The sequence below is a fragment of the Pseudomonas sp. NPDC087029 genome (assembly GCF_044745345.1).
In the GTDB taxonomy this organism is placed as follows: Bacteria; Pseudomonadota; Gammaproteobacteria; order Pseudomonadales; family Pseudomonadaceae; genus Aquipseudomonas; species Aquipseudomonas faucium.
The window spans coordinates 1-44,392 of sequence record NZ_JBIVAB010000025.1; the positions used below are offsets into that span (position 1 = coordinate 1).

41 protein-coding genes and 1 pseudogene are annotated in these 44,392 nt (G+C 65.2%); 21 read left to right on the forward strand and 21 right to left on the reverse strand.

Features of this window, described 5'->3' with window-relative positions; all coding sequences use genetic code 11:
- Positions 1–233, forward strand: a pseudogene (locus tag ACIPG5_RS24745) (hypothetical protein); the annotation flags it as partial.
- Positions 234–442: 209 nt separating this feature from the next.
- Positions 443–1,339: a formate/nitrite transporter family protein gene (locus tag ACIPG5_RS24750; protein WP_176511545.1), complete on the forward strand. Its 897-nt coding sequence runs from the start codon at positions 443–445 to the stop codon at positions 1,337–1,339.
- 3 nt (positions 1,340–1,342) lie between these two features.
- Here ACIPG5_RS24750 and ACIPG5_RS24755 read toward each other — a convergent pair whose 3' ends face one another.
- Positions 1,343–2,437 (reverse strand): MBL fold metallo-hydrolase, encoded by a 1,095-nt coding sequence (locus ACIPG5_RS24755; protein WP_401378660.1) that lies wholly within the window; start codon positions 2,435–2,437, stop codon positions 1,343–1,345.
- A 127-nt stretch (positions 2,438–2,564) separates the two neighbouring features.
- Here ACIPG5_RS24755 and ACIPG5_RS24760 point away from each other — a divergent pair, with 127 nt between their 5' ends.
- Both ACIPG5_RS24760 and ACIPG5_RS24765 read left to right on the forward strand, forming a co-directional pair.
- Positions 2,565–3,641, forward strand: a complete 1,077-nt coding sequence (locus tag ACIPG5_RS24760) for a diguanylate cyclase (RefSeq protein WP_401378662.1) — start codon at positions 2,565–2,567, stop codon at positions 3,639–3,641.
- 55 nt (positions 3,642–3,696) lie between these two features.
- Entirely contained in the window at positions 3,697–6,294 is a 2,598-nt protein-coding gene (locus ACIPG5_RS24765; protein WP_401378664.1) for an EAL domain-containing protein, read from the forward strand.
- A 9-nt stretch (positions 6,295–6,303) separates the two neighbouring features.
- Here ACIPG5_RS24765 and ACIPG5_RS24770 read toward each other — a convergent pair whose 3' ends face one another.
- On the reverse strand, positions 6,304–6,624 hold the full coding sequence (locus ACIPG5_RS24770) for a DUF2025 family protein (RefSeq protein WP_176511541.1): 321 nt from the start codon (positions 6,622–6,624) through the stop codon (positions 6,304–6,306).
- 182 nt (positions 6,625–6,806) lie between these two features.
- Between ACIPG5_RS24770 and ACIPG5_RS24775 the strand changes: the two genes are divergently transcribed.
- Complete coding sequence (locus ACIPG5_RS24775; protein WP_401378666.1) at positions 6,807–8,033, forward strand: ATP-binding protein; 1,227 nt, start codon at positions 6,807–6,809, stop codon at positions 8,031–8,033.
- Here ACIPG5_RS24775 and ACIPG5_RS24780 read toward each other — a convergent pair.
- Entirely contained in the window at positions 7,972–8,889 is a 918-nt protein-coding gene (locus ACIPG5_RS24780; RefSeq protein WP_401378668.1) for a LysR substrate-binding domain-containing protein, read from the reverse strand. The two genes, ACIPG5_RS24775 and ACIPG5_RS24780, sit on opposite strands and share 62 nt — an antisense overlap.
- A 112-nt stretch (positions 8,890–9,001) precedes the next feature.
- Between ACIPG5_RS24780 and ACIPG5_RS24785 the strand changes: the two genes are divergently transcribed.
- Complete coding sequence (locus ACIPG5_RS24785) at positions 9,002–9,760, forward strand: SDR family NAD(P)-dependent oxidoreductase (RefSeq protein ID WP_401378669.1); 759 nt, start codon at positions 9,002–9,004, stop codon at positions 9,758–9,760.
- 33 nt (positions 9,761–9,793) lie between these two features.
- On the opposite strand, the gene ACIPG5_RS24790 is transcribed toward ACIPG5_RS24785, so the two are convergent.
- The 7 genes from ACIPG5_RS24790 to ACIPG5_RS24820 all read right to left on the reverse strand — a co-directional run bounded on the left by ACIPG5_RS24790 (position 9,794) and on the right by ACIPG5_RS24820 (position 14,659).
- Positions 9,794–10,663: an HlyD family secretion protein gene (locus ACIPG5_RS24790; RefSeq protein ID WP_176511537.1), complete on the reverse strand. Its 870-nt coding sequence runs from the start codon at positions 10,661–10,663 to the stop codon at positions 9,794–9,796.
- 11 nt (positions 10,664–10,674) lie between these two features.
- Entirely contained in the window at positions 10,675–10,881 is a 207-nt protein-coding gene (locus ACIPG5_RS24795) for a DUF1656 domain-containing protein (RefSeq protein WP_176511536.1), read from the reverse strand.
- Positions 10,868–12,856 (reverse strand): FUSC family protein, encoded by a 1,989-nt coding sequence (locus ACIPG5_RS24800; protein ID WP_401378671.1) that lies wholly within the window; start codon positions 12,854–12,856, stop codon positions 10,868–10,870. The genes ACIPG5_RS24795 and ACIPG5_RS24800 overlap by 14 nt, the downstream gene beginning before the upstream one ends.
- A gap of 185 nt (positions 12,857–13,041) precedes the next feature.
- On the reverse strand, positions 13,042–13,158 hold the full coding sequence (gene ccoM, locus ACIPG5_RS24805; protein ID WP_008097462.1) for a cytochrome c oxidase subunit CcoM: 117 nt from the start codon (positions 13,156–13,158) through the stop codon (positions 13,042–13,044).
- Positions 13,159–13,296: 138 nt separating this feature from the next.
- Complete coding sequence (locus ACIPG5_RS24810; protein ID WP_008097464.1) at positions 13,297–13,458, reverse strand: hypothetical protein; 162 nt, start codon at positions 13,456–13,458, stop codon at positions 13,297–13,299.
- A gap of 67 nt (positions 13,459–13,525) precedes the next feature.
- Entirely contained in the window at positions 13,526–13,855 is a 330-nt protein-coding gene (locus ACIPG5_RS24815) for an aspartate-semialdehyde dehydrogenase (RefSeq protein ID WP_176511534.1), read from the reverse strand.
- 108 nt (positions 13,856–13,963) lie between these two features.
- Positions 13,964–14,659, reverse strand: a complete 696-nt coding sequence (locus tag ACIPG5_RS24820) for a M949_RS01915 family surface polysaccharide biosynthesis protein (protein WP_176511533.1) — start codon at positions 14,657–14,659, stop codon at positions 13,964–13,966.
- Between the two features lie 132 nt (positions 14,660–14,791).
- Here ACIPG5_RS24820 and rapA point away from each other — a divergent pair, with 132 nt between their 5' ends.
- Together rapA and ACIPG5_RS24830 are read left to right on the forward strand one after the other, a co-directional pair.
- A complete protein-coding gene (gene rapA, locus ACIPG5_RS24825; RefSeq protein WP_401378673.1) occupies positions 14,792–17,638 on the forward strand; it encodes an RNA polymerase-associated protein RapA in 2,847 nt (948 codons plus the stop codon).
- 169 nt (positions 17,639–17,807) lie between these two features.
- Positions 17,808–20,072: a putative bifunctional diguanylate cyclase/phosphodiesterase gene (locus tag ACIPG5_RS24830; RefSeq protein WP_401378675.1), complete on the forward strand. Its 2,265-nt coding sequence runs from the start codon at positions 17,808–17,810 to the stop codon at positions 20,070–20,072.
- Here the strand turns inward: ACIPG5_RS24830 and ACIPG5_RS24835 are convergent.
- Positions 19,975–20,859: an NAD(P)-dependent oxidoreductase gene (locus ACIPG5_RS24835; RefSeq protein WP_401378677.1), complete on the reverse strand. Its 885-nt coding sequence runs from the start codon at positions 20,857–20,859 to the stop codon at positions 19,975–19,977. The two genes, ACIPG5_RS24830 and ACIPG5_RS24835, sit on opposite strands and share 98 nt — an antisense overlap.
- A gap of 168 nt (positions 20,860–21,027) precedes the next feature.
- On the reverse strand, positions 21,028–21,333 hold the full coding sequence (locus ACIPG5_RS24840) for a DUF2288 domain-containing protein (protein ID WP_176511529.1): 306 nt from the start codon (positions 21,331–21,333) through the stop codon (positions 21,028–21,030).
- Between the two features lie 359 nt (positions 21,334–21,692).
- Here ACIPG5_RS24840 and ACIPG5_RS24845 point away from each other — a divergent pair, with 359 nt between their 5' ends.
- From ACIPG5_RS24845 to ACIPG5_RS24875, 7 genes are all read left to right on the forward strand, one after another.
- Entirely contained in the window at positions 21,693–22,808 is a 1,116-nt protein-coding gene (locus ACIPG5_RS24845; RefSeq protein ID WP_401378680.1) for a branched-chain amino acid ABC transporter substrate-binding protein, read from the forward strand.
- 187 nt (positions 22,809–22,995) lie between these two features.
- A complete protein-coding gene (gene livH / locus ACIPG5_RS24850) occupies positions 22,996–23,919 on the forward strand; it encodes a high-affinity branched-chain amino acid ABC transporter permease LivH (protein WP_003254876.1) in 924 nt (307 codons plus the stop codon).
- Positions 23,916–25,172, forward strand: a complete 1,257-nt coding sequence (locus tag ACIPG5_RS24855; protein ID WP_401378682.1) for a high-affinity branched-chain amino acid ABC transporter permease LivM — start codon at positions 23,916–23,918, stop codon at positions 25,170–25,172. Before livH ends, ACIPG5_RS24855 begins: the two co-directional genes overlap by 4 nt.
- Positions 25,169–25,936 carry a high-affinity branched-chain amino acid ABC transporter ATP-binding protein LivG gene (gene livG / locus ACIPG5_RS24860; RefSeq protein ID WP_003254878.1) on the forward strand — a complete coding sequence of 256 codons (768 nt, stop codon included), beginning with the start codon at positions 25,169–25,171 and terminating at the stop codon, positions 25,934–25,936. The genes ACIPG5_RS24855 and livG overlap by 4 nt, the downstream gene beginning before the upstream one ends.
- Positions 25,937–26,638, forward strand: coding sequence for an ABC transporter ATP-binding protein (locus tag ACIPG5_RS24865; protein WP_176511526.1), 702 nt, complete (start codon positions 25,937–25,939; stop codon positions 26,636–26,638).
- A 191-nt stretch (positions 26,639–26,829) separates the two neighbouring features.
- Positions 26,830–27,504, forward strand: a complete 675-nt coding sequence (locus ACIPG5_RS24870; protein WP_286914028.1) for a COG3650 family protein — start codon at positions 26,830–26,832, stop codon at positions 27,502–27,504.
- A gap of 103 nt (positions 27,505–27,607) precedes the next feature.
- Positions 27,608–29,215: an NAD(P)/FAD-dependent oxidoreductase gene (locus tag ACIPG5_RS24875; protein WP_176517957.1), complete on the forward strand. Its 1,608-nt coding sequence runs from the start codon at positions 27,608–27,610 to the stop codon at positions 29,213–29,215.
- A gap of 84 nt (positions 29,216–29,299) precedes the next feature.
- On the opposite strand, the gene ACIPG5_RS24880 is transcribed toward ACIPG5_RS24875, so the two are convergent.
- From ACIPG5_RS24880 to dinG, 6 genes are all read right to left on the reverse strand, one after another.
- Positions 29,300–29,764: a glycine zipper 2TM domain-containing protein gene (locus tag ACIPG5_RS24880; protein WP_054899480.1), complete on the reverse strand. Its 465-nt coding sequence runs from the start codon at positions 29,762–29,764 to the stop codon at positions 29,300–29,302.
- Between the two features lie 236 nt (positions 29,765–30,000).
- A complete protein-coding gene (gene pdxH / locus ACIPG5_RS24885) occupies positions 30,001–30,648 on the reverse strand; it encodes a pyridoxamine 5'-phosphate oxidase (protein ID WP_176517956.1) in 648 nt (215 codons plus the stop codon).
- A gap of 19 nt (positions 30,649–30,667) precedes the next feature.
- Entirely contained in the window at positions 30,668–31,663 is a 996-nt protein-coding gene (locus ACIPG5_RS24890) for an OmpA family protein (protein ID WP_401378685.1), read from the reverse strand.
- A 99-nt stretch (positions 31,664–31,762) separates the two neighbouring features.
- Positions 31,763–32,908 carry a serine hydrolase domain-containing protein gene (locus tag ACIPG5_RS24895; RefSeq protein WP_401378687.1) on the reverse strand — a complete coding sequence of 382 codons (1,146 nt, stop codon included), beginning with the start codon at positions 32,906–32,908 and terminating at the stop codon, positions 31,763–31,765.
- A 122-nt stretch (positions 32,909–33,030) separates the two neighbouring features.
- Positions 33,031–35,265: a beta-galactosidase gene (locus ACIPG5_RS24900; protein WP_401378689.1), complete on the reverse strand. Its 2,235-nt coding sequence runs from the start codon at positions 35,263–35,265 to the stop codon at positions 33,031–33,033.
- Positions 35,266–35,346: 81 nt separating this feature from the next.
- On the reverse strand, positions 35,347–37,491 hold the full coding sequence (dinG, locus tag ACIPG5_RS24905; RefSeq protein WP_176517952.1) for an ATP-dependent DNA helicase DinG: 2,145 nt from the start codon (positions 37,489–37,491) through the stop codon (positions 35,347–35,349).
- A gap of 98 nt (positions 37,492–37,589) precedes the next feature.
- Between dinG and ACIPG5_RS24910 the strand changes: the two genes are divergently transcribed.
- The gene (locus tag ACIPG5_RS24910; RefSeq protein ID WP_176517951.1) at positions 37,590–38,054 is read left to right on the forward strand and encodes a CopD family protein; all 465 of its coding nucleotides are present in this window, start codon (positions 37,590–37,592) and stop codon (positions 38,052–38,054) included.
- Between the two features lie 6 nt (positions 38,055–38,060).
- Here ACIPG5_RS24910 and ACIPG5_RS24915 read toward each other — a convergent pair whose 3' ends face one another.
- From ACIPG5_RS24915 to ACIPG5_RS24925, 3 genes are all read right to left on the reverse strand, one after another.
- Positions 38,061–38,336: a DUF1145 domain-containing protein gene (locus ACIPG5_RS24915; protein WP_176517950.1), complete on the reverse strand. Its 276-nt coding sequence runs from the start codon at positions 38,334–38,336 to the stop codon at positions 38,061–38,063.
- Positions 38,337–38,355: 19 nt separating this feature from the next.
- The gene (locus ACIPG5_RS24920; RefSeq protein WP_176517949.1) at positions 38,356–39,075 is read right to left on the reverse strand and encodes an OmpA family protein; all 720 of its coding nucleotides are present in this window, start codon (positions 39,073–39,075) and stop codon (positions 38,356–38,358) included.
- 87 nt (positions 39,076–39,162) lie between these two features.
- The gene (locus ACIPG5_RS24925) at positions 39,163–39,855 is read right to left on the reverse strand and encodes an OmpA family protein (protein WP_176517948.1); all 693 of its coding nucleotides are present in this window, start codon (positions 39,853–39,855) and stop codon (positions 39,163–39,165) included.
- A 158-nt stretch (positions 39,856–40,013) separates the two neighbouring features.
- Here ACIPG5_RS24925 and ACIPG5_RS24930 point away from each other — a divergent pair, with 158 nt between their 5' ends.
- The 5 genes from ACIPG5_RS24930 to ACIPG5_RS24950 all read left to right on the forward strand — a co-directional run bounded on the left by ACIPG5_RS24930 (position 40,014) and on the right by ACIPG5_RS24950 (position 44,265).
- Complete coding sequence (locus tag ACIPG5_RS24930) at positions 40,014–40,508, forward strand: DUF6231 family protein (RefSeq protein ID WP_176517947.1); 495 nt, start codon at positions 40,014–40,016, stop codon at positions 40,506–40,508.
- A gap of 2 nt (positions 40,509–40,510) precedes the next feature.
- Positions 40,511–40,987, forward strand: a complete 477-nt coding sequence (locus tag ACIPG5_RS24935; RefSeq protein WP_176517946.1) for a YchJ family protein — start codon at positions 40,511–40,513, stop codon at positions 40,985–40,987.
- A 2-nt stretch (positions 40,988–40,989) separates the two neighbouring features.
- Positions 40,990–41,466, forward strand: a complete 477-nt coding sequence (locus tag ACIPG5_RS24940) for an LEA type 2 family protein (protein ID WP_176517945.1) — start codon at positions 40,990–40,992, stop codon at positions 41,464–41,466.
- A gap of 7 nt (positions 41,467–41,473) precedes the next feature.
- Positions 41,474–41,677, forward strand: coding sequence for an SEC-C metal-binding domain-containing protein (locus ACIPG5_RS24945; RefSeq protein WP_176517944.1), 204 nt, complete (start codon positions 41,474–41,476; stop codon positions 41,675–41,677).
- 146 nt (positions 41,678–41,823) lie between these two features.
- On the forward strand, positions 41,824–44,265 hold the full coding sequence (locus tag ACIPG5_RS24950) for a penicillin acylase family protein (protein ID WP_401378694.1): 2,442 nt from the start codon (positions 41,824–41,826) through the stop codon (positions 44,263–44,265).
- Positions 44,266–44,392 lie beyond the last annotated feature (127 nt).

Here is a 44,392-nt window from a genome sequence, read left to right on the forward strand (position 1 = left end):
TAAGAAACCCTAAACTTGGCTCAGCAATCTCAAATGACTATGTGATTTCTCGCATGGCCACTTGTGATGCTGATAATCTTTTTGACTATCAGTCCATACTCACAAGCACCCACACGAATTGCTTGATTCAATTTGTTAAAGAGCGTTTGGTTAAGAGCCTTTCGTCTCAACCGAGGCGCGCATTCTACGCTTTCCTCATTTGCTGTCAAGCGTTTGTTTTGAAGTTTTTCTGAAGCGACTTTCTTTCAAAAGCCTTTCACCTCAACAACTTACCGCTTGCCTCGTTGCGTTCAACGCTGCGAGGAGGCGAATAATACGCGCTTTGAAATCAGAGTCAACACCTTGATCTGAAAAAACTTTCGATCTTCATTTACTGCCCCTCTGGCAACTAAATGCACCCGTCATCGCTCTCTAGAGAAATACCCCGTGGAGCTTAACGGCCATGAGCGATGCGCAAAGCGACAAGACCCCCGGCCTGTCGGCGGACGAGGAACAGGAAGTCAGCCATAACCAGCCCCCGCGGGCGGCCGTGCTGCACGAGATCATCCGCACCCAGGGCGACCAGGAACTGGAGCGCACCCTGGCAGCGCTGTGGTGGTCGGCGCTGGCAGCGGGCCTGACCATGGGCCTTTCTTTCATGGCCATGGGGCTCTTGTATTCCCGCCTGCCAGATGGCGAAAGCGCACAGGTGATCGCCAGCCTGGGCTACAGCGCCGGCTTCCTCGCCGTGATCCTGGCGCGCCAGCAACTGTTTACCGAAAACACCCTGACAGCCGTGCTGCCGGTCATGACCACCCCTACCCTCGCCAACCTTGGCCGCCTGCTAAGGCTGTGGGGCGTGGTGCTGCTGGGTAACCTGGCAGGCACGTTGCTGGTCGCCTGGGTGATGCTCGAGCTGCCGATCTTCGACAGCAAGACCGACGTCGCCTTCCTCGAAGTCGGCCGCAAGGTGATGAAGAACGACCTCAGCCAGATGTTCGCCAAGGGCATCGTCTCGGGCTGGATGATCGCCACCATGGTCTGGATGATCCCCTCCATGGAGCAGGCCAAGATCTGGATCATCCTGATGATCACCTACCTCATGGCACTCGGTGACTTCACCCACATCGTCGTCGGTTCGGTGGAAGTGTCCTATCTGGTGTGGGCCGGCGAGCAGACCTGGCAAAGCTTCTGGCTGCATTTCGCGTTGCCGACCCTGGCCGGCAACATCATCGGTGGCAGCTTCATCTTCGCCTTGATCAGCCACGCCCAGGTACGTAGCGACAGCGGCAAGCCGCCCTCGCAGCTATTAAAGGAGGAAAAACCCGCATCACGCGGACCGGACAAAACCCGCAAGTGACCTTCACTGCCCCGCCAGCGCGCGCTCAGGCCCCCTGCCCCGCTCGCGCGCCGGCCGCGGTTGCCACCAGTTCTGCCCTTCATGGGGCGAGTCGAGGCTCACCCGCTCGCCCATCTGCGGCGTACTCAGGCGTACCTGCGCCGCGCCGGCCAGGGCGACGATGCGCTCGAATGGCTCCTGCCAGCCGTGCAACGACAAGTCGAAGGTGCCGTTGTGAATCGGCAGCATCCAGCGCCCGCGCAGATCCAGGTGCGCCTGCAAGCTCTGCTCCGGCTGCATGTGCACATTGGGCCAGGCCAGGTTGTAGGCACCGGTTTCGACCAGGGTCAGGTCGAACGGCCCGAAGCGCTCGCCGATCTGCCGAAAGCCGTCGAAGTAGCCGGTGTCGCCACTGAAGAACACGCGCAACTGATCATCGATCACAACCCAGGACGCCCACAGGGTCCGGTTGCTGTCGAACAACCCGCGCCCGGAGAAGTGCTGGGCCGGCGTGGCGATGAAACGCACACCTTCCACTTCCGTTTCCTGCCACCAGTCCAGCTGCGTGACCTTGCTCGCCGGCACGCCCCATTCGATCAGCAGATCACCCACCCCCAGCGGTGCCAGAAAGCGCTCGCTGCGTGATGCCAACTGGCGAATGGCCTGTTCGTCAAGGTGATCGAAATGATCGTGGGAGAGAATCACCGCCGCCAGCGCAGGCAGTTCCGCCAACGACAGTGGCGGCGCATGAAAGCGCAGCGGCCCGGCCCACTGCACCGGCGAGGCGCGTTCGGCGAACACCGGGTCGGTGATGAAGAAGCGCCCGCGCAGCTTGAGCAATACTGTTGAATGGCCCAGCCGCCACAGGCTGTGGTCCGGTGCGTCGAGCACCTGCTGGCGGGTCATGGGCTGTACGCTGATCGCCGTCGCCGGCCGGGTTTCCGGCGGTTTGCGCAGGAACAGGTATTTAAGGCCGATGCGCAGCTTTTTAAGCACGCCATCCTGGGGCAGGCTGGCCTGGTTGTGAAAACGTCCATCCCGCTGCGGCGCCGACTCGCCGGCGGGGTTAGCCATGGGCATCATGAGCAGCAGCACTCCAAGCAAGAGGAAAGCCTTCATGTTACTCCACAGTGGTCGTACTAACCGTGAATTGGCTTGTAAGGTCATTTTTCGACGATGAAACACTGTTCAACAATATTCACGCGACTTATGCGATAAACGGCGCTTCAACAGAAGAACGAAAACCATGAAGGACAACCGTAGCGGCAAGGGACTTTCTTTCGTCAGGCGCATCTACCTGCCGCGCATCGTCGGCCTGGGCATTGGCCTGTTCAGCGTGGCCGCCGCTATCGCGCCGCTGTCGCCGCCCCCGTGGGCCTGGGTGCTGCTGCTGTTCAACGGCCTGCTGTGGCCGCATGTGGCCTATCAGTGGGCGGCACGCTCCACGGCGCCTTACCAGGCAGAGCAGCGCAACCTGCTGCTGGACTCGCTGATGGGCGGCTTCTGGACCGCGGCCATGCACTTCAACCCGCTGCCCACGGTCACCGTGCTGTCGATGATGACCATGAACAACGTAGCCGCCGGGGGCAAACGGATGGTCGTGCGCGGCGCCTTGGCGCAACTTGCGGGCATGCTGCTGGCCAGCGCGCTGCTGGGCACCGGCCTGCAATTGACCACCTCGCCGCTGCAGGTCTACGCCTGCCTGCCGATGCTGACCCTCTATCCGCTGGCCCTGGGCTGGGTCTGCTACCGCCTGGCGATCAAGCTCGCCGAGCACAAGCGCCGCCTCAGCGCCCTGAGCCTGACCGACAGCCTCACCGGCCTGCTCAACCACGGCGCCTGGAAAGATGCGCTGCTGTTGCAGTTCCAGACCTGCCAGCAGCAACAGCAGCCCGCCGTGATCGCCCTGATCGACATCGACCATTTCAAGACCATCAACGACACCTTCGGCCACGTGGTCGGCGACTGTGTGCTGCGCCAGTTGAGCGATGAACTCAAGCGCAACCTGCGCGAGAGCGACCTGGCCGGGCGCTACGGCGGCGATGAGTTCTGCGTGATTCTCCCGGGCGCCAGCGAGGCCCAGGCCTGCCAGGCCATGGAACGCCTGCGCCAGCAGGTGGCCAGCTACCGCAACCCGCAGCTTCCGCACCTGAAGATCAGCCTGAGTATCGGCCTGTCGGCCTTCCAGGCAGGCCTGCCATGCCCCGAACGCTGGCTGGAACTGGCCGACCAGGCGCTCTACAGCGCCAAGCGCCAGGGCCGCGACCAGGTCAATTTCGCCACCGGCGAAGGCACGCCGCTCAGGCTCGCCTATCCTGACTGAACCCCTCGCCGATTGACCGACGCGGGGCGGCAGCTCAAGAAGGAGTCGCTCGCGTATGGCCAGGATCGCCGACGTCACGCCCACCAGCCCCACCCCACGTGTTCAGGTCCGGCGCCTGATCGCAGGCTTTTGTGCGGTCTTCGGCCTCGCCTGCCTGGTAACCCTCGGTGCCCTGTTCAACATCGCCGCCACCCTCGACAACCAGGAGCAGGCGCGCAGTGCGTTCCACGCCTCCCAGGCGCTGCAGCAACGCCTGCAGGCCTCACGCCAGTTCCTCTCCAGCTACGCCGTGTGGGACAGCGCCTACCAACACCTGACGCCCCAGGTGGATTGGCAGTGGGCCTACGAGCAGAAGAACATCGGCGAGTCGCTGTACAGCGCCAGCGGCTACGAAGGCGTGTTCGTGGTGGACGACCAGCGCACCAGCTACGCGCTGTTCAAGGGCAAGCCCACCCAGGCCCCGGCCGGCAGTTTTGTCGACAGCCCCCTCCCCGCGATCATTGCCCAGGCCCGTGCAGCAGCCAGCGCACGCGAGCAGGTCACCCATTTCGTGCTGTTCAATGGCTGGCCGGCAGTGCTCAGCGCCGCCGCCGTGCGCCCTGACCGGGAAGTGACCGATGCCGAAGTGAGCCAGGCGCCGGTGATGCTGTTCATCGACCAGCTCACCGAAGAAAAGCTCGGCCAACTGGGTGCCGGCGCAGGCCTTGCGCACATGCATATCGAAAAGAATCGCGGCAACCCCGGTGAACACCAGATCGCCCTGGGCGACAGCGGCTACCACCTGGCCTGGACCAGCCCCCTGCCCGGCCGGCAACTGCTCTGGGCGGTGCTGCCGCCGTTGCTCGGCGCATTGCTGGTACTGGGCCTGGTGATGCTCTACCTGTTCCGCCATGCCCTGCACAGCTCGCGGGCCATCGACCTGAGCCTGGAGCGCCTGCAACAGAGCAACCATGCACTGGAGGCCAGCGAGCAGCGTTTTCGCGCCGTGGCCGAGGCCGCTTCCGACTGGATCTGGGAAACCGACCGGCAGCAGCGGCTGACTTATCTGTCGCAGCGTTTCGTCAAGGTGACCGGCGACCCGGTGGAGGTCTGGCTCGGGCAACCGCTCAACCAACTGCTCAGTTGCGACACCACGCCCCTGTCACCCTGGCTGGACGCCCAGGTCGAGGCCGACTCGGAACAACCGGCCAACCTGCGCTGCGCCTACCGTGACCACAATGGCCAGAGCCGTTTTTGCCGGATCTCGGCACGGGCGATCGTGTACGACGGCAAGCTGGCAGGCTTTCGTGGCACCGCCAGCGACATCACCGACGAAGTGGCAGCCCACGCACGCATCCAACACCTGTCGCTGCACGACCCGCTGACGGGCCTTGCCAACCGCAACAAGCTCGCCCGGCACCTGGAGCAGGCGTTATTGCGCGGTAGCGACTCGGCACCCTTGACCTTGCTGCTGCTCGACCTCGACAACTTCAAGCCGATCAACGATTCCCTTGGGCATCCCGCCGGTGATGCAGTGCTGCAGGAGGTGGCCGCGCGCTTGCGCGATACCACCCGCGATGTCGACCTGGTCGCACGCCTGGGCGGCGACGAATTCGTGCTGGTGCTGGCAGGCGTGGACAACCGCCACGAGGTCGACCGGCTGTGCCAGCGGCTGATCGAGCTGCTGCGACAACCCATCCCCTTCGAGGACCAAGCGCTGCACGTGGGCGCCAGCATCGGCATCGCCCAGACCCGCACCCAGGGCTTTGATGCCGGCGAGCTGATACGCTGCGCCGATATCGCCCTGTACCAGGCCAAGGCCGACGGCAAGAATACCTGGCGCTACTTTGCCGCCGAGATGAACCAGCAGATCCAGTACCGCCGGCAACTGGAAAACGACTTGCGCCGCGCCCTGCGCAACAACGAGTTCGTCCTTCATTACCAACCGCGCTACCGCCTGGGCGACCTGCGCATCGTCTCGGTCGAAGCCCTGCTGCGCTGGCAGCATCCGCAGGAAGGCCTGCTTGGCCCGGACACCTTCATCGCGCTGGCCGAACAGAGCGAGCTGATCGTCAGCCTCGGCCGCTGGGTGCTGCGCGAGGCCTGCCGCAATGCCCAGGGCTGGCCCGGGCAGCTGCTGGTCTCGGTAAACCTGTCGCCGGCACAGTTCCTGCGCAGCGACGTGGTGGCCGATGTGCGTGACATTCTCGTGGAAACCGGCTTCCCCGCCCAACGCCTGGAGCTGGAGATCACCGAAAACGTGATGCTCAACGACATCGAAGGCGCGCTGGCGACCATGCAGGCACTCAAGGAGCTGGGCGTGCGCCTGAACATGGATGATTTCGGCACCGGCTATTCATCGCTCGGTTACCTGCGCACCTACCCGTTCGACAGCATCAAGATCGACAAACGCTTCATTGCCGGGCTGAGCAACGCCGGCAGCAGCGACCGGGCGGTGGTGCAGGCGATCATCAACCTGGGCGAAGCCATGGGCTTGACGGTAACCGCCGAAGGGGTCGAGACCGAACAGCAATTGCGCGCGCTGGAAGGTGACCGCTGCCATGAAGTGCAGGGCTATTACCTGAGCCGGCCGCTGGACAAGGCAGGCTTCGAGCAGTTGCTGGAGCAATTGCCCACATCGCCTGCCGATGCCAGTGCAAGCCGGCGCAGTTGAACCCGGCATTCAACGCAGGGCGCGGTCCGCGACGATCTCCGGCAAGTCACTGCGACGCAGGTAGACGCGCAGCGGCTCGGCGATGTTCAGGCGGTCGTCCACATGCTGCTGCAACAGCAACCCCAGCCGCTCGCGGCACAAGGCCATGCGCTGGCCCTGTTGCGGCCGCCAGACGAATTCGCTGCACGGGGTGATGCTGTCATCCGCCACGTCCATGCCGAACGCGTCCTCGGAAAACCGCACGATGTGGACCCCGCGCTTGCCATGAAAACCGACGAAGCCCTTGAGCTGGTCGGCGGCGCTGCAGATGTCCAGGGAAGTGATGGCCATGACGTAACCTCGCAATAAAGACGGAAGTGACGCACGCCAGGCGGGCAGCGGTTGCCTCTGCTGGGCAACGCGCTCGCCCAGCCTAGCGCAGGTGGCCGTTGTTTCGCCAAGGTTTTTCGTCATCTGCCGGCAGGCCCGCTAGAATGAATGCTGCCCCTCCGTCGCCAATACCGGGACCGTTCATGACAGACGCCATCAGCGCCGATATCAGCGCCGATATCGCTACCATCGCCCGCATCAACGCGGTGCCCGCCATTCTCCAGGTCATCTGTGAAACCACCGGCATGCGTTTTGCCGCCGTGGCACGGGTCACCGAAAACCACTGGGTCGCCTGTGCCGTGCTCGACACCCTGGATTTCGGCCTGGATGCCGGCGGCGAACTCGACGTGGCCACCACGCTGTGCCATGAGATCCGCAGCACCCACCAGACCATCGTGATCGACAAGGCCAGCGAGGACAAACAGTACTGCGGCCATCACACCCCCAAGCTGTATCGCTTCGAAAGCTACATTTCAGTGCCGGTGTTTCGCACCGATGGCAGCTTTTTCGGCACCATCTGTGCGCTCGACCCTATCCCGGCGGCGCTCAAGGGCAGCGCGATCCAGCCGATGATGGAGTCGTTCGCCCGCCTGCTGGCGATCCAGATCGAGAGCGAGGAAAACGCCCAGCGCACCGAGCGGGCGCTGCTTCAGGAACGGGCCATGGCCGAACTGCGCGAGCAGTTCATTGCCGTGCTCGGCCACGACCTGCGCAACCCGCTGTTCGCCATCACCGCAGGGGCCGAACTGCTGGCCCAGCGCCTGGAGGACGAGAAGAACCGCGTCATCGCCCAGCACATCCACACCTGCGGCCGGCGTGCCTCACAGCTGGTGCGTGACGTGCTGGACTTCGCCCGTGGCCGGCTCGGCACCGGCATCCCGTTGAACCAGCAGCCCTGCCCTGACCTGGCCGAAGGCCTCAGGCATGTGGCCTCGGAGCTGCAAGGGGTGCATCCGCTGCGCCAGATCGTGCTCGACATCGGCGTGCTCGGCGACCTGCGTTGCGACCGCGAACGGGTCACCCAGCTGCTGTCCAACCTCATTGCCAATGCCCTGGTGCATGGCGACCCGCATGGGCCGGTGACGGTCAAGGCCGCCATCGCCGACGATGAGTTCGTGCTCAGCGTGCACAACCGCGGGCGCCCGATTGCCGCACAGACCCTGAGCCAGCTGTTCCAGCCCTTCACCCGGCCATTGGCCGACGAGCCGCAGCAAGGCCTGGGGCTGGGGCTGTACATCGCCAACCAGATTGCCCTCTCCCATGGCGGGCGCATGGAGGTGGTGTCCGACGCCCTGCAAGGCACCTTGTTCAGCTTCCACCTGCCGCTGGGTCGACCTGAGTTGCAAGCAGCCCCGCCAGCCAGTTCATGAAGGCCTGCACCCGGCGCGGCACATGCCGTTGCCGGGCGTACAGCAACGACACCGGCATGGCCTCGGCCTGCCAGGCTGGCAGCACCGCCACCAGTTCACCCCGCAGCAAGTGCTCCGCCACCCCCACCGCCGGCACCTGGATCAACCCCAGCCCCGCCAGGCAGGCCGCCGAATAGGCCTCGGCATTGTTCACCGTTACCCCGCCCGCCATGGCCTGGTAGTGCACCTGGCCTGCGTGCTGGTATTCAAAACCTGCACTGCGCCCGCCGAGGTTGCGCACGTAGTGCACCAGGCGGTGCCCGGCCAGGTCCTCGAGGCGCTGCGGCACGCCATGGCGGGCCAGGTAGGCGGGGCTGGCGCAATTGCACATGCTCAACTGGCCGATCGGCCGCGCCACCACGTCCAGGTCGCTGAGCGCGCCGATGCGCATCACACAGTCGAAACCTTCGCGCAGCAGGTCGACCTGACGGTCGGTGCAGCTGATCTCCACTTCCAGGCGCGGGAAGCGCTCCAGAAAGTGCGGCAAGGCCGGGATGATGACGCGCCGCGCCATCATGGTCGGCATGTCGACCCGCAGGCAGCCGGCAAGCTCGGCATCGTCGGCGCGGAACAGGTTTTCGATCTCGTCCATGCCCGACAACAGGTCCTTGCTGCGCTCGTACAGCAACGCGCCATCCTGGGTTGCCTGCATGCGCCGCGTGGTGCGGTTGAACAGGCGTGTGCCAAGCATCTGCTCGAGGGCCCTGACCTGCTCCGACACCGTCGAACGCGGCAGGCCCAGGCTTTCGGCCGCCAAGGTGAAACTGCTCACTTCACTCACCCGGACGAAGGTGCGCAACAACTCCAACTTGTTCATACCGGCTTCCGATTGTTCGGTTAATGCGAACAGTATTTCCATATTTGCTGGATTTAACAGCCCATGCGCGACCAATAACCTGTTTCCCATCCACCCCAATGAGGAAACCGCCATGACCCGCAAGATTGCTCTGATCACCGGCGCCAGCCGCGGCCTGGGCCGCAACGCCGCCGAACACCTGGCCGCACGCGGCATCGACATCATCGGCACCTACCACAGCCAGGCCGACGAAGCCCACGCCTTGGCCGAGCGCCTGCAACAGGCCGGGGCAAAGGCGGCGATGCTGCAACTGGACGTCGGCGACAGCAGCAGCTTCGCAGCCTTCGCCGAGCGCCTGGGCGAAACCCTGCGCAGCCAGTTTGGCCGCGAGCGTTTCGACTTCCTGGTGAACAACGCCGGCATCGGCCTCAACGCGCCATTCAGCGAAACCAGCGAGGCGCAGTTCGACCAGTTGCTGAACATCCACCTCAAGGGGCCGTTCTTCCTCACCCAGCGCATGCTGGCGCTGCTGGAGGATGGCGGGCGCATCGTCAACATTTCCTCGGGCCTTGCGCGCTTTTCGTTGCCGGGCCACGCGGCCTACGCCGCCATGAAGGGCGCGATGGAGGTGCTGACCCGCTACCAGGCCAGGGAGCTGGGCGCCCGTGGCATCCGCGTCAACATTCTCGCCCCGGGGGCGATCGAGACCGATTTCAGCGGCGGCGCGGTGCGCGACAACCCGCAGCTCAATGACTACGTCGCCGGGAACACGGCCCTGGGCCGCGCCGGCCTGCCGGATGACATCGGTGCGGCGATCGCCCTGTTGCTGGAGGAAGGCAACGGCTGGATCACCGGGCAGCGGCTGGAGGTTTCCGGGGGCATGTTCCTGTGAATGCCTGGGGGCCGCCGTGCGGCCCCTTGGCCCTTACCGGTCGACGATGTCTTCATGGACCTGGACGCTGGCCGTCATCCCGGCACTGAGGTTCACGCCCTGGGGGATCTCGTCCAGCTTGATCCGCACCGGGATGCGCTGCGCCAGCCGCACCCAGTTGAAGGTCGGCTCGACCTCCGGCAACAGCTGGCTGTCGGGGTTGCTGTTGCGGTCGGTGATGCCGCGGCTGATGCTCTGCACATGCCCTTGCATCGCCTCCCCCGCGCCCATCAGCCAGACCTTCACCGAGTCGCCCACGCGAATGCGCGGCAGCTTGGTCTCTTCGAAATAGGCCTGGATATAGAAGGTCGAATCATCCACCAGGGCCATCACGGCCTGGCCGGTGTTCACATAGTTGCCCTGGGCCAGGCGCAGGTTGGTGATATGCCCGTCGCGCGGGGCGCGCACTTCGCTGCGCGCCAGGTTGATTTTCGCCACCTGCAACTGGGCTTGGGCTTCATGCAGCTCGCCACGGGCGATAGCCGCGTTGATCTGGGCGTTTTCCCGCAGCTCGGCGCTGATGGCCTCCGGGCCCAGCGCCGTGCGCCGCGCCGCTTCGCGTTCGCGCAGGTGCAACTGCTGGGTGCGCGTCTCGGCCACGGCGCTGGCCTGGTCGAAGGCCGCCTGGAAGCGCTCGCGGTCGATGGTCATCAGCAGCTCGCCAGCCTTGACCTGCTGGTTGTCCTGCACCTTGAGCTCGCGCACCCAGCCGGACACATCGGGGGCGATCACCACCACATCGGCGCGCACCCGGGCATCCCGTGTCCACGGGGTGAGCATGTAGTACTGCCAGAGCTGGTAGCCGGCCAGAACGGCGATGGCGACCACGCAAAGGGTCACCAGGGTACGGACGACAGCACGCATCGAATCACTCCTTACAAAGGCCCCAGCAGGCGAACCACCAGGTACAACACACACACGAACATGGCCGCATCGAACAAGGCTTCATGCCAGATCCAGCGCGCCAGCGGGGTGGCCTGGACCACCAGGCGCAAGGCGCCGGTGAGCACCAGGGCCATCAACACGTAGATTAGAAAAGGGCTGAGCAGCACGCCGCCCAAGGCCCATTCACGCAAGCCCATGGGCTTCCTCCTGCCAGCGGCACCATTTACGCCAACTTTTCTGCAACTGCAGCACGGCGCCTTCGGCCAGGCGCAACGGGTCACTGGACGGCAGGCGCTGCAGCGCGGCGATGAACTGCTCGCTGGCGGCATCCAGGCGCTCGCCGCGCCCGGCAGCCGGCCCTTGGGCCAGCACCGCTTGCAATTGCTCCAGATACTGCCGCTCAGCCGCGCCCAGCGGCGCCTGGGCCACCGCCAGGCACATGCGCAGGTGCACCAGCTCATCGCCGATATCCAGGCCATGCAGGCCATCGTCCCAGCGCTTGCGCTCGGCCTCGGGCAATTCGTTGGCCTGACGGGCAAGCTGCATCAGGCGGTCGGCCATGCGCCCGCCAAACCAGGTATCGGCGCCGCGCAGGTCACGCCGGGTCAGGCGTACCAGGTCACTTTGCGTTGCGGCCCGCAGTCGGCGGCCGAGCCAGGCCGGGTGACGAAACACCAGCAAGCGGAACGCCAGCACCGCGGCGCTCACCCCCACCAGCATGGCCAAGGCGCTGTTGAGCATGCTCGCCACGCCAAACTGCATGGCATTGAGCGGCGCCACCAGGACGATGCAATGCAGGCAATAGGAAGTGGCCGTAGCGCCGGTACGCGGATGCGCCATGCCCAGCGCCCCGAGAAACAGCGGCACGCCCAGGCCCAGGCAGAGCATGGCGAAGCTGCTCCACTGCGGCAGGATGATTTGCCCGACCAGAAACGCCACCGGGATCGCCAGCAAGATGCCGCGCAAGAAACTCAGGCCGATCTGCGCGCCGTTTTCACGGCTGGCGAACAAGCTGCAGACCACGCACGTCAACACCAGGCCACCCGGTGCCGAAGGCCAGGCGGTGGCCAGCCAGAAGCTGCTCATGACCAGGAACGCCAGGGCACTGCGCGAGCCGAACAGCAGCGCCAGCGACCAATCGCGGTGCGCGGCCAGGCCCTGGCCGTCCGCCTTGGGCGTGCGCCCGGCCTCGACATCGTCCAGCGCCTGGGTGGCGGCCATGGCGTAGTCGAGCAGCAAGGCCATGCGGGCCAGGCAGAAGTGCTCGGCCGAGCTGATCTGCTCGGCGTGGGCGGCATCCCAGATGCGCTGGCGCAACAGCAGCAGGGTGGGTTGGTCTGGGTTGGCCAACCCGGCGCGCACTTCTTCCATCCAGGGGCCAAGGGCAATGGCTTGCTGCTCATCGAGCTGGCGCCATTGCCGGCGCACCGAGCGTGAAATGCGCAGCAACACCATCAGTTTCTGGCTCAGCCCGCGAATCGCCCTGGCCCGCTGGCGCCCGCGCGGCCCCTCGAACCAGGCATGTTCGCGCTGGGTATCGATGGCAACGATACGCCCGAGAATCTCCAGCAACCCTTTGCGCGCCTCATCCTCGCCGCCGAGCATGGCGCTGGCCGCCTGCAGGCCGTTCTGCCAGGCCTGGCGCGCCTGCACGGCAAGCTGCTGCTCGACGCGCATGGGCCAGAGCAAGGCGCTGGTGGCGGTGGCGCAGAAAATGCCCAGGCAGATTTCGGTACAGCGCGCCACGGCCTGGTCGAACACCTGCAGCGGGTGGTCGATCGCCGGCAGGGCGATGATGGCGGCGGTGTAGCCGGCCAGCACGAAGGCATAGGCCCAGGCGCTGCGCAGTTGCGTGGAAGCGGCCGTGCACAGCGCCAGCCACAGCGCCAGGGCAATCAGGAACAGCCAGGGGGTCTGGGCGAACAGGCCAATGAACACCACCGACATGAAGGTGCCGACCAGCGTCCCGGCCAGCCGAGCCAGGCCCTTCTGCACCACCATCCCGGACAGCGGCTGGGCGACGATGAACGCGGTCATCAAGGCCCAGGCCGGCTGCTCCAGCCCCCAGCGCATCGCCAGCCACAAGGCCAGGCCGCCGCCGAGCAAGGTCTTGATGGCGAACTTGAGGGCCAGGCGGGTGGGTGCGAACAGGGCCTGTAGGGTGATGGGCACGAATCGGACCTTGCGGGGGGATGGTTGAGGTAAACGATAGACAACGCAGCGCAGGATAATGCCGAAACGATTAATTAGCTAGCTAATCATCTTTGTAGGGCGGAAGTTGGCGCAGCAAATCGCAGGCAAAAAAATAGGCGACCGAAGTCGCCCTAAATGCCTTGCGTGCTCGTGTATCGGGAAGGTCAGCGCGGCTTGCGCTTGTTCGAGTCCTTCCAGATGAAAATGCCCAGACCGGCAAAGAAGGCGAACATCAACCCGACCGTTACCACACCCGCGATAACCACATTGTCGAAGAACATGTCATGGGCCTCCTGATTCGTTTGCCGTTGTCCGATGGATGCAAGGTAACGAATGCCGGGGCGGGGGAAATTGATCGAGGTCAATGCTGCCCGGGACCGGGCAGGCGAGGCGGGCGCAGGGTTGACCTGCGTCAAGTTTCAGCGCTTCTTGGGCTTGCCCTTGGGCTTTTTCTTCTTCGCCTTGCCCAGCGGCATGGCTTGCTCGAACGCCTGGCGCACTTCGTTCAGGCGTTTTTCCTTGAGGTCGTGGACGCGCTTGGCGCGTTCGGCATCGAAGTCGATGAGGTTGTCTTGGCTCATGGGCAGGCTCGACGGTCAACAGAGACGTGCATGATGAAGCCAGGCGCCGGCCATGGCCAGCCCTGGCTCAGACTTCGATGTCGACCAGCAGCCCCTGGCGTGGGTGCTCGCCCATCAGCGGGGCCACCGGCACGGTGTTGTCGGCGTTGACTTCATCACCGGGCAGCGCGCTGTAGCGCTCTTCATCGCCCTTGCTGTTGCGCCGTTGCTGGCGGCGCTGCTCGTCACGCAACAACAGCGCCTGCTCTTGCGGGTCGCGCTGGTGCTTGAGGTCGATGGCGCTTTCGCCGGACGAGGGCTGCGCGGGGACCACCGGCTTGATGTCAGGGGTCGGCTTGACCGGGTCCTGTTGCGAGGTCACGGGTGCGGCACTGAGCGGAATGATCGGCGGCAGCATGAATGTTCTCCTGTGCCCACTGTATCGGCCAGCCAGCCACCACCTTGAGCAGCGCCAGGCGAGAATGTGCGGCCGGTCACGGCCGCACCCTGCCTGTATGGACAGCGATTATTCGGCTTCGTCGTCCGGGTCGTCGTCGACCGGCGGGCTGGCCTCGCTCCAGGGGCGCTTGTAGACCTGCTGCCAGACGGCGTCCATGTGGTCACGCAAAACCTGCGGGGCGTTTTTCAGCGATGCGCTGTCTTCACGCTCGCCGCCCACCGGCTCTTCGCCCGCCGGGGTGATCAGCGACTGGCCGGTGATGGTGTAGCTGGCCTGGCCTTCGCGCATCTCGATGGCGATGTCGTGGGGGTCGATGCCGCCGCCGCAGAACGAATGGCTGGCCACCGTCACTTCGGCGACGCCATCCTTGTTCAGGTCGCTGACATCACTGACGTCGGTATAGAAGTCGACATCCAGGTCCAGGCCGGAGCAGGTGGTTTCCTGCTCGATCTGCCAGCGCGCCTTGAACGCGTCGCTGGCCGCGCCGCGCCCGTACAAGGTGGCCTTGAGCACCACCTTGTCCACTTCCTGCTCGGACTCGGCATCCACCGCCTGGCCGTCGCTGCGGCTGAGCACCAGCAGGCCCTCGCCGTCGCGGTCGCGAAAATGCACGCTCTTGATCGGCGTCTGCACACCCAGCACTTCGAGCTGCTCGACGGGAATCGGCGGCAAGGTTTCGAAATTTTTCTGATCACAGGCGCTGAGCAGCAGCACGCTGCCCAGGGCCATGGAGGCGTTCAACCAGCGGTGCTTGAGCGGCATGTGAGTACGAAGCCCTCGTCAGCAAGACGGTTTTCTGTGATGAAACAGCTAGACTGATGGTCTTTCAAGTCTATGGTCAGCCCGGCCTATCCGTTAACATAGCCGGCTTTTCATCGCGGGAGTTCAGGCAGTATGGCGCAGCAGTATCAACCGGGGCAACGCTGGATCAGCGACAGCGAAGCAGAGCTCGGCCTGGGGACCATCCTGGCACAGGATGGCCGCCTGTTGACCGTGCTCTACCCGGCCACTGGCGACACCCGCCAGTATTCCCTGCGCAATGCGCCGCTGACCCGCGTGCGCTTCTCGCCAGGTGACCAGATCACCCACTTCGAAGGCTGGAAGCTGACCGTGCGCGAGGTCGAGGACATCGACGGGCTGATGGTCTACCACGGCCTCGACGGCCAGAACCAGGCGCGCACCCTGCCGGAAACCCAGCTGTCGAACTTCATCCAGTTCCGCCTGGCCAGCGACCGCCTGTTCGCCGGCCAGATCGACCCGCTGTCATGGTTCAGCCTGCGCTACAACACCCTGCATCACACCAGCAAGCAGATGCAGTCGTCGCTGTGGGGCCTGGGCGGCTGCCGCGCGCAGCCGATCGCCCACCAGTTGCACATTGCTCGTGAAGTGGCCGACCGCAGCGCGCCACGCGTTTTGCTGGCCGACGAAGTGGGCCTGGGCAAGACCATCGAGGCGGGCCTGGTGATCCACCGCCAACTGCTGTCCGGCCGCGCCAGCCGCGTGCTGATCCTGGTGCCGGAAAACCTCCAGCACCAGTGGCTGGTGGAAATGCGCCGGCGCTTCAACCTGCAGGTGGCACTGTTCGACGCCGAACGCTTCATCGAGAGCGATGCCAGCAACCCGTTCGAGGATGCCCAGCTGGCGCTGGTCGCCCTGGAGTGGCTGGTCGATGACGAAAAGGCCCAGGACGCGCTGTTCGCCGCCGGCTGGGACATGCTGGTGGTCGACGAAGCCCACCACCTGGTCTGGCACGAAGAGCAGGCCAGCGCCGAGTACAATTTGGTCGAGCAACTGGCCCAGGTCATCCCTGGCGTGTTGCTGCTCACCGCCACCCCCGAGCAACTGGGCCAGGACAGCCACTTTGCCCGCCTGCGCCTGCTCGACCCCAACCGTTTCCACGACCTGGCCGCCTTCCGCGCCGAGAGCGAGCACTATCGCCCGGTGGCCGAAGCGGTGCAGGAACTGCTCGATGAAGGCCGCCTGTCGCCCAAGGCCCACGCCACCATCCAGGGCTTCCTGGGCAGCGAAGGCGAAGCCCTGCTGGCAGCCGTCAGCGATGGCGACAGCCAGGCCAGCGCGCGGCTGATCCGCGAACTGCTCGACCGCCACGGCACCGGCCGCGTGCTGTTTCGCAACACCCGTGCGGCGATCCAGGGCTTCCCCGAGCGCCAACTGCACCCCTACCCGCTGGCCAACCCCGAGCAGTACCGCGACCTGCCGGCCGGCGAGCATGCCGAGCTGTACCCGGAAGTCGCCTTCCAGGCCCAGGGCGAAACCAGCGATGAAGAACGCTGGTGGCGCTTCGACCCGCGGGTCGACTGGCTGATCGACACCCTGAAGATGCTCAAGCGCACCAAGGTCCTGGTGATCTGCGCCCACGCCGAAACCGCCATGGACCTCGAAGACGCCCTGCGCGTGCGCTCCGGCATCCCGGCCACGGTGTTCCACGAAGGCATGAGCATCCTCGAACGGGACCGCGCGGCCGCCTACTTCGCCGACGAGGAATTTGGCGCCCAGGTGCTGATCTGCTCCGAGATCGGCAGCGAAGGCCGCAACTTCCAGTTCGCCCATCACCTGGTGATGTTCGACCTGCCGGCCCACCCCGACCTGCTCGAGCAGCGCATCGGCCGCCTCGACCGCATCGGCCAGAAGCACACCATCCAGTTGCACATCCCGTACCTGCAGGACAGCCCGCAAGAGCGCCTGTTCCAGTGGTACCACGAAGGCCTCAACGCCTTCCTCAACACCTGCCCGACCGGCAACGCCCTGCAGCATCAGTTTGGCCCGCGCCTGCTGCCGATGCTCGAAGGGGGCGAGGCCAAGGCCTGGACCGCGCTGGTGGCCGAAGCCCGTGGCGAGCGCGAGCGCCTGGAAGCCGAGCTGCACAGCGGCCGCGACCGCCTGCTGGAGCTCAACTCCGGCGGCGCCGGCGAAGGCCAGGCGCTGGTGGAGGCGATCCTCGAGCAGGACGACCAGTTCGCCCTGCCGATCTACATGGAAACCCTGTTCGACGCCTTCGGCATCGACAGCGAGGACCATTCGGAAAACGCCCTGATCCTCAAGCCGAGCGAGAAGATGCTCGACGCCAGCTTCCCGCTGGGCGACGACGAAGGCGTGACCATCACCTACGACCGCGCCCAGGCGCTGTCGCGCGAAGACATGCAGTTCCTGACCTGGGAGCACCCGATGGTGCAGGGCGGCATGGACCTGGTGCTGTCCGGCTCGATGGGCAACACCGCCGTCGCGCTGATCAAGAACAAGGCACTCAAGCCAGGCACCGTGCTGCTCGAGCTATTGTTCGTCAGTGAAGTGGTGGCGCCGCGCAGCCTGCAACTGGGCCGTTACCTGCCGCCTGCGGCGCTGCGCTGCCTGCTCGATGCCAACGGCAACGACCTGGCCTCGCGCGTGGCCTTCGAAACCCTCAACGACCAGCTCGAAAGCGTGCCGCGGGCCAGCGCCAACAAGTTCATCCAGGCCCAGCGCGACGTGCTGGCCAAGCGCATCAGCGGTGGCGAAGAGAAGATCCTGCCGACCCACGTCGAGCGCGTGGCCGAGGCCCAGCGCCGCCTGGCCGCCGAGGCCGACGAAGAGCTGGCGCGCCTGACAGCCCTCAAGGCCGTCAACCCAAGCGTGCGCGACAGCGAGATCGACACCCTGCGCAAGCAGCGTGAAGACGGCCTGGCCATGCTGGACAAGGCCGCATTGCGCCTGGAGGCGATCCGCGTGCTGGTTGCAGGCTGATTCAGCATTACCCCGGGGGCGCGCAAGCGCCCCCACCCTCCCCTCGCTTTATTTCCCCACGCTATTGATCCGATAACCAAATCGTAGAGATCAATATGCCATTATTCCGGAAGGCTTAATCACCCCTTTCTATACTGCCTCGAGTGCCCACTCGAAGATGAGGCAAGCAATGGAATGGTTGGGTCTGCAATTGTTCGCCGAACTGCCCGTTTCGGGCCGCATCGTCATGGACTGCCGGCATGAACCGCTGTTGATCCTGATCGCGTTCGCGGTGGCCAGTGCAGCCTGCTTCGCCACCCTGGACATGGCCGAACGCCAGTCCCACAGCGAACACGCCACCGCCCAACGGCAATGGCGCGTGCTTGGCGCCTGCTGCCTGGCCGGCGGGATCTGGGCCATGCACTTCATCAGCATGCTGGCGTTCCAGGCGCCGGTGGAAATGCACTATGACGTGCCGCTGACCGGCCTCTCGCTGCTGATTGCCCTGGTGGTGGCGTGGCTGGCGATGAACAGCCTCGACCGCACCCACATGCGCCCACAGCATTACCTGCAGAGCGCCTTGCTGATCGGCCTGGGCATCATCCTCATGCATTTCGTGGGCATGGCCGCGCTGCAAACCGGCGCGCAGCAGTTCTACAAGACCGGCCCGCTGCTGGGCAGCGCCGGCATCGCCCTGCTGACCAGCCTCGGCGCCTTGCTGCTGGCGCGCTACTTTCGCAACGGCAGCGGCCGCCAGCACCAGCTGCTGAAAACCGGCGCCGCGCTGCTGATGGCAGGCGGCATCGTCGCCACCCACTTCACGGCCATGGCCGCCATGACCCTGGTCATCGCCCCGGACACCGCCCTGCGCCTGCCCTCAGGCGACAACAGCCTGCAACTGGGCCTGACCATCGCCTTCATCACCCTGTTGATCAGTGGCAGCAGCATCAGCGCCGCCCTCGCCGACAAGAAGCTGCAGAGCAAGGAGCACGACCTGCGCCGGGTCAGCAACCTGCTCAGCCAGCTCGACCAGGCGCGGGCGTCGCTGCAACAGGCCGCGCACTACGACGCGCTGACCAACCTGGTCAACCGCCGCGGCTTCAACCAGGTGTTCGCCGAGCGGCTGGCGGAGCACAGCGCCAGCGAAGACCTGCTGGCGGTGATGTTCCTCGACATCGACCATTTCAAGCGCATCAACGACAGCCTGGGCCACGCGGCGGGCGATGAACTGCTCAAAGGCATCGCCAGCCACATCAAGGCTGCCACCCGCCACCAGGACCTGGTCGCGCGTTTCGGCGGCGATGAGTTCTGCGTGGTCACCAGCCTCAGCAACCGCGACGAGGCCCGCCACCTGGCCCAGCGCATCATGCAGCGCATGAAGGAGCCGATCGACCTGGGCGGCCGGCGCATGGTGATGACCACCAGCATCGGCATCAGCGTGTTCCCGGACGATGGCCAGACCGCCGAAGAGCTGCTCAAGCATGCCGACCTGGCCCTCTACCAATCCAAGGGCAGCGGGCGCAACAGCCTGCATTTCTTCAACAGCAGCCTGAAAAGCCGCGCCACCCTGGAACTGCAACTGGAAGAAGAGCTGCGCGTCGCCCTGCTCGAAGAGCGCGGGCTGTGCGTGCATTACCAGCCGATCTTCGACCTGCACAATGGCCAGGTGGCCAAGCTCGAGGCACTGGTGCGCTGGCAGCACCCGCAGCATGGCCTGCTCGGGCCAGACCGCTTCATCGGCATTGCCGAAGCCAATGGGCTGATCGTCGACCTCGACCTGTGGGTGCTGCGCCATGCCTGCGCCGACCTGGCCCAGCTGCAGCGCCACGGCTACGGCAACCTCCAGGTCACGGTCAATTGCTCGGCGCTGACCCTGGGCCACGAGGCGCTGGCGCAGGAGGTGGAAATGGCCTTGTTCCAGGCGGGCCTGGCGCCACGCCACCTGGAGCTGGAAGTCACCGAAAACGCCCTGGTCGGCGATATCCAGCGCACCGTCAGCCTGCTCAAGCGCATTCGCAGCCAGGGCGTGAGCCTGTCGATCGACGACTTCGGCACCGGCTATTCGTCACTGGCCTACCTCAAGCGCCTGCCGCTGGATGTGCTGAAGATCGACCGTTCCTTCCTGCAGGAGGTGCCCGGCAGCCTGAAGGACCGCGAGATCGTCCAGGCCATCATCGCCATGGCCCATACCCTGCACCTGCAGGTGGTCAGCGAAGGGGTGGAAACCGCCGAGCAGTACGCGTTCCTGGCCAGCAACGGCTGCGACTTCCTGCAGGGCTACCTGCTCAGCCGCCCCGTGGCCCTGGCAGATCTGCGGCCGATCCTCGACCGGCTCGACCGCCAGGACTTCGCCCCCATCACTTATTGCGATACAGCTCTACCAGGGTCGCCGGATCTTTTTGCAGATAGCCCTGGCTACCGTGCAAACGCATCAATTGCGCGGCAAGGCCACTGAGCGGCGTCGCCGAGCCCTGCTCGCGGGACAGCTTGACCGCACCATCGAGGTCCTTGAGCAGCGTGCGCACATGCCACTTGATCGGTTCGTAATCGCTGGCAGCCATTTGCGGCGCGAGGATCTGCAGCGGCTTGGAATCGGCAAAACCACCCGCCAGGGCCTCGGCGATGAGACTGGCATCGACCCCGGACTGTTCGGCCAGGGCCACCACCTCGGCAATCACCAGGGCGTTGCAGGCCACGATCATCTGGTTGCAGGCCTTGGTCACCTGCCCTGCCCCCACGCCGCCCATGTGCGTCACGCGCTGGCCGAGCACCTGCAGGACCGGGCGCGCCCGCTCAAGATGCGCCGCCTCGCCGCCGACCATGATCGCCAACGTGCCCGCCTCGGCGCCAGGGGTGCCGCCAGACACCGGCGTATCCAGCCAGGCCATGCCGCACAGCGCTGCCAGCTCGGCAGCCATCTCGCGGGTGGCGGTCGGCTCCAGGCTGGAGAAATCGACCAGCAGTTGCCCGCTGCGCCCGCCCATGGCGATGCCGTGCTCGCCGAACACCACCTCACGGACCACAGCGGTATCGGCCAGGCACAGCAGCACCATGTCGTTGTCGCGGCACAACTCGGCGGGGCTTGCCGCCAGGCGCGCGCCTGCGGCAACCAGCTCGGCGCATTTCTCCGGGCTGCGGTTCCAGACGGTCAACGGGAAGCCCGCGGCCAGCAGGCGCCGGCACATGGGCAGGCCCATCAGGCCGATTCCGGCGAATCCAAGTGAAGGAAGTTCTGAACGCATCGAGCACTCCTGGCAAATTCGAAAATCAGCGGGCCGCAGCGCGGCCCATTACGCATTCCGTAAACTGTTACCGCCACGCCAAATTGTTACCTACCTCTACCCGCCTGCACGCCTTCAAGCACCAAGGCGAGGCAGCTGTGCATTTTCACGCACCAAAACGGCGCGCGATCACACCGGGCTCTTCACCTGGATCACGATGAACGGCGATACCACCACCGCCCATATCTCTGGATCGCGGCTTTGCAGGTCGAGCGCCTGCTCGGTCGTGACCGGGCCGACAGTGCCATCACTGCGCCACTTGGCGAAGATTTCGCCGCGATTCTCGGCCATTGCCGTGGCAACCTCGATCAGGTCCAGGCCCGGGTCGACCCAAATCAGGTCACCCTTGGCCCAGAAGCGCTCCAAGGCTTTCCACTCGATGGTCGCGGTCTCGCCAAGCAATTTGGCATAGAGGGTGCTTGTTTGATCAGTCATGGGTTTGTACCCGCAAAAACGGCCTATAAAAAAGGCCTGCATTTTTGCAGAAAAACCCGGTTTCAAAACAGTAATTTGGTCGATTGGCCCCGAACGTGTGGGGTGGGGCCGCAGATACGGGCAATTTGATGGCGCCTTTTTGTATCTTTGTGTCGACCATGCGACAACCCTCGAATTAGGCACTTTTCGCCCGCTTTTCAAGCGCTCGAACAGCGCTCTACACTGTACCGGTACAGTTTCCGGGACATGTTCCGGGGGAAGGTGGGCATGCAGTGTGGCGTGGCCATGCTGCAATCCCGCCCGGTCTGTAGCCCTGGCCGCCAGGACTATAAGAATTACAACAGAATGAGTGGAGCACTATGATCAAGATTTCCAAGCTGTTCGCCGCAATGGTTCTGGCAGGGGTAGCCAGCCATTCGTTTGCCGCCGATACCATCAAGATCGGCATCGCCGGTCCCAAGACGGGCCCTGTGACCCAGTACGGCGACATGCAGTTCATCGGCGCCAAACAGGCCATCAAGGACATCAACGCCAAGGGCGGCGTCGATGGCAAAAAACTTGAAGCCGTGGAATACGACGACGCCTGCGACCCTAAACAGGCCGTGGCAGTCGCCAACAAAGTGGTCAACGACGGCGTCAAGTTCGTCATCGGCCACCTGTGCTCCAGCTCGACTCAGCCTGCGTCCGACATCTACGAAGACGAAGGCGTGATCATGATCACCCCGGCTGCCACCAGCCCGGACATCACCACCCGTGGTTACAAACTGATCTTCCGCACCATCGGCCTGGACAGCGCCCAGGGCCCGGCCGCCGGCAACTACATCGCCGACCACGTCAAACCGAAAGTGGTGGCCGTGCTGCACGACAAGCAGCAATACGGTGAAGGCATCGCCACCGCGGTCAAGCAGACCCTGGAGAAGAAAGGCGTCAAGGTTGCCGTGTTCGAAGGCCTGAACGCCGGTGACAAGGACTTCTCCTCGATCATCCAGAAGCTCAAGCAGAACAACGTCGACTTCGTCTACTACGGCGGCTACCACCCAGAGCTGGGCCTGATCCTGCGCCAGGCTCAGGAAAAGGGCCTGAAAGCCAAGTTCATGGGCCCAGAAGGCGTGGGTAACGACTCGATCTCGCAGATTGCCCAGGGCGCTTCCGAAGGCCTGCTGGTCACCCTGCCGAAATCGTTCGACGCCGACCCGGAAAACAAGGCCATCGTCGAGGCCATCAAGGCTGACGGCAAGGACCCAAGCGGCCCGTTCGTGTTCCCGGCCTACTCGGCTGTCGAGCTGATCGCCAAGGGTATCGAAGCGGCCAAGTCCGAAGACACCGCCAAGGTGGCCGAAGCCATCCACGCCGGTACCTTCAAGACCCCGACCGGCGAGCTCTCCTACGACGCCAAGGGCGACCTGAAAGACTTCAAGTTCGTGGTCTACGAATGGCACTTCGGCAAACCGAAGACTGAAGTCTCCCCTCAGTAACTGCGTGACTAAATAGCTGACCGTAAAAGCCCACTGTGCGAGCAGTGGGCTTTGTTTTACGAGGTTCATGGGCCTGGTTGCCGCGATCCGGCAGCGGGCTCACCTGAAAATCTTAAAACCGTCACCCGCGGTTTCCTGGCCGTCACCCGGCCGGCGAAATGCAAATCAGGTTTTTAGGAGCGCTGTAATGCCTGAGATCTACCATTTCTTCCAACAACTGGTTAATGGATTGACCATCGGCAGCACCTATGCGTTGATCGCCATCGGCTACACGATGGTGTACGGCATCATTGGCATGATCAACTTCGCCCACGGCGAGGTTTACATGATCGGATCCTACGTGGCCTTCATCGCCCTGGCGGGCCTGGCCATGATGGGTATCCACTCGCTGCCGATCCTGATGACCGTTGCCTTCGTCGCGACGATCTTCGTCACCAGTGCCTATGGCTACAGCATCGAACGGGTTGCCTACCGCCCCCTGCGCAACAGCAACCGTCTGATCCCGCTGATTTCCGCCATCGGCATGTCGATCTTCCTGCAGAACACTGTCTTGCTGTCGCAGGACTCCAAGGACAAATCCATCCCCAACCTGATCCCCGGGAGCTTCTCCTTCGGGCCAGGCGGTGCTGAAGAAGTACTGATCAGCTACATGCAAGTCCTGGTGTTCGTGGTCACCCTGGTGGCCATGACCCTGCTCACCCTGTTCATCTCCCGTTCCCGCCTGGGGCGCGCCTGCCGCGCCTGCGCCGAGGACATCAAGATGGCCAACCTGCTGGGCATCAACACCAACAACATCATCGCCCTGACCTTCGTCATCGGTGCTGCCCTGGCAGCCGTGGCGGCCGTGCTGCTGAGCATGCAGTACGGGGTCATCAACCCCAACGCCGGTTTCCTGGTGGGCCTGAAGGCCTTCACCGCGGCGGTACTGGGTGGCATCGGCAGCATCCCGGGCGCGATGCTCGGCGGGCTGGTGCTGGGCGTGGCCGAGGCCTTCGGCGCCGACATCTTCGGCGACCAGTACAAGGACGTGGTGGCATTCGGCCTGTTGGTTCTTGTCTTGCTGTTCCGGCCGACCGGCATCCTCGGCCGCCCGGAGGTTGAAAAAGTATGAACAGAAATCTCAAACAGGCGTTCTTCGCCGCCTTGCTGGTATGGGCCGTGGCCTTCCCGGTGCTGGGCCTGAAACTGAGCATCGACGGCATCAGCCTGTCGGTCCATAGCCAGGGTTCGTTCACCCTCAGCATCATCGCCGTGTGTTCGGTGCTGATGTTCCTGCGCGTGCTGTTCGACAAGCAGTGGAGTTCGGTGATGGGCCGCCGTTCGGATCGCAAGCTGATCCCGCCGGCAGTCAGCAACTACCTCACCCTGCCCAAGACCCAGCGCTACATCATCATCGGCCTGATCGCCGCTGCCCTGGTATGGCCGTTCTTCGGTTCACGCGGGGCGGTCGACATCGCCACGCTGATCCTGATCTACGTGCTGCTGGGCCTTGGCCTGAACATCGTGGTGGGCCTGGCCGGCCTGCTCGACCTGGGGTATGTGGGCTTCTATGCGGTGGGTGCCTACAGCTATGCGATGCTCTCGCACTACCTGGGCTGGAGCTTCTGGGTCTGCCTGCCGATCGCCGGCCTGATGGCCGCCACCTTCGGCTTCTTGCTCGGCTTCCCGGTGCTGCGCCTGCGCGGTGACTACCTGGCGATCGTGACGCTCGGCTTCGGCGAGATCATCCGCCTGTTCCTGCGTAACCTCACCGACTGGACCGGCGGCCCGAACGGCATCAGCAACATCCCCAAGCCGGAGTTCTTCGGCCTGACCTTCGAACGCCGTGCGGCCGAGGGGATGCAGACCTTCCATGAGTTCTTCGGGCTGGAATACAACTCGATCAACAAGGTCATCTTCCTCTACCTGGTAGCCCTGCTGCTGGCCCTGCTGGCGCTGTTCGTCATCAACCGCCTGCTGCGCATGCCGATCGGCCGCGCCTGGGAAGCCCTGCGCGAAGACGAGATCGCCTGCCGGGCTCTGGGCCTGAACCCGACCGTGATCAAGCTTTCGGCCTTCACCCTGGGCGCCTGCTTCGCGGGCTTCGCCGGCAGCTTCTTCGCCGCGCGCCAGGGCCTGGTGACACCGGAGTCGTTCACCTTCATCGAGTCGGCGATCATCCTCGCCATCGTCGTGCTCGGCGGCATGGGCTCACAACTGGGCGTGATTCTCGCGGCCATCGTGATGATCCTGCTGCCCGAGCTGATGCGTGAGTTCAGCGAATACCGGATGCTGATGTTCGGTGCGCTGATGGTGTTGATGATGATCTGGCGTCCGCAAGGCCTGCTGCCTATGCAACGTCCACACATGGAGCTGCGTCGATGAGCCGCGAAATTCTGCAAGTCAGCGGCCTGAGCATGCGCTTCGGCGGCTTGTTGGCGGTCAACGGCGTGGCCCTGACCGTCAAGGAAAAACAGGTGGTGGCGCTGATCGGCCCGAACGGCGCCGGCAAGACCACGGTGTTCAACTGCCTCACCGGCTTCTACAAGCCCAGCGGCGGCACCATCCTGCTCGACGGCCAGCCGATCCAGGGCCTGGCCGGCCACCAGATCGCCCGCAAGGGCGTGGTGCGGACCTTCCAGAACGTGCGCCTGTTCAAGGAAATGACCGCGCTGGAGAACCTGCTGATCGCCCAGCACCGCCACCTCAACACCAACTTCTTCGCCGGCCTGTTCAAGACCCCGAGCTTCCGCCGCAGCGAGAAGGAGGCCATGGAGCGTGCGCAGTACTGGCTGGAGAAGGTCAACCTGACCGAGTTCGCCAACCGCACCGCCGGCACCCTCGCCTACGGCCAGCAGCGCCGCCTGGAAATCGCCCGCTGCATGATGACCCAGCCACGCATCATCATGCTCGACGAACCGGCTGCCGGCCTGAACCCCAAGGAGACCGAAGACCTCAAGGCGCTGATCGCCTACCTGCGCGAGTCGCACAACGTCACCGTGCTGCTGATCGAGCACGACATGAAGCTGGTGATGAGCATTTCCGACCACATCGTCGTGATCAACCAGGGCACGCCCCTGGCCCACGGCACGCCGGAGGAGATCCGCGACAACCCTGACGTGATCAAAGCCTACCTGGGGGAAGCGTAAATGCTGAAGTTCGAGAACGTTTCCACCTTCTACGGCAAGATCCAGGCGCTGCACAGCGTCAACGTGGAAATCAACCAGGGCGAGATCGTCACCCTGATCGGTGCCAACGGCGCCGGCAAGTCGACCCTGCTGATGACCCTGTGCGGCTCGCCGCAGGCGCACAGTGGCAGCATCAAGTACCTGGGTGAAGAGCTGGTCGGCCAGCCTTCCTCGCACATCATGCGCAAGAGCATCGCGGTGGTGCCGGAAGGCCGCCGCGTGTTCGCCCGCCTGACTGTCGAGGAAAACCTGGCCATGGGTGGCTTCTTCACCGACAAGGGCGACTATCAGGCGCAGCTGGACAAGGTGCTGCAGCTGTTTCCGCGCCTGAAGGAGCGTTACATCCAGCGTGGCGGCACCATGTCCGGCGGCGAGCAGCAGATGCTGGCCATCGGCCGGGCGCTGATGAGCAAGCCCAAGCTGTTGCTGCTCGACGAGCCTTCGCTGGGGCTGGCGCCGATCATCATCCAGCAGATCTTCGATATCATCGAACAGCTGCGCCGCGATGGCGTGACGGTGTTCCTGGTGGAGCAGAACGCCAACCAGGCGCTGAAGATCGCCGACCGGGCCTATGTGCTGGAGAACGGACGGGTGGTGATGCAGGGCACGGGCGAGGCCTTGCTGACCGACCCGAAAGTGCGCGACGCCTACCTGGGCGGTTGATTGGGAAAAGGGCCTTCGGGCCCTTTTTTCTGCCTGTACCGGCCCCATCGCTGGCAAGCCAGCGCACGCCTCCTGTGGGAGCTGGCTTGCCAGCGATGGGGCCGGTACAGGCACTACGCAGCTCTTGTTAACCTCGCCCAGCCTGAGTAACGTGGCCAGCTCTTTGGCAAACGATTCCCGGAGCCCGCCCGATGCGCCTCACCCCCACCCTGCTGGTCACCGCCCTGCTGCCCCTGTTCGCCGGTTGCCAGCTGCTGGCCGAGCAACCTCGCGACCCGAACATCGGCACCACGCGCATGCAGGGCGAACTCAGTGCAGGCGGCGGCCAGCTGCTGTTCAAGCCCTGCGGCGAGGCCCGCCACTTCGTCGTGCGCGACGCCAGCGGCACCGCCATCCTGCAGGAAGCCTCGAACCTGGCCCGCGACGCCAACGACAAACTGTTCGCCGACGTGCGCGGCCGCCTCACCGGCAGCAAGCAGGCCAACAACGATGGCCAGCTCGAAGTCAGCCGCCTGTACCGCCTGGAGCCTTCCACCCGCGCCTGCGATGACCCCAACTTCAAGCAGCTGACCCTGCGCGCCAGCGGCCACGAGCCGGAGTGGGACATCAAGGCCAGCGGCAAGGGCATGGTGCTCAACCGCGTCGGCAAAGAGCCGCTGCCGCTGCCGTTTCTCGAAGAAGAAGTGCCTGGCGGCGGCCTGACCCTGACCAGCGAAGCCAACGGCCAGCACGTGGAACTGTGGGTCGCACCGCAGCGTTGCACCGACAGCGCCACCGGCGCCGTGCGCCACCTGCGCGCCGAATTGCGCATCGATGGCCAGACCCTCAACGGTTGCGGCTACTACGGCGGCGCGCGCGACAACTGATCGCCGGGTGCTTTTATCCTGCCAGTCGGGGCGGCTAACAGCTTATACTTGGCGGTTTGTGTAAAGCCGCCGGCCGCCCATGGCCGGGATACTGGACCCTGCCATGCTACGAATCACCGAACTCAAGCTGCCCCTGGACCACCCCGATGAAGCGCTGCGCGAGGCCATCGTCGAGCGCCTGGGCATCCGCGACGAGCAACTGCTCAGCTTCAACCTGTTCAAGCGCAGCTACGATGCGCGCAAGAAGAACAGCGAGCTGCTGTTCATCTACACCATCGACCTTGAAGCGAGCAACGAAGCCGAACTGCTGAGCAAGTTCGCCGACGACCGCAACATCGGTGTCGCGCCAGACGTAAGCTACAAGTTCGTCGGCCACGCCCCGCAAGGCCTCCAAGAGCGTCCGATCGTGGTCGGCTTCGGCCCCTGCGGCATCTTCGCCGGCCTCTTGCTGGCGCAGATGGGCTTCAAGCCGATCATCCTCGAGCGCGGCAAGGAAGTGCGCCAGCGCACCAAGGACACCTGGGGCCTGTGGCGCAAGAGCGTGCTCAACCCCGAGTCCAACGTGCAGTTCGGCGAAGGCGGCGCCGGGACCTTCTCCGACGGCAAGCTCTATAGCCAGATCAAGGACCCTCAGCACCACGGCCGCAAGGTCCTGGAAGAGTTCGTCAAGGCCGGCGCGCCGGACGAAATCCTCTACATCAACAAACCGCACATCGGCACCTTCCGCCTGACCGGCATGGTCGAGCAGATGCGCCAGGACATGATCGCCATGGGCGCCGAAGTGCGCTTCCAGGAGAAGGTCAGCGACCTGCTGATCGAAGATGGCCAGCTGACCGGCGTGGTGCTGGAGAGCGGCGAACAGCTGCACTCGCGCCATGTGGTCCTGGCCCTGGGCCACAGTGCCCGCGACACCTTCCGCATGCTCCACGCCAAGGGCGTGTACATGGAGGCCAAGCCGTTCTCCGTCGGTTTCCGCATCGAACACCCGCAGACGCTGATCGACAAGGCGCGCCTGGGCAAGTATGCCGGCCACCCGAAACTGGGCGCGGCCGACTACAAGCTGGTGTACCACGCCAAGAACGGCCGCTCGGTGTACAGCTTCTGCATGTGCCCGGGGGGCACGGTGGTCGCGGCCACCAGCGAACCGGGCCGGGTGGTGACCAACGGCATGAGCCAGTATTCGCGCAACGAGCGCAACGCCAACTCCGGCATCGTGGTGGGGATCGACCCCGAGCGCGACTACCCGGGTGGCCCGCTGGCCGGGATCGAGCTGCAGGAGCGCCTGGAAGCCCACGCCTATGTGATGGGCGGCAGCAACTACCAGGCACCGGCGCAGCTGGTCGGCGACTTCGTCGCTGGCAAGCCATCCACGGCCCTGGGCAGCGTCGAGCCTTCGTACAAGCCGGGCGTGACCCTGGGCGACCTCGCCCCGAGCCTGCCGGACTTCGCCATCGAAGCGATCCGCGAGGCGCTGCCGGCGTTCGATCGGCAGATCAAGGGCTACAACCTGCATGACGCGGTGCTGACCGGCATCGAGACGCGCACCTCTTCACCGCTGCGCATCACCCGTGGCGAGGATTACCAGAGCCTGAACCTCAAGGGGCTGTTCCCGGCGGGTGAAGGTGCGGGGTATGCCGGCGGGATTCTTTCGGCGGGTGTCGACGGTATCCGCATTGCCGAGGCAGTCGCGCGCGACATGCTCGGGTTGTAACTGCACCGCCGATGGGCCGTGACAGGCCCAACAAAAAACCCCGAGCAGGCCAGGCCCGTTCGGGGTTTTGCTTTTCTGCAGCGATCAGTGAGTGACGCGGCTGGTACCGTCGACAGTCATGATGCGCACGCGCTCGCCAACGCGGAAGATTTCGTTCTGCTGCACGGCCTGCACATAGGCGCGCATGCTGCCGTCGTCTTCACGCACGGTGATTTCCACACCCTGGGTGCGGGTCAGGCCTTCTTCGGCGGCGGAACCGGCCAGGCCACCGGCCACGGCACCGATCACCGCAGCGACGATGCTGCCACGGCCACCACCCACGGCGCTGCCGGCGACGCCGCCGACGATGGCGCCAGCACCACCGCCGATTGGCGTCTTGGTGCCTTCGATCTTGACCGGGCGCAGGGATTCGATGGTACCCATGCGCACGGTCTGCACGCGGCGGGCCTCATCACGGGAGTAGCTGTCGCCAGTCAGGCTCGAGGCACAGCCCCCCAGCAACAGCGACATGGTGGTGAAGGTCGCCACCAGCAAAGCGGATTTACGCATGGGTAAGTCTCCATAAATTTCAGGTGTCCATTAGACGCCGCACCCAGGCAACTGTCACGACACTGAGGTAACAAATTTATTTTCATTCAGCACCGGTACAGCTAGCACAGGCTATCCCCCAGGCCTTGAATGTCAGACCAAGAATAGCCATGGATTACTGCATCGTCGTGCGCGAGGCCAGTGCGGCCCTGGACGGGTAAGGTATGAAAAGGGCCGCGATGCGGCCCCCAGAGGTTTCAGGGTGCCAGCCGCTCGCGCAGCCATTGCCCATCGACCAGGCGATAGTTCAAGCGGTCATGCAGCCGGCTGGCGCGGCCTTGCCAGAACTCGATGCGCTCGGGCAGCAGGCGGTAGCCCCCCCAATGCTCGGGGCAATGGGGTTGGCTGTCGGAGAAACGCGCCTCGGTCGCCTTCACCAGCCCTTCCAGCTCTTCGCGGCCGGCAATCACCCGGCTCTGTGGCGACGCCCAGGCGCCCAGGCGGCTGCCCAGTGGGCGCACCTGGTAGTAGTCGTCCGACTCCTTGGCCGTGACCTTCTCCACCCGCCCCTCGATCCGCACCTGGCGCTCCAGCGCCGGCCAGAAGAAGGTCATGGCGGCGAAAGGGTTGGCCAGCAGCTGCTGGCCCTTGGCACTTTCGTAGTTGGTGAAGAAGGTGAACCCGCGCTCATCGAGCCCCTTGAGCAGCAGTACGCGGCAATGGGGGCGGCCTTCGCCATCGACGGTGGCGATGGTCATGGCATTGGCCTCCACCGGTGGCTGCTCGGTTTTCACCGCATCGGCAAACCACTGGTGAAACAGAGCGAACGGCTCACCCGGCGCCTGGGCTTCGGCCAGGCCATCACGGGTGTAGTCGCGGCGCATATCGGCCAGGGATTGGGTCATGGCTGCGTTTCCTTGACGATCAGTTGGTCTTCGCAGGGCTGTTGGCGGCTACCTTCTTGTCATCGGCAGCTTTCTTGGCGACGGGCTTGGCAGCAGGCTTGGCCGGCGCGGCTTTCTTCTTCGCAGTGGCCTTGGCTGCAGGCTTGGCTGCGGCTTTCTTCGCGGCTGGCTTGGCAGCGGCCTTGGCGGCGGGTTTGCTTTCCACAGCCTTGGCAGCCGGCGCCTTGGCATCCTGCACGGCAACCATGGCGGCCGGGCTCGGTGCCGGCGCGGCCTGCTGGTACTTGGCCAGCAGCGCGACCATGGTGTTCTGCGGGGTCAGCAGCATTTCAACGCGGCGGTTGAGGGCACGGCCTTCCGGGCTGTCGTTGGCGGCGCGGGGCATTTCTGCGCCCATGCCTTTGAGGGTCAGGCGGTCACGCTGCAGGCCGCTCAGGCGGAAAATCGCCGAAACCGAGGCGGCGCGCTCCAGGCTCAGCTTCTGGTTGGCTGCGGCCACGCCACTGCTGTCGGCATGGCCGAGTACCAGCACTGCAGTCTTGGTGTCGCCTTCGACGGTCTTGGCCACCCGGGTGATCGGGCCCAGGCTCATCGGCAGCAGCATGTTCGGGCGGTCCGGGTTGTACGAACCGTCGACAGGGATGGTCACCGCCAGCACGTTGTCGCGGCGCTCCAGTTGCAGCTTGCTGTCCTTGATGGCTTCGCGCAGCTTCGGCTCGTACTCGTCGAGCCAGGCCTGGGTGGCCTTCTGGTCGATCTTCGGTACCACCGGGCCCTTGGCCTGCTTGTCGTCACCACCGAATGGCCACCACCAGCGGCTGGCGCTTTCCGATTTGGCATCGGCCTTGGCGACATTCTCGTTGACGGCCTGCTTCACTTCCTGCTCGGCAACCTTGTCCGAACCGAAGGGCCACCAGCTGCTGGTCTCGCCCTTGGAGGCATCCTGGGAGTGGCTGGCGCAGCCGGTCATGGCGGCCATGCACAGGGCGAGTGCTAAGGTTTTATGTGAAGACATCAGCGATACACCATGAATTAGAAAGAGTTTTTGCCAACGCACTACAGGCATTGGCATTCAGGATAGACAAAGGGTGCGAGCAATACCCGCGTTACCCGATCAAAGGCACGTACCCAGCACCCGGACCAACTGCTGGGCCCTTGGGTCCATGAGCACGTATGGGCCCAGGGTGTTGACCACGAAACCGAAGGCCACATCGTGCTCAGGGTCGGCGAAACCGACCGAGCCGCCAGCGCCTGGGTGGCCGAAGGCACGGGCGCCGAGGCCGAAGGTGGCGTTGGCCACATCGGGCTGGTCGAGCATGCAACCCAGGCCAAAACGGGTCTGCGTGAGCAGGGTACGGTCCTCGCCCAGGCTGTGTTCGCGGGTCAGTTCGTCGAGCAGTTCGGATTCCAGCAGGCTGCCGTCCAGCAGGCCGGCATAGAAGCCGGCCAGGCTGCGGGCATTGCCGTGGCCGTTGGCCGCAGGCTGCTGCATGCGCCGCCACTCGGGTTTGTTGGTGCTGGTGAGGATCGCCGGCGGGTTGGTGAAGGCGCGGGTAGACAGCGCTTGCGGCTCACGCATGGTCACCTGCAGCAGGCGCTGGGCCGCCGCATCGCCGGCATTGCCCTTGCCACGGGCGATATGCGCCACGCGATGGAATTCTTCGTCCGCCAGGCCGACATGGAAGTCCAGCCCCAGCGGGCGGGCGGTGCGGGCGACAATCGATTCACCCGGGCCACGGCCATCGGCGCGGCGGATCAGCTCGCCAATCAGCCAGCCGTAGGTGATGGCGGCGTAGCCATGCTCGGTACCCGGCGTCCACCAGGGCGTTTCGGCGGCCAGGGCATCGACCATCGCTTGCCAGTCGTACAACGCCTCTGCCGGCAGCAACTCGCGGATGGCCGGCAAGCCGGCGCGGTGGCTGAGCAACTGGCGCAGGGTGATGTTCTGCTTGCCGGCCTGGGCAAACTCGGGCCAGTAACGGGTTACCGGCACATCCAGGGCCAGCTTGCCCTCGCCCACCAGTTGCAGGGCGGTTACGGCCGTGAAGGTCTTGGTGCAGGAAAACAGGTTGGCGATGGTGTCGCTGTGCCAGGCCTGCTGGCCATCCTTGTCGGCGCTGCCTGCCCACAGGTCGATCACGGTTTCGCCACCGACCTGGATGCACAGCGCCGCACCGCGCTCCTGGGGATCATCGAACAATGCCGCGAATGCTTCGCGCACCGCCTCGAACTTCAGCTCATAGTGACCCTGGATCTGCACCCGCCTGTTCTCCGTACGACCTGGCTGGAAAAGGCGTGCATTGTTTCAGTAGTTAAGGGTTTTGCCTACTGGGCAGGGCCAGATGGTATTGCGGAATATTTTCCTCAACCGGGCGCGCCGGCTCATGGCGCCGGGTTCTCAAGCTGGCTGCGCAACTGGGCCACGGCTGCCTGGTTGCTCTTGCGCACGGCCTCGACAAACCCGGCATAAGGCACGTCGGTGATCGCCACCAGCCCCAGGTGGCCATTTTCGCCATCGAGCAAGCGGCCGCTGGCCGGCTGGTCGAGGTACTGGAACCAATGCGCGCCGACGATCATCGGCTGGGCCAGCGCCGCCTTGAGGAAGGTGCCATAGGCCGGCCCGCGGTCTTCCTCGCGCGCCACTTCCACTGGCCCTGGCCAGAATGGCCCGCGATCGCGGGAGCCGAACTGGAATTCGGACACCAGCACCGGTTTGTCCAGCTCGGCCAGGCGGCTGAAGTCGTAGCCATCATCTGGCTTGAGGGTATAGAAGTTGAAGCTCAGCACATCGCAGAACTCCGCGCAGGCCTTGACCGCCTCGGGCGTGCTGACGGCGTAGCGGCCACCCAGCAGCAGGTGGTTGGGGGCATGCCACTTCAGCGAGTCGGCAATGGTCTTGAAGTAGGTTTGCGCGAACACCTGCTGGAAATACTGGTAATCCCGTTCGATTTCCGGGTGTTCGGGGCTCGGCAGCGGCGCCTCGAAGCCCGGGTCTTCCATCAGTTCCCAGGCCTGCAGGTCGATGCCCCAGGCCTTGGACAAGCCTTCCTGGTTGCGGTACTTGTCGCGCAACTGCTTGAGGAATGCGCGCTTGGCCGGCACGTCGGTGGTCAGGCGCAGGGTGCCGTAGGCCAGGCCATAGCGCGCCTTGGGGTCGTTGCCCGGCGCCGCCCAGGCCAGTTCGTTGTCGGCGAAGTAGCCAATCAGCCAGGGGTCGTCACGGTGGTCGCGGGCAGCGATGGCCACGGCGCGCTCGGTGGCCATGGCAAAGCGCGGGTCGAACGGGTCAGGCATGCGGCCCCACCAGTCCATGCCCGTGCTGATGCTGGCATAGTCGCCGACGATCGACAGCGGCAAGGTGTAGGGCACGCGCTTGGCCTGGGCCAACGCCGGGTCGCTCCAGTTGCCCAGGGTGTTGAAGCCCCAGGCCTGCAGGCGATCGAGGGTGTGGGCCTGCCAGCGGCTGCTGTCCAGTGCCAGTGGCGGGCATTCGGCAGCCGGTTGCCCCTCCACCGGCGCGCACGGCTTGCCGTAGGTACGCTGGATATTGGCGGCATAGAAGTCGAACCAACGCCCTTGCTTGAAGCCGCGCCCCTGCGACGAGGCGTTGCCATCGTCGTTGTTGCCCTCGCCATAGAAGGCTGCCAGCGCCTCGCCCTGCCCTGGCAAGGCCGCGAACATGCCCTCACGACCGGCAACGTAGGTACGCCCGCCATCGGCGGCCACGGCATTCACGCCCAGGGAATAGAACGGGTGCCCTTCCGGCGTTACCAGGTACCAGCGGCCATCACGCTTTTCGGTGCGGAAGAAGCCCTTGGCTTCGAACCCAGGCCCTGCCAGCACACCACCGTAAGTATCCAGCCCTTGCTTGGCGCGTTCGGCCAGCCAGCCCTTGAGTTGCTGCTGCTCGCGGGTGTCGGCGGCCTTGAGCTGGTCGTCGCTGACGATTCTCTCGGGCCAGCGGCCACGGGTGGACTGGCCGTAGGCATCGATCAGCTCGTGGTAGGCCGCCTTGTAGGCCAGGTCGTCATCCTGGATGCCGACCTTCTCGATCAGCAGGTTCTGCGCAACCTTCGGCGCCGGAACGCTCAGGCTGACGGACACCACCTGCTTGAGGTCGATCTCGCCCGCACTGCTGGTCAACAACAGCCGCTGGCCCTGATACACCCAGGGCATCGGCGGCCCGGCACGCATGCCCTGGCTCAGCGGCGAGGTGGCCTTGAGCGGCACCATGACGGTTTGCGCAGGCCCTGCCGGCAGGTCGATGCGGCTGGTCAGGGTACGGCCGTCGCTGCCCAGCACGGTGACATCGACGGTCAACGCCCAATCCATGGCACTTTGCAGGCGCAAGGTGAGGAACTGCCCGGCAGACCAGTCCCACACCCCCGCCTGCGGGCTCAGGCGCAGGGTTGGCCGTTCGACCGGGTTGAACACCACACGCCGCAACACCTCGCCTTCACTGGTTTGCTCCGCATTGTACTGGGGCATGCCAGTGCCATCGGTGGCCACCGCGACCACCGAGGCCGGGCGCACGAAGCTGAACAGCGTCTGCTGGCCAGCCAGCAGCGGCGTGCTGAGCAACAGGGTAAGGACTGCGGGCAAGGTGCGACGGATCATAGGGCTCAGGCTCTCCTTCCAGGCCCGCTCGGGCCCGCGACTGAGGGGTGGACAACGGGCCGCAGCAGCATGCTCCGGCCGTCAGGAAATCTCCCGCCGGAAGGGCGGCAGCGCATTGAGAATAGCCTTGCCGTAGCGCTGGGTGACCAGGCGCCGATCGAGCAAGGTGATGACGCCACGGTCCTGCTCGGTACGCAGCAGGCGGCCACAGGCCTGGATCAGCTTGAGCGAGGCATCGGGCACGGCAATTTCCATGAACGGGTTGCCGCCACGGGCTTCGATCCACTCGGCCAGGGCCGCCTCGACCGGGTCGTCCGGCACCGAGAACGGGATCTTGGCGATCACCACGTGCTCGCAGTAGGCGCCCGGCAAGTCGACACCTTCGGCGAAGCTGGCCAGGCCGAACAGCACGCTGTGCTGGCCATCGTCGACCCGCGCCTTGTGCTTGTTCAAGGTTTCCTGCTTGGACAGGTTGCCCTGGATCAGCACCAGCTTGCGCCAATCGCGGTCCAGGCCGTCGAACACGTCCTGCATCTGCTTGCGCGAGGAGAACAGCACCAGGGCGCCGCGGGCATCTTCGACGATGGCGGGCAGTTCGCGGATGATCGCCGCGGTGTGCCCGGCAGCATCGCGCGGGTCGGCCTTGAGGTCGGGCACCCGCAGCAGGCCGGCGTCGCCGTGCACGAACGGGCTGGGCACTACGCAGGTGACGGCATCGCGCGGCAAGCCTGAGCGCATGCGGAAGCGGTCGAACTTGCCCAGGGCGGTGAGCGTGGCCGAGGTCACCAGGGCGCCATGGGCCACGTTCCACAAGCTGCGGCGCAGCATCTCGGCGGCCAGGATGGGGCTGGCGTTGACTTCGATGTCGAACAGCGCGCCGCTTTCGGCCAACGTCAGCCAGCGCGCCATGGGCGGGCTGTCCTGCGGGTCTTCGGCGGTGAAGGCGGTCCACAGTTCCCAGTTGCCCTGGGCACGGGTGACCAGGCTGCCGAACAGCGGGTACCACTCCTCGGCCTGGTGGCTGGCGATGCCGATGTTGACCTCGCCATCCATGCCTTCCTTGAGCAGGTCGGCCAGGCGCGTGAACAGGTCATTGAGACGGGAGAAACCCTTTTTCAGCTCGATGCCCACTTCACGGATCTGCTCCGGCACCACGCCGCCTTCGAACCGGTAGCGTGGGCGCTCGCGCCCTTCGGTGTCCTCGCTGGGGCGAAAATCGGCGATCTGCTCGCACAGGGTGAACATGAACTGCTGCTGGGTGCGGATTTCCCGCGCCAGCTCCGGCACCTGCTCGATCAGCTTGCCCAGGTCGCCCGGCAGCGGGTGCTGGGCCAGCAGCTTGGTCAGGTTCTTGGCGGTCTGCTCCAGCCAGTCGGCGGTGGAACGCAGGCGAGAATAGTGGGCGAAATGGCCGATGGCCTTGTCTGGCAGGTGGTGGCCTTCGTCGAACACGTACACGGTGTCGCGCGGGTCGGGTAGCACCGCACCGCCGCCCAGGGCCAGGTCGGCCAGGACCATGTCGTGGTTGGTGACGATCACATCGACCTTGCCCATGCCTTCGCGCGCCTTGTAGAACACGCACTGCTGGAAGTTCGGGCAATGGCGGCCGGTGCACTGGCTGTGGTCGGTGGTCAGGCGCGCCCAGTCCTGGTCTTCCAGGGCCTCGGGCCAACTGTCGCGGTCGCCGTCCCAACGGTTGCCGGCAAGCTTCTCGATCATGCTGTTGAACAGCTTCTGGCTGCGCTCGTCCACTTCGATGTGGAAGCCCTCCTCCTCGAACAGCTGGGCGGTGGCCGACTGCGCATGGCCCTCCTGCAGCAGGACGTCGAGCTTGGACAGGCACAGGTAGCGGCCACGGCCCTTGGCCAGGGCGAAGCTGAAGTTCAAGCCGCTGTTGCGCATCAGGTCGGGCAGGTCCTTGAAGACGATCTGCTCCTGCAGCGCCACGGTCGCGGTGGCGATCACCAGGCGTTTGCCGGCGGCCTTGGCAGCCGGAATCGCGGCCAGGCTGTAGGCCACCGTCTTGCCGGTACCGGTGCCCGCCTCCACGGCCACGACGGCAGGCTCGCCGGCACGGCGGCCTTCATCGTCGCAGGCGATGTCGCCGAGCACCTTGGCCACTTCGGCGATCATCAGGCGCTGGCCGTAACGCGGCTTGAGGCTCTTGGCTTCGAGAAAACGCGAGTAGGCGCCCTGGATGGTGGCTTTGAGTTCGTTGCTGATCATGGTCTGCAGGCGCCCGAAGGGCTGGATATATTTTCAGTGTTTTGCATGGGGCGGCTATCATACCCCGCTATTGCCCTTTGTGCCGCATGGAGATCCAGATGCTCGCCTTTGCCCTGCCCTATACATTGCATGTCCTGGCCGCCCTGGTGTGGGTCGGTGGCATGTTCTTCGCCTGGCTGGTGCTGCGCCCGGCAACGGTTGCAGCCCTTGAAGGGCCGGCCCGGCTGCGGCTCTGGGTGGAAGTTTTCCGACGCTTTTTCACTTGGGTCTGGCTGGCGGTGGTGATCCTGGCGATAAGTGGTATCGGCATGTTGCACATGCGTTTCAATGGTTTCGAGACAGCGCCCAAGTACATTCACGTGATGATCGGCGGCGGCATCGCCATGTTCGCCCTGTTCATGCGCATCCAGGCGTTGCTGCTGCCGGAGCTGAAAACTGCGGTGCAGGCCGAGGACTGGGCCGCCGGGGCCGCCGTGCTCGGGCGGATCCGGCGGATGGTCGGGGTCAACCTGCTGCTGGGGCTGGCCGTCGTCGCCGTGGCCAGCTCGCGCCTGCTGATGTAGGGCGCTTCAGCCCGCCCGCGGCGGCTCGGGCGGCCGCGGGATCGACATGACATGGAAGATGCCGGTCAGCAGGATCTGCAACCGATCGAACCAGCGATGGCTGCGCCCGCGCAGGCTGCCATTGAAAAACAGCACCTCCAGCATATGCAGGCCCAGCACGGCGATACCGGTTGCGTTGATCAGCAGGTTCAGCGGCAGCGGCTGCGGCATCAGCTGGTTGAACAGCACCACGCCCCAGAACGCCACGGTCAGGACCTTGCCAAGGCCAAGGATGAACTTCATCTGCCGCCCCTTGTGCGTGTCAGTTCAGGTGCAGGTCGACCCGGCGGTTGTGCGCGCGGCCTTCCTCGGTGTCGTTTTCCGCCACCGGCTCGCGCGCCCCGCGCCCTTCGCTGGTGACCTTCTGCGGCGCCAGGCCCTGGCTGATCAGGTACTCGGCCACACTGGCGGCACGCCGTTCGGAAAGTGTCTGGTTGTAGCTGTCGGAGCCGACATTGTCGGTATGGCCAACCACCTTGATGCGCGTCACGCCCAACTCGTTGAGCCTCGGCAGCAGGCTTTGCAGCCGTTGCTGGCTGCCCGTGGTGAGGTCGGCGGAGTTGAAGGCGAACATCACCTGGCCCTGGTCGTCGAGGGAGATCACCTCGGCCTTGGCCTCGGGCTCAGCCGCAGGCTGGCTCGGCGGGTACTGCGGCAGCGGGCAGCCCATGTGGTCGACCGGGGTATTGGCCGGCGTGTCCGGGCAGCGGTCTCGGCGGTCGAATACGCCATCCCCGTCCTCGTCGCCGTCCTGGGCATAGCAGATCAGCCCACCGGCGATGGCGCCCAGGGCTCCGCCGCCGGCGGCCCAGCTCGAACTCTCGATGGCCCCCAGGCCACCGCCCACCAGGCCACCCAGCAGGCTGCAGAGCGGCCAGGTCCGTTGATTGAGGGGCGCACTGCCATCACTGTGGGTGGCGCAGCCTGAAAGCAGGCTGGTGACCACCAGCAACGGCAGCGCCGCCTTTGACATGACACTCATCATGAATGCTCCTGTGTCCTTGGCCGCAACCGGCCTGCAGGCGTAAAGACGCGCCCGCGCCACTGCTCCCGGCGCGGGCGCAGGCCGTCAGCGCTGGATCTTGATCTCGGTGCGACGGTTCATCGAACGCCCATCGGCCGTGGCGTTGTCTGCCACTGGCTGGGTTTCGCCGGCACCGACCACCGAAACGAAGCTGGCGCGAGGCACACCGCTCTCGATCAGGTATTCGGTCACCGAATGGGCACGGCGCTCGGACAGTTTCTGGTTGTACTTGTCGGAGCCGACGCTGTCGGTGTGGCCGGTCACGCTCAGGCGAGCGCTGGGCGCTTCCTGTTTCAGGCGGGTCGCGATGGTGTTCAGGCGCTCTTTGTCGGCCGCGGTCAGGCGGGCGGAGTCGAATTCGAAGTGCACGTCACGGATGACGATGACTTCTTCTTTCTGCACCACCACTTCCTCGACCACCGGTGCCGGCTCCGGCGGGCAGCCATTGGCATCGACCTGCACGCCGCGCGGGGTGCCCGGGCACTTGTCGCGGCTATCCGGCACACCATCGCCGTCCTCGTCGCCATCACCATGGGCCCAGCAGTAGCCCGCCGCCAGGCCACCGCCGAGCAGCGCGCCCCAGCCAGCCCACGAGGAGCTTTCGAAAGCGCCCAGGGCGGCGCCGCCCACGCCCCCGACGGCAGCACACTTCGGCCAGTCGGTTTTTTGCAAACCTGCACAACCAGTCAACACACTGGTGAGCAGTACCAGGGGTATCGCTGTGCGTACTATGCTCATTTTGTAGCTTCTCCTAGGGGGAATCGGCATAAGACCGATCTCTGGGAGTAAAGACCGCGCAATCAATCCCTGCCAGCAATAAGCCACACCCCGGCACATGCCCCTTTGCCCGCAGGCGATGGCCCGCTAGTCTTGGGCAACCCGAACGAGGATTGGCAATGACCGACGGTTTTTCCCAACGCACCCCGCAGCAGGCCCTGGCGGCCCTGCTCGAACGCTTCACCCCGCAGCGGCTGCTGCTGGTGGGCACGCGCTTTCCGGCCCTGGAAGCGTTCGCCCAGGCTCACCCGCAAGTGACCATCGAAACCACCGCGCCCGGCCCGCTGCCGGCAGCACTGGCGGCCCAGCGCTTCGACCTGGCCGTGCTGGTGGACTGCCTGGAGCACCTGCCCAAACGCACCGGCCTGGAATTGCTGGGGGGCATCCGCAACCTCAATGCCAGCCGCGTGGCAGTGCTGGCCGACCTGGCGGCCTGTGGCTGGCACGACACCGACTTTTTCGCCCTGGCGCTGTCGGCCAGCGAGAAATTCCGCCGCGACCAGCAGGTGCTCAGCTTGTTCACCTATGATCTACATGATTACAAGCAGGTCCCGGACTGGCTCAACGCCAGGTTCTGGGCCAACCCTGAAAACTTTGGCAAGTATTGGTGGTGATGATGAGTGTCTCGGTCTGCCCTTGTGGCAGCGGCAACCTGCTCGACGCCTGCTGCGGGCACTACCATGCCGGCACCCCGGCGCCAGATGCGCAGACGCTGATGCGCTCGCGCTACAGTGCCTACGTGCTGGGCCTGATCGACTACCTGGTGGCCACCACCCTGCCGGCCCAGCAGGCCGGGCTCGACCGCGACGCCATGGCCGCCTGGAGTGCCCAGAGCACCTGGCTGGGCCTGGACGTGGCAGGCGCCGAGGTGCTCGGCGGCCAGCCCGAGCATGCCTTCGTCACCTTCACCGCGCGCTGGCACGACCAGGAGGGCGACCACCAGCACCGCGAGCGTTCGGCTTTCGTGCAGCACGAGGGGCGCTGGTACTTCATCGACCCGACCGTCGAGCTCAAGGCCGGGCGCAACGACCCCTGCCCCTGCGCCAGCGGGCAGAAGTTCAAGAAATGCTGCGCCAGCTACGTCGGTAACTGAGCATGATTGCCCAAGCCCGCCTGCTGCTGCTCGCCACCCTGCTGGCATTGCTGGCGGGCTGCGCGAGCTGGGGTGACGACGACTGGCGCGAGCCCGAGGTGCACCTGGTCAAGGTCGAGACCGTCAAGGCGCGCCTGCTGGAACAGGAGTTCATCCTGCACCTGCGCATCGACAACCCCAACGACAGCCGCCTGTTCATTCGCAACCTGAGCTACTCGCTGTGGCTCAACGACCTGCTGCTGGCAGAGGATGAAGCGAGCATCTGGCGCAGTGTCGGCGGGCATGCCCGGCGCACCTTCAAGATCAGCGTGCGGACCAACCTCTGGCAGCACCTCAAGCCGCTGGTCAAGCTGCTCAAGAGCGACAACCAGCTGCATTACAAGTTGCGCGGCGAACTGGCCACCGGGCTGATCATCCACCAGGACCTGCACTTGTCGCGCAGTGGTGAGATAATCCCCGGCGATTTCCTACCGGAGTAACCCTGCAATGACCCAGCAACCCCATGTCCATGGCCCCGACTGCAACCACGATCACGATCATCAGCACGATCACGATCACGGCCATGTGCACGGCCCGCACTGCAACCATGGCCACCAGGAGCCGGTGCGCAACGCCCTGAAGGACGTTGGCCGCAACGATCCCTGCCCGTGCGGCAGCCAGAAGAAATTCAAGAAGTGCCACGGCGCCTGACCAGGTTCCAGGCCGCCAGCTGCAGGCTCGCTGCCTGAAGCTGGCGACCGCTGGTAAATAAAGCTTCAACGCACCTTGCACGGCGACTGCGCGCTCACTACCTTAGCGCCTTTCCAACCCCGCCACGCCTTGCAGGAGCCCTTGTCATGGCCGCCCCCGTCCTTCCTCCCTTCCGTCCGCGGTTCGCCAGCGCTGCCACGCTGCTTGGCATGCTCGGGCTAGCCGGCTGCCAGATGGGTGGCTACCAGGACAGCGTGCCCCCGACCAGCGGCGTACAGCCGCTCAAGGGCCTGGCGCAGAACGTGTCGGTACGGCGCAACGCCATGGGCGCACCGCTGATCGAAAGCAGCAGCTTCCACGACGCCCTGTTCAGCCTTGGCTACGTGCATGCCGGTGACCGCATCGAGCAGATGCTCGCCATGCGCCTGCTGGCCCAGGGCCGCCTGGCGGAAATGGCCGGCAGCGAGGCGCTGGACATCGACCGCCTGATGCGTGCCGCCAACCTCAAGCAGAACGCCACCCAGCTTTATGCCGATGCCTCGCCACGCCTGAAGCGCTTCTTCGAGGTGTACGCGCGCGGCGTCAACGCCTACCTGTTCCGCTACCGCGACAAGCTGCCGGCCAGCCTCGCCAGCAGCGGCTACCGCCCGGAATACTGGAAGCCCGAAGACTCGGCGCTGATCTTCAGCCTGTACGCCTTCAGCCAGTCCGTGAACCTGCAGGAAGAACTCAGCGCCCTGACCCTGGCGCAGAAGGTCGGCAGCGACAAGCTCGCCTGGCTGCTGCCCGGCGCCCCGGACGAGCCGCTGGCAGACGCCGAGGTGGAAAAACTCAAGGGCCTGAACCTCAACAGCCAACTGCCTGGGCTTGCCAACGTGGCCGCGGCCAGCCAGAAGCTCGCCGACCTGGGCCTGCTCGGCAGCCCAGGCTCGGCCAACCTGGCCTTGGGGCCGCAGCGCAGCCGCAGCGGCAAGAGCCTGCTGGCCAGCGACACCCGCGCCGCCTGGGCTCTGGCTCCGGTGCAGATCCACACCGCCAAGTACCAGGTCGCCGGCCTGTCGCTGCCGGGGCTGCCCATCGTCCTGGCCGGCTACAACGGCAAGCTGGCCTGGAGCAGCAGCGCGGTGATGGCCGACAACCAGGACCTGTTCCTCGAGCAACTGCGCCACCAGGGCAGCCAGGTCAGCTACCTGGCCGACGGCAAGTGGCAACCGGCCCGGGCCCGCAGCGAAACCTTCTTCGTGCGTGGCCAGCGCCCGCTGCGTGAAGTGATGTACGACACCCGCCACGGCACCCTGCTCGCCCAACCTGGCACCGCCAGCCTGGGCCTGGCGCTGAACCTGCCGCAGATCAAGGGCGACCGCAGCCTCGATGCGCTGTTCGACCTGACCCGCGCGCAAACGGTGGAACGTGCCTTCGACAGCACCCGTGAAGTCGCCGCGGCGGCCCTGAATTTCGTGTTCGCCGAGCCCGAACACATCGGCTGGCAAGTCAGCGGCCGCTACCCCAACCGCCGGGAAGGCCAGGGCCTGCTGCCATCGCCGGGCTGGGACGGGCGCTACGACTGGGATGGCTACGCCGACCCGATGCTCCACCCCTACGACCAGGACCCGCCGGAAGGCTGGATCGGCCACGCCAACCAGCGCAGCCTGCCACGCGGCTATGGCATGCAGTTGTCCAACACCTGGTACTACCCCGAACGCGCCGAGCGCCTGGCCCAGCTGGCCGGCAACGGCCGCCACGACAGCCGCAGCCTGATGGCCCTGCAGAACGACCAGGTGACCTTGCTGGCCGGCAAGCTCAAGCAGATGTTCGACGCCCCCGGCATGGCCCAGCCGCTCAAGCAGGCCATCGACGCCCTGCCACCCGCCCAGGGCGACAAGGCCCGCGAGGCCCTGGCCCGGCTCAAGGCCTTCGATGGCCGCCTGAGCCCGGTGTCGGCGGATGCTGCGCTGTATGAACTGTTCCTGCAGGAAGTCGCGCGGCAGACCTTCCTCGACGACCTCGGCCCCGAGTCCGGCCCGGCCTGGCAGGCGTTCGTCAGCAATGCCCAGCTGTCCTACTCGGCCCAGGCCGACCACCTGCTCGGCCGCGAGGACAGCCCGTTCTGGGATGACCGCAACACGCCGCAAAAGGAAGACAAGCCAGCCATTCTCGCCCGCAGCCTGGCCGCGGCCGTGGACGCCGGCACCGCGCAGCTGGGCGCCGACCGCCGCGCCTGGCAGTGGGGCAAGCTGCACCAGTATCGCTGGCCTGCACCGGCCTACCACGGCCTGGGCGAGGCCCAGCGCCGTTCGCCGCTGGCCGCTGGCGGCGACTTCAGCACCCTGGCGCTGACGCCGTATGCCTGGGGGAGTGATTTCAACACGCACTTGCCGGCGTCGGCGCGGATGATCGTCGACTTCGGCCAGGCCGAGCCGCTGCAGGTGCTGACCAGCAATGGGCAGTCCGGCAACCCGGCCAGCGGGCATTACAGCGATGGGCTGGATGCGTGGTTCAAGGGGCGCTTCATGAGCTTGCCGCTGCAGCCGCAGAACTTTGCGCGGGCTTATGGGAGCCAGCGGTTGAGTTTGGTGCCGGGTAGGTAACAGGCGCTCGGTTTTCGATCTGTAGGGGTTTCGAGATCGCGCGCCGCCCGCGCGGCGCATCGCGGATAAATCCGCTCCTACATTTGTTGCAACGTGCCACGGTCTGTCAGGCCATGGTTGTCCGCCT

Coding starts and splice junctions, on each gene's coding strand:
- ACIPG5_RS24750 (WP_176511545.1), top strand. CDS start 443: ATGAGCGATGCGCAAAGCGACAAGACCCCCGGCCTGTCGGCGGACGAG.
- ACIPG5_RS24755 (WP_401378660.1), bottom strand. CDS start 2,437: ATGAAGGCTTTCCTCTTGCTTGGAGTGCTGCTGCTCATGATGCCCATG.
- ACIPG5_RS24760 (WP_401378662.1), top strand. CDS start 2,565: ATGAAGGACAACCGTAGCGGCAAGGGACTTTCTTTCGTCAGGCGCATC.
- ACIPG5_RS24765 (WP_401378664.1), top strand. CDS start 3,697: ATGGCCAGGATCGCCGACGTCACGCCCACCAGCCCCACCCCACGTGTT.
- ACIPG5_RS24770 (WP_176511541.1), bottom strand. CDS start 6,624: ATGGCCATCACTTCCCTGGACATCTGCAGCGCCGCCGACCAGCTCAAG.
- ACIPG5_RS24775 (WP_401378666.1), top strand. CDS start 6,807: ATGACAGACGCCATCAGCGCCGATATCAGCGCCGATATCGCTACCATC.
- ACIPG5_RS24780 (WP_401378668.1), bottom strand. CDS start 8,889: ATGAACAAGTTGGAGTTGTTGCGCACCTTCGTCCGGGTGAGTGAAGTG.
- ACIPG5_RS24785 (WP_401378669.1), top strand. CDS start 9,002: ATGACCCGCAAGATTGCTCTGATCACCGGCGCCAGCCGCGGCCTGGGC.
- ACIPG5_RS24790 (WP_176511537.1), bottom strand. CDS start 10,663: ATGCGTGCTGTCGTCCGTACCCTGGTGACCCTTTGCGTGGTCGCCATC.
- ACIPG5_RS24795 (WP_176511536.1), bottom strand. CDS start 10,881: ATGGGCTTGCGTGAATGGGCCTTGGGCGGCGTGCTGCTCAGCCCTTTT.
- ccoM (WP_008097462.1), bottom strand. CDS start 13,158: ATGTTCTTCGACAATGTGGTTATCGCGGGTGTGGTAACGGTCGGGTTG.
- ACIPG5_RS24810 (WP_008097464.1), bottom strand. CDS start 13,458: ATGAGCCAAGACAACCTCATCGACTTCGATGCCGAACGCGCCAAGCGC.
- ACIPG5_RS24815 (WP_176511534.1), bottom strand. CDS start 13,855: ATGCTGCCGCCGATCATTCCGCTCAGTGCCGCACCCGTGACCTCGCAA.
- ACIPG5_RS24820 (WP_176511533.1), bottom strand. CDS start 14,659: ATGCCGCTCAAGCACCGCTGGTTGAACGCCTCCATGGCCCTGGGCAGC.
- rapA (WP_401378673.1), top strand. CDS start 14,792: ATGGCGCAGCAGTATCAACCGGGGCAACGCTGGATCAGCGACAGCGAA.
- ACIPG5_RS24830 (WP_401378675.1), top strand. CDS start 17,808: ATGGAATGGTTGGGTCTGCAATTGTTCGCCGAACTGCCCGTTTCGGGC.
- ACIPG5_RS24835 (WP_401378677.1), bottom strand. CDS start 20,859: ATGCGTTCAGAACTTCCTTCACTTGGATTCGCCGGAATCGGCCTGATG.
- ACIPG5_RS24840 (WP_176511529.1), bottom strand. CDS start 21,333: ATGACTGATCAAACAAGCACCCTCTATGCCAAATTGCTTGGCGAGACC.
- ACIPG5_RS24845 (WP_401378680.1), top strand. CDS start 21,693: ATGATCAAGATTTCCAAGCTGTTCGCCGCAATGGTTCTGGCAGGGGTA.
- livH (WP_003254876.1), top strand. CDS start 22,996: ATGCCTGAGATCTACCATTTCTTCCAACAACTGGTTAATGGATTGACC.
- ACIPG5_RS24855 (WP_401378682.1), top strand. CDS start 23,916: ATGAACAGAAATCTCAAACAGGCGTTCTTCGCCGCCTTGCTGGTATGG.
- livG (WP_003254878.1), top strand. CDS start 25,169: ATGAGCCGCGAAATTCTGCAAGTCAGCGGCCTGAGCATGCGCTTCGGC.
- ACIPG5_RS24865 (WP_176511526.1), top strand. CDS start 25,937: ATGCTGAAGTTCGAGAACGTTTCCACCTTCTACGGCAAGATCCAGGCG.
- ACIPG5_RS24870 (WP_286914028.1), top strand. CDS start 26,830: ATGCGCCTCACCCCCACCCTGCTGGTCACCGCCCTGCTGCCCCTGTTC.
- ACIPG5_RS24875 (WP_176517957.1), top strand. CDS start 27,608: ATGCTACGAATCACCGAACTCAAGCTGCCCCTGGACCACCCCGATGAA.
- ACIPG5_RS24880 (WP_054899480.1), bottom strand. CDS start 29,764: ATGCGTAAATCCGCTTTGCTGGTGGCGACCTTCACCACCATGTCGCTG.
- pdxH (WP_176517956.1), bottom strand. CDS start 30,648: ATGACCCAATCCCTGGCCGATATGCGCCGCGACTACACCCGTGATGGC.
- ACIPG5_RS24890 (WP_401378685.1), bottom strand. CDS start 31,663: ATGTCTTCACATAAAACCTTAGCACTCGCCCTGTGCATGGCCGCCATG.
- ACIPG5_RS24900 (WP_401378689.1), bottom strand. CDS start 35,265: ATGATCCGTCGCACCTTGCCCGCAGTCCTTACCCTGTTGCTCAGCACG.
- dinG (WP_176517952.1), bottom strand. CDS start 37,491: ATGATCAGCAACGAACTCAAAGCCACCATCCAGGGCGCCTACTCGCGT.
- ACIPG5_RS24910 (WP_176517951.1), top strand. CDS start 37,590: ATGCTCGCCTTTGCCCTGCCCTATACATTGCATGTCCTGGCCGCCCTG.
- ACIPG5_RS24915 (WP_176517950.1), bottom strand. CDS start 38,336: ATGAAGTTCATCCTTGGCCTTGGCAAGGTCCTGACCGTGGCGTTCTGG.
- ACIPG5_RS24920 (WP_176517949.1), bottom strand. CDS start 39,075: ATGAGTGTCATGTCAAAGGCGGCGCTGCCGTTGCTGGTGGTCACCAGC.
- ACIPG5_RS24925 (WP_176517948.1), bottom strand. CDS start 39,855: ATGAGCATAGTACGCACAGCGATACCCCTGGTACTGCTCACCAGTGTG.
- ACIPG5_RS24930 (WP_176517947.1), top strand. CDS start 40,014: ATGACCGACGGTTTTTCCCAACGCACCCCGCAGCAGGCCCTGGCGGCC.
- ACIPG5_RS24935 (WP_176517946.1), top strand. CDS start 40,511: ATGAGTGTCTCGGTCTGCCCTTGTGGCAGCGGCAACCTGCTCGACGCC.
- ACIPG5_RS24940 (WP_176517945.1), top strand. CDS start 40,990: ATGATTGCCCAAGCCCGCCTGCTGCTGCTCGCCACCCTGCTGGCATTG.
- ACIPG5_RS24945 (WP_176517944.1), top strand. CDS start 41,474: ATGACCCAGCAACCCCATGTCCATGGCCCCGACTGCAACCACGATCAC.
- ACIPG5_RS24950 (WP_401378694.1), top strand. CDS start 41,824: ATGGCCGCCCCCGTCCTTCCTCCCTTCCGTCCGCGGTTCGCCAGCGCT.